Annotated in this window: 62 protein-coding genes (2 of these 62 running past the window's edge); 9 read left to right on the top strand and 53 right to left on the bottom strand. The window is 45.7% G+C overall.

Features of this window, described 5'->3' with window-relative positions:
- From BLV66_RS08310 to BLV66_RS08280, 7 genes are all read right to left on the bottom strand, one after another.
- Positions 1 to 561: the 5' portion of a YdeI/OmpD-associated family protein gene (locus BLV66_RS08310; RefSeq protein ID WP_086985654.1), read on the bottom strand. 42 nt of this gene lie to the left of the window's left edge; 561 of the gene's 603 nt are visible here — the first part of the coding sequence; its start codon is at positions 559 to 561; its stop codon lies beyond the left edge, outside the window.
- Positions 562 to 585: 24 nt separating this feature from the next.
- Positions 586 to 1,245: a hypothetical protein gene (locus BLV66_RS08305; protein ID WP_143033115.1), complete on the bottom strand. Its 660-nt coding sequence runs from the start codon at positions 1,243 to 1,245 to the stop codon at positions 586 to 588.
- A 5-nt stretch (positions 1,246 to 1,250) separates the two neighbouring features.
- Positions 1,251 to 2,213: a hypothetical protein gene (locus tag BLV66_RS08300; protein ID WP_086985652.1), complete on the bottom strand. Its 963-nt coding sequence runs from the start codon at positions 2,211 to 2,213 to the stop codon at positions 1,251 to 1,253.
- An 18-nt stretch (positions 2,214 to 2,231) separates the two neighbouring features.
- On the bottom strand, positions 2,232 to 3,617 hold the full coding sequence (locus tag BLV66_RS08295) for a uridine kinase family protein (RefSeq protein WP_086985651.1): 1,386 nt from the start codon (positions 3,615 to 3,617) through the stop codon (positions 2,232 to 2,234).
- 51 nt (positions 3,618 to 3,668) lie between these two features.
- On the bottom strand, positions 3,669 to 4,061 hold the full coding sequence (locus tag BLV66_RS08290) for a DUF5655 domain-containing protein (protein ID WP_086985650.1): 393 nt from the start codon (positions 4,059 to 4,061) through the stop codon (positions 3,669 to 3,671).
- Positions 4,062 to 4,101: 40 nt separating this feature from the next.
- A complete protein-coding gene (locus tag BLV66_RS08285) occupies positions 4,102 to 4,560 on the bottom strand; it encodes a GyrI-like domain-containing protein (protein WP_086985649.1) in 459 nt (152 codons plus the stop codon).
- Positions 4,561 to 4,755: 195 nt separating this feature from the next.
- Positions 4,756 to 5,577: a TspO-related membrane protein gene (locus tag BLV66_RS08280; protein WP_086985648.1), complete on the bottom strand. Its 822-nt coding sequence runs from the start codon at positions 5,575 to 5,577 to the stop codon at positions 4,756 to 4,758.
- A gap of 321 nt (positions 5,578 to 5,898) precedes the next feature.
- On the opposite strand from BLV66_RS08280, the gene BLV66_RS08275 reads away from it, so the two are divergent.
- From BLV66_RS08275 to nadC, 4 genes are all read left to right on the top strand, one after another.
- The gene (locus BLV66_RS08275) at positions 5,899 to 6,519 is read left to right on the top strand and encodes a ferritin-like domain-containing protein (protein WP_086985647.1); all 621 of its coding nucleotides are present in this window, start codon (positions 5,899 to 5,901) and stop codon (positions 6,517 to 6,519) included.
- Between the two features lie 351 nt (positions 6,520 to 6,870).
- The gene (nadA, locus tag BLV66_RS08270) at positions 6,871 to 7,800 is read left to right on the top strand and encodes a quinolinate synthase NadA (protein ID WP_086985646.1); all 930 of its coding nucleotides are present in this window, start codon (positions 6,871 to 6,873) and stop codon (positions 7,798 to 7,800) included.
- Entirely contained in the window at positions 7,787 to 9,067 is a 1,281-nt protein-coding gene (locus BLV66_RS08265) for an L-aspartate oxidase (RefSeq protein WP_086985645.1), read from the top strand. The genes nadA and BLV66_RS08265 overlap by 14 nt, the downstream gene beginning before the upstream one ends.
- Positions 9,057 to 9,893 (top strand): carboxylating nicotinate-nucleotide diphosphorylase, encoded by an 837-nt coding sequence (gene nadC / locus BLV66_RS08260; protein ID WP_086985644.1) that lies wholly within the window; start codon positions 9,057 to 9,059, stop codon positions 9,891 to 9,893. Before BLV66_RS08265 ends, nadC begins: the two co-directional genes overlap by 11 nt.
- A gap of 117 nt (positions 9,894 to 10,010) precedes the next feature.
- Here nadC and BLV66_RS08255 read toward each other — a convergent pair whose 3' ends face one another.
- From BLV66_RS08255 to BLV66_RS08225, 7 genes are all read right to left on the bottom strand, one after another.
- Positions 10,011 to 10,529, bottom strand: a complete 519-nt coding sequence (locus tag BLV66_RS08255; RefSeq protein WP_218131823.1) for a carboxymuconolactone decarboxylase family protein — start codon at positions 10,527 to 10,529, stop codon at positions 10,011 to 10,013.
- A gap of 168 nt (positions 10,530 to 10,697) precedes the next feature.
- Complete coding sequence (locus BLV66_RS08250; RefSeq protein WP_256327889.1) at positions 10,698 to 11,009, bottom strand: helix-hairpin-helix domain-containing protein; 312 nt, start codon at positions 11,007 to 11,009, stop codon at positions 10,698 to 10,700.
- Positions 11,010 to 11,246: 237 nt separating this feature from the next.
- A complete protein-coding gene (gene heR, locus BLV66_RS08245) occupies positions 11,247 to 12,038 on the bottom strand; it encodes a heliorhodopsin HeR (protein WP_086985642.1) in 792 nt (263 codons plus the stop codon).
- A gap of 84 nt (positions 12,039 to 12,122) precedes the next feature.
- Complete coding sequence (lepB, locus tag BLV66_RS08240; protein WP_176974184.1) at positions 12,123 to 12,659, bottom strand: signal peptidase I; 537 nt, start codon at positions 12,657 to 12,659, stop codon at positions 12,123 to 12,125.
- Positions 12,616 to 13,206, bottom strand: a complete 591-nt coding sequence (locus tag BLV66_RS08235) for a DUF6448 family protein (protein ID WP_086985640.1) — start codon at positions 13,204 to 13,206, stop codon at positions 12,616 to 12,618. The genes lepB and BLV66_RS08235 overlap by 44 nt, the downstream gene beginning before the upstream one ends.
- Positions 13,207 to 13,303: 97 nt before the next feature.
- Positions 13,304 to 13,948: a DUF2238 domain-containing protein gene (locus BLV66_RS08230; protein ID WP_086985639.1), complete on the bottom strand. Its 645-nt coding sequence runs from the start codon at positions 13,946 to 13,948 to the stop codon at positions 13,304 to 13,306.
- A 15-nt stretch (positions 13,949 to 13,963) separates the two neighbouring features.
- Complete coding sequence (locus BLV66_RS08225) at positions 13,964 to 15,328, bottom strand: deoxyribodipyrimidine photo-lyase (protein WP_086985638.1); 1,365 nt, start codon at positions 15,326 to 15,328, stop codon at positions 13,964 to 13,966.
- A 247-nt stretch (positions 15,329 to 15,575) separates the two neighbouring features.
- Here BLV66_RS08225 and BLV66_RS08220 point away from each other — a divergent pair, with 247 nt between their 5' ends.
- Positions 15,576 to 16,427, top strand: a complete 852-nt coding sequence (locus tag BLV66_RS08220; protein ID WP_086985637.1) for a pentapeptide repeat-containing protein — start codon at positions 15,576 to 15,578, stop codon at positions 16,425 to 16,427.
- Between the two features lie 229 nt (positions 16,428 to 16,656).
- On the opposite strand, the gene BLV66_RS08215 is transcribed toward BLV66_RS08220, so the two are convergent.
- From BLV66_RS08215 to BLV66_RS08150, 14 genes are all read right to left on the bottom strand, one after another.
- On the bottom strand, positions 16,657 to 17,079 hold the full coding sequence (locus BLV66_RS08215) for an HIT family protein (RefSeq protein ID WP_086985636.1): 423 nt from the start codon (positions 17,077 to 17,079) through the stop codon (positions 16,657 to 16,659).
- Between the two features lie 219 nt (positions 17,080 to 17,298).
- Entirely contained in the window at positions 17,299 to 17,874 is a 576-nt protein-coding gene (locus tag BLV66_RS08210) for a methyltransferase family protein (protein ID WP_086985635.1), read from the bottom strand.
- 42 nt (positions 17,875 to 17,916) lie between these two features.
- Positions 17,917 to 18,177 (bottom strand): hypothetical protein, encoded by a 261-nt coding sequence (locus BLV66_RS08205; protein ID WP_086985634.1) that lies wholly within the window; start codon positions 18,175 to 18,177, stop codon positions 17,917 to 17,919.
- A gap of 37 nt (positions 18,178 to 18,214) precedes the next feature.
- On the bottom strand, positions 18,215 to 18,811 hold the full coding sequence (locus tag BLV66_RS08200) for a hypothetical protein (protein WP_086985633.1): 597 nt from the start codon (positions 18,809 to 18,811) through the stop codon (positions 18,215 to 18,217).
- A gap of 220 nt (positions 18,812 to 19,031) precedes the next feature.
- Positions 19,032 to 20,279: an HlyC/CorC family transporter gene (locus tag BLV66_RS08195; RefSeq protein ID WP_093114553.1), complete on the bottom strand. Its 1,248-nt coding sequence runs from the start codon at positions 20,277 to 20,279 to the stop codon at positions 19,032 to 19,034.
- A gap of 45 nt (positions 20,280 to 20,324) precedes the next feature.
- Positions 20,325 to 21,404, bottom strand: a complete 1,080-nt coding sequence (gene ytvI / locus BLV66_RS08190) for a sporulation integral membrane protein YtvI (RefSeq protein WP_086986024.1) — start codon at positions 21,402 to 21,404, stop codon at positions 20,325 to 20,327.
- Positions 21,405 to 22,075: 671 nt separating this feature from the next.
- On the bottom strand, positions 22,076 to 23,182 hold the full coding sequence (locus BLV66_RS08185; RefSeq protein ID WP_086985631.1) for an NADH-dependent flavin oxidoreductase: 1,107 nt from the start codon (positions 23,180 to 23,182) through the stop codon (positions 22,076 to 22,078).
- A 294-nt stretch (positions 23,183 to 23,476) separates the two neighbouring features.
- Positions 23,477 to 24,301 (bottom strand): oxidoreductase, encoded by an 825-nt coding sequence (locus BLV66_RS08180; RefSeq protein ID WP_086986023.1) that lies wholly within the window; start codon positions 24,299 to 24,301, stop codon positions 23,477 to 23,479.
- Positions 24,302 to 24,455: 154 nt separating this feature from the next.
- A complete protein-coding gene (locus tag BLV66_RS08175) occupies positions 24,456 to 25,529 on the bottom strand; it encodes an alpha/beta hydrolase (RefSeq protein WP_086985630.1) in 1,074 nt (357 codons plus the stop codon).
- Entirely contained in the window at positions 25,526 to 26,290 is a 765-nt protein-coding gene (locus tag BLV66_RS08170) for a CPBP family intramembrane glutamic endopeptidase (protein ID WP_245826674.1), read from the bottom strand. Before BLV66_RS08170 ends, BLV66_RS08175 begins: the two co-directional genes overlap by 4 nt.
- A 174-nt stretch (positions 26,291 to 26,464) precedes the next feature.
- Positions 26,465 to 27,127, bottom strand: a complete 663-nt coding sequence (locus tag BLV66_RS08165) for a GyrI-like domain-containing protein (RefSeq protein ID WP_086985628.1) — start codon at positions 27,125 to 27,127, stop codon at positions 26,465 to 26,467.
- A gap of 81 nt (positions 27,128 to 27,208) precedes the next feature.
- Complete coding sequence (locus BLV66_RS08160) at positions 27,209 to 27,712, bottom strand: DUF7000 family protein (RefSeq protein ID WP_086985627.1); 504 nt, start codon at positions 27,710 to 27,712, stop codon at positions 27,209 to 27,211.
- Positions 27,713 to 27,923: 211 nt separating this feature from the next.
- The gene (locus BLV66_RS08155) at positions 27,924 to 28,205 is read right to left on the bottom strand and encodes a hypothetical protein (protein WP_086985626.1); all 282 of its coding nucleotides are present in this window, start codon (positions 28,203 to 28,205) and stop codon (positions 27,924 to 27,926) included.
- A 280-nt stretch (positions 28,206 to 28,485) separates the two neighbouring features.
- Positions 28,486 to 28,824 (bottom strand): PhzF family phenazine biosynthesis protein, encoded by a 339-nt coding sequence (locus BLV66_RS08150; RefSeq protein ID WP_245826656.1) that lies wholly within the window; start codon positions 28,822 to 28,824, stop codon positions 28,486 to 28,488.
- 35 nt (positions 28,825 to 28,859) lie between these two features.
- Here BLV66_RS08150 and BLV66_RS08145 point away from each other — a divergent pair, with 35 nt between their 5' ends.
- Positions 28,860 to 29,231 carry a LysR substrate-binding domain-containing protein gene (locus BLV66_RS08145; RefSeq protein WP_086985624.1) on the top strand — a complete coding sequence of 124 codons (372 nt, stop codon included), beginning with the start codon at positions 28,860 to 28,862 and terminating at the stop codon, positions 29,229 to 29,231.
- 57 nt (positions 29,232 to 29,288) lie between these two features.
- Here BLV66_RS08145 and BLV66_RS08140 read toward each other — a convergent pair whose 3' ends face one another.
- Positions 29,289 to 30,128, bottom strand: coding sequence for an ADP-ribosylglycohydrolase family protein (locus BLV66_RS08140; protein ID WP_086985623.1), 840 nt, complete (start codon positions 30,126 to 30,128; stop codon positions 29,289 to 29,291).
- Positions 30,129 to 30,250: 122 nt separating this feature from the next.
- Here BLV66_RS08140 and BLV66_RS08135 point away from each other — a divergent pair, with 122 nt between their 5' ends.
- Positions 30,251 to 30,529, top strand: a complete 279-nt coding sequence (locus tag BLV66_RS08135) for a hypothetical protein (RefSeq protein WP_176974182.1) — start codon at positions 30,251 to 30,253, stop codon at positions 30,527 to 30,529.
- Here BLV66_RS08135 and BLV66_RS08130 read toward each other — a convergent pair whose 3' ends face one another.
- From BLV66_RS08130 to yghU, 11 genes are all read right to left on the bottom strand, one after another.
- Positions 30,530 to 31,135, bottom strand: coding sequence for a hypothetical protein (locus tag BLV66_RS08130; protein ID WP_086985622.1), 606 nt, complete (start codon positions 31,133 to 31,135; stop codon positions 30,530 to 30,532). It abuts the gene before it with no gap.
- Positions 31,136 to 31,360: 225 nt separating this feature from the next.
- Positions 31,361 to 31,963, bottom strand: a complete 603-nt coding sequence (locus BLV66_RS08125) for a TMEM175 family protein (RefSeq protein WP_086985621.1) — start codon at positions 31,961 to 31,963, stop codon at positions 31,361 to 31,363.
- 54 nt (positions 31,964 to 32,017) lie between these two features.
- Entirely contained in the window at positions 32,018 to 32,338 is a 321-nt protein-coding gene (locus BLV66_RS08120) for a DsrE/DsrF/TusD sulfur relay family protein (protein ID WP_086985620.1), read from the bottom strand.
- 20 nt (positions 32,339 to 32,358) lie between these two features.
- Entirely contained in the window at positions 32,359 to 33,435 is a 1,077-nt protein-coding gene (gene rsgA, locus BLV66_RS08115; RefSeq protein ID WP_086985619.1) for a ribosome small subunit-dependent GTPase A, read from the bottom strand.
- Positions 33,436 to 33,627: 192 nt separating this feature from the next.
- Complete coding sequence (locus tag BLV66_RS08110) at positions 33,628 to 35,232, bottom strand: phytoene desaturase family protein (RefSeq protein ID WP_086985618.1); 1,605 nt, start codon at positions 35,230 to 35,232, stop codon at positions 33,628 to 33,630.
- Positions 35,225 to 36,187, bottom strand: a complete 963-nt coding sequence (locus BLV66_RS08105; RefSeq protein ID WP_086986022.1) for an SDR family NAD(P)-dependent oxidoreductase — start codon at positions 36,185 to 36,187, stop codon at positions 35,225 to 35,227. Before BLV66_RS08105 ends, BLV66_RS08110 begins: the two co-directional genes overlap by 8 nt.
- Before the next feature lie 4 nt (positions 36,188 to 36,191).
- The gene (locus tag BLV66_RS08100) at positions 36,192 to 36,650 is read right to left on the bottom strand and encodes a nuclear transport factor 2 family protein (RefSeq protein WP_218131822.1); all 459 of its coding nucleotides are present in this window, start codon (positions 36,648 to 36,650) and stop codon (positions 36,192 to 36,194) included.
- Between the two features lie 502 nt (positions 36,651 to 37,152).
- Positions 37,153 to 37,707, bottom strand: coding sequence for a dihydrofolate reductase family protein (locus BLV66_RS08095; protein WP_086985617.1), 555 nt, complete (start codon positions 37,705 to 37,707; stop codon positions 37,153 to 37,155).
- A 194-nt stretch (positions 37,708 to 37,901) separates the two neighbouring features.
- Positions 37,902 to 38,276: a hypothetical protein gene (locus BLV66_RS08090; protein ID WP_086985616.1), complete on the bottom strand. Its 375-nt coding sequence runs from the start codon at positions 38,274 to 38,276 to the stop codon at positions 37,902 to 37,904.
- Positions 38,260 to 39,588: an MATE family efflux transporter gene (locus BLV66_RS08085; RefSeq protein ID WP_086985615.1), complete on the bottom strand. Its 1,329-nt coding sequence runs from the start codon at positions 39,586 to 39,588 to the stop codon at positions 38,260 to 38,262. Before BLV66_RS08085 ends, BLV66_RS08090 begins: the two co-directional genes overlap by 17 nt.
- Positions 39,589 to 39,767: 179 nt before the next feature.
- Positions 39,768 to 40,556, bottom strand: a complete 789-nt coding sequence (gene yghU / locus BLV66_RS08080; RefSeq protein WP_086986020.1) for a glutathione-dependent disulfide-bond oxidoreductase — start codon at positions 40,554 to 40,556, stop codon at positions 39,768 to 39,770.
- 511 nt (positions 40,557 to 41,067) lie between these two features.
- Here yghU and BLV66_RS08075 point away from each other — a divergent pair.
- On the top strand, positions 41,068 to 41,442 hold the full coding sequence (locus tag BLV66_RS08075; protein ID WP_086985614.1) for a nuclear transport factor 2 family protein: 375 nt from the start codon (positions 41,068 to 41,070) through the stop codon (positions 41,440 to 41,442).
- A gap of 300 nt (positions 41,443 to 41,742) precedes the next feature.
- Here BLV66_RS08075 and BLV66_RS08070 read toward each other — a convergent pair whose 3' ends face one another.
- From BLV66_RS08070 to rlmD, 5 genes are all read right to left on the bottom strand, one after another.
- Entirely contained in the window at positions 41,743 to 42,345 is a 603-nt protein-coding gene (locus tag BLV66_RS08070; protein WP_086985613.1) for a class I SAM-dependent methyltransferase, read from the bottom strand.
- 95 nt (positions 42,346 to 42,440) lie between these two features.
- Positions 42,441 to 43,067: a methyltransferase family protein gene (locus tag BLV66_RS08065; RefSeq protein ID WP_086985612.1), complete on the bottom strand. Its 627-nt coding sequence runs from the start codon at positions 43,065 to 43,067 to the stop codon at positions 42,441 to 42,443.
- A 65-nt stretch (positions 43,068 to 43,132) separates the two neighbouring features.
- Complete coding sequence (locus BLV66_RS08060) at positions 43,133 to 43,921, bottom strand: SDR family NAD(P)-dependent oxidoreductase (RefSeq protein WP_086985611.1); 789 nt, start codon at positions 43,919 to 43,921, stop codon at positions 43,133 to 43,135.
- Positions 43,922 to 44,144: 223 nt separating this feature from the next.
- Entirely contained in the window at positions 44,145 to 45,059 is a 915-nt protein-coding gene (locus BLV66_RS08055; RefSeq protein WP_218131821.1) for a GGDEF domain-containing protein, read from the bottom strand.
- Positions 45,060 to 45,321: 262 nt separating this feature from the next.
- Positions 45,322 to 46,704 carry a 23S rRNA (uracil(1939)-C(5))-methyltransferase RlmD gene (rlmD, locus tag BLV66_RS08050; protein WP_086985610.1) on the bottom strand — a complete coding sequence of 461 codons (1,383 nt, stop codon included), beginning with the start codon at positions 46,702 to 46,704 and terminating at the stop codon, positions 45,322 to 45,324.
- Positions 46,705 to 46,923: 219 nt separating this feature from the next.
- On the opposite strand from rlmD, the gene BLV66_RS08045 reads away from it, so the two are divergent.
- Positions 46,924 to 47,322: a VOC family protein gene (locus BLV66_RS08045; protein WP_086985609.1), complete on the top strand. Its 399-nt coding sequence runs from the start codon at positions 46,924 to 46,926 to the stop codon at positions 47,320 to 47,322.
- A gap of 72 nt (positions 47,323 to 47,394) precedes the next feature.
- Here BLV66_RS08045 and BLV66_RS08040 read toward each other — a convergent pair whose 3' ends face one another.
- The 8 genes from BLV66_RS08040 to pcrA all read right to left on the bottom strand — a co-directional run.
- Entirely contained in the window at positions 47,395 to 47,805 is a 411-nt protein-coding gene (locus BLV66_RS08040; protein WP_086985608.1) for a thioredoxin family protein, read from the bottom strand.
- Between the two features lie 110 nt (positions 47,806 to 47,915).
- Entirely contained in the window at positions 47,916 to 48,947 is a 1,032-nt protein-coding gene (locus BLV66_RS08035) for a diacylglycerol kinase (RefSeq protein ID WP_086985607.1), read from the bottom strand.
- Positions 48,948 to 49,281: 334 nt separating this feature from the next.
- Positions 49,282 to 50,712: an Asp-tRNA(Asn)/Glu-tRNA(Gln) amidotransferase subunit GatB gene (gatB, locus tag BLV66_RS08030; RefSeq protein ID WP_086985606.1), complete on the bottom strand. Its 1,431-nt coding sequence runs from the start codon at positions 50,710 to 50,712 to the stop codon at positions 49,282 to 49,284.
- A 12-nt stretch (positions 50,713 to 50,724) separates the two neighbouring features.
- Entirely contained in the window at positions 50,725 to 52,179 is a 1,455-nt protein-coding gene (gene gatA / locus BLV66_RS08025; RefSeq protein WP_086985605.1) for an Asp-tRNA(Asn)/Glu-tRNA(Gln) amidotransferase subunit GatA, read from the bottom strand.
- A complete protein-coding gene (gatC, locus tag BLV66_RS08020) occupies positions 52,176 to 52,481 on the bottom strand; it encodes an Asp-tRNA(Asn)/Glu-tRNA(Gln) amidotransferase subunit GatC (RefSeq protein ID WP_086629303.1) in 306 nt (101 codons plus the stop codon). Before gatC ends, gatA begins: the two co-directional genes overlap by 4 nt.
- A 293-nt stretch (positions 52,482 to 52,774) precedes the next feature.
- Positions 52,775 to 53,908 carry a CamS family sex pheromone protein gene (locus BLV66_RS08015; protein ID WP_086985604.1) on the bottom strand — a complete coding sequence of 378 codons (1,134 nt, stop codon included), beginning with the start codon at positions 53,906 to 53,908 and terminating at the stop codon, positions 52,775 to 52,777.
- Entirely contained in the window at positions 53,901 to 55,931 is a 2,031-nt protein-coding gene (gene ligA, locus BLV66_RS08010; protein WP_086985603.1) for an NAD-dependent DNA ligase LigA, read from the bottom strand. The genes BLV66_RS08015 and ligA overlap by 8 nt, the downstream gene beginning before the upstream one ends.
- A gap of 19 nt (positions 55,932 to 55,950) precedes the next feature.
- A protein-coding gene (gene pcrA, locus BLV66_RS08005; RefSeq protein ID WP_281251186.1) for a DNA helicase PcrA crosses the window boundary here: on the bottom strand, positions 55,951 to 56,588 show its end. The gene runs 1,645 nt beyond the window's last position; only the last 638 of its 2,283 coding nucleotides appear in the window; its start codon lies off the right edge, out of view; its stop codon occupies positions 55,951 to 55,953.

Below are 56,588 nucleotides of genomic sequence, written 5' to 3'. Positions count from 1 at the left end.
TTTTGCCCGTTCAAACGTTTCGGCGATTCTTTTTTTGCGGGTATCGGGTCGTTTAGCTTGGGCGATCCAGAAAAGATAGTGGGCCTTTTCGCCGGTCGACCAGTCTTCAAAACACGCACGGGCAGCTGAGTCAGCTTTGAAGGCCTGCTCCAATTCATCGGGAAGGTCCGGTACTTCCTTCGAGGAATAGGCTGCTTGCCATTTCCCGCTGGCCTTCGCCGCTTGGATGGCCGCCAAACCGGCTTCTGTCATCCTTCCAGCCTCAATCAAAGCTTCAGCGCGCCTCCGATTGATAAGTGACCAGACGCTTCCGGATCTGCGGGGCGTGACACGGATTATGAAGCTCCCTTCATCCAAACTGTACATCTTGCCATCAATCCAACCGAAGCAGAGCGCCTCTTCGACCGCTTCCGCCAACAGGATGCCCTCGCCTGCAGCGTGGGCTTTTTTTATTTCCAACCAAATCTCATCCTTTTGATCATGGTTTTGCGCCAGCCAGTCATGCCATTCCTGTGGATTCCGGCAGTTGAGCCAGGATTCGGGTATTTTCGATTCGGACATCGACAACCCTCCTTACACTTTGATCTATTGCATATGCTTTTTCAGAAAAGCCGTAGCCTTTTTGGCTACTTGCTTCCGGGGATTGTGCGTTTGTCCAGAGGCAAAAACCAAGATGCCGTTTTTGTCATGGGCCAACTCGAAGTATTTGTCGAAACAATCGATTGCGTGCCCACAAAGGATGTTCCTGCATTCCGGGGACGCTTCCCCTTTGTACAGATAACTGTTTTCAGGAATCTGCAACAAGCGCTTCGTTATATCCTGTTCGTATTCTGGCTTGTTCAGGATGATTTTCCAGGCGTTTCCGATGACGTTCGCTGCCGTCACCATTGCCTCGTCAGCAATCAAACCGAAATATTGTTCCTGGATGGAGGCAAATTTGTTTTCTGTATCAACAGCCGCCAAATTCGCCAGCGTGATGATTGCTCCCCATTTGATGAAGCTGTTCGGGCTCTCGATCAGCGCCGCCACCTCGTCGAAATAGGGATAGATGCATTCAGGTTTCCGCTCGCTCACGATGCGAATGACCTTATCGCAGTAAAATTTTGCTTTGCCTGGATCGGACTTGATGATCGCAAACAGCTCCGCTACATATTCCGGTTGCCGTAGCACCTCGCTGACGAATGCTTCCAGATCGGGTTTTCCTTGGATTTTTTCGAGTAGCTGGTTCTTTTCTTTTTGTTCCATCCAAATCATCCCCGGTTTCCGTTTGCTGTTTCATCTTGATGATAAAATTCCAATACCCGCAGGCATCTGAGCGTATTCCAACGGCTCGGCTTTCCGGCTTGTTCCATCTGGAAATGCACCTCACCAGGATGGTGGGCCTGCGTTTTCCAGCGTCCATCGGGCAAGCGTTTCGCCTTCAGAATGTCCAAAGCATCCTGCAGCCGTTCATCATAGGGATAACCCGCGCTTTGGAAATAATCGAGCGCACGCAAAATATCGTAGCGCCAACGCGGAGGGTAGACCAATTTCAAAAAGCTTGGATGGATGATTGCGCCGGTATGGTCGGATTTGTAGAGCCGGTGCCGCAGCAGGAATTCCTGTCCTTCGCTTTCCATCCGCTTCAATTCATCCGCGCGATAGGCATAGCCGGCTGCAGCGTATTCCCTGATGCCCTCTAGCACGCTGAGCGTGGAATGCATCGAGCTATGCCTGGCACCGGATCGGTTCAGGCGGCAATTGAAGCCGCCATCGGCCAATTGTTGGCTGAGGATGAAATCGACCACCGATCGGAGTTTATCCTCTTCCGTCCTGAAAAAGCAGGCATAGTTCAGGAACATCCCGTTGACGCAGACATCGCTTTGCTCGATGCCTTTTGCCGGATTGACGCCGCCATCGGACGCAATGACAGTCGCAAGGATGAGATCCAGCGCCTTTTTTATTTCCCGGGTCACCGGTATGCAGAGGTTACGCAGATCCAGCAAGGTGTAATGGCTGCTTGTCCATTTCGGCTGATAAAACCAACGTCCCCAGTGTCCCTCCGGCTGTTGCCGTTCCAGAAAAGCACGGCCCCAACCTTCCTTTGCTATTTTATCCCTCAAGTCTGACAATCCAGCAGGGTCCTCCTGCAGCAGATCGCGCCTTGTCTGATATTGGATCGCTGGATCGCCTTCCAAAAGCCACGCGATAATTTCCGCCCGCTCCATTTCCATCTTCCTTCCTTTTTCGGCTCAATCGTAATAAATGCTGCCACCAATGAATTCCCTCAGAATGGAATTGAACGGCACTTTGGAGACGTCCAGCGGTTCGAAGAAACTCAGCAAGTTCAATAACCGTTCGCGTGTATCGTAATATGGGCTGTCGGCCGGAATCTTCTGAAGCGCCGTTTCCGCAAAGGGGCGCAGCGCATTCATCTCGTAGATCATGCTGGAATTGAACATCACATCGGCCTCTTCCTGGAACTTGAAGATGTTCTGGTACTCGCCGCGGCGCACGCTGTCCCATTGATGGATCGTGTTTTCCGGCGTGACGCCCCTGTATTTGTCATCCCTCACCAAACGCCTGAGCAGTCGGATTTCCGAAGTCGGAACCCGGCTCATCAGGTCGATGTTGAGGCCGCCGAGCGCGCTGATGTAGATCTTGTAGATGAGGTTGCGGTTGATACTGGTGACCAGTTCCGGATTCAGGGCGTGGATGCCTTCAATGATCAGTATCTCTGATGGACCGACCTGCATCGGCTTGTATTCGGCCATACGCTGGCCGGTGATGAAGTCGAATTGAGGAACGGATACGCGCTCTCCGGCGATCAGCTGCGCGATTTGTTGTGTCAGCAATGGCAAATCCAACGCCTCCATGCTATCGAAGTCGTACTTTCCGTCGGCATCCCGAGGCGTATGCTCCCTGTCCACGAAATAATGGTCCAAAGACAGCGCAATCGGCTTCAGCCCGTTCACTTCCAGCTGCGTCGACAATCTTTGGGTGAAGGACGTTTTCCCTGAAGAGGAAGGCCCCGACACGAGCAACAGGCGCAAGGCGCGCCGGTGCTGCAGGATGGCATCTGCGATGATGGAAATTTCCTTTTCATGCAGAGCTTCGGCGATGCTGACCAATTTCATCGTGCGCCCGGATCGGATATAGTCATTGACGTCTTGGACCTGTTCAATGTTGATATTATCCATCCAGCGTTGATTCTTTTCGAACGCAGCTGATAGCTGCACCGGCGGAATCAGCGGTCTATCGCTGCCTTTGTCGATGTCCCCGAAATCCACGATGAACCCATAAGAAAACGGCAGAATGGTAAAAGGTTCCACGAGGAAGGTATCCGTAAAAGCCGGATAGACGGCCTTCACGATGGTGTCCCCCACTTGGTAATGGTAATAGCCGCCTTCTTTCCGGAGCAATACGATACTGCTGTCTTTTTCGACCCACTCCCGTAGTTTCCGTTCGATTTGCTTCACTTCCCTTGTCGACAGAATCGATCCGTAAAGGTTGCAGAAGACCCCTTCTAAAATGGAGTAAGATGTCTTCAGTGTCTCCTCCGGAAAGAGGTCATGTACAACCTTGATCAAACCCAATTTGACTGTCTGGCGTCCTTTGTGCAGATGCGTCTCACTCATGCTGTTTCCCCCTTGCGCTCGCTTTGCGGTTGCTTATTTCTTTGAAGCAGACTACTTTCCCCGCGTTTTCGAGAACTGGTACGCCTCCCGCATCCAAGCATCGACGGCAGCCGTCAGGTCCGCCTCCTCCGCAATGATCACGTGGTGCGTCCATCTGCCGGGGTACGGTTCGATGGCTTCGACAATCTGATCATGTACAATCTGGCGTCCGCAACCGAAACTCAGCACCAGGCTATGCAACGGCCTCTTTCTGTCTGTCGGCTGCGGCATCCAGACCCAGGCGAATTGTGTCCGCGTGGCAAAAGAAATCTGGGTCTTTGTCACCGTGATTATGGCGGGTCCAATCGCCCGGATTTTCCTTTCCACAGCCATGAACAAAGCTTTGGTTTCCGGTTTCCCGGCAAAAAATGCTTCCACTTCTTTGTTGATCATTACGTCTGTCATAGGTATCGCCTCATCTTTTGAAATAGGGATTGGCGTATGCTCACTCCACCAAAAATACGATTTTCGTCAGCAGTTCACTTTCAGGAACCTCTTCCGGTGAATTGTAGTAGTGCTCATAGACCGGACCAAGTGGTTTGTAGCCATTATCCTTGATCCATTTCTGGATTTCCTCATAAGCGGGCGGCATCTCCATATACGGACCTTTGTACATGCAACTGACCTGTTTGCCTGCCGGGATGTTTCTGGCAAGGATATCGCCTTTGCCCGGCAACGCTTTGGATACCGGAAAACCGATTTCCAATTCGAGCCTTTCCATATCCATGTTGAAATAGCCGACGAAAGCTGGCCCAACCGGCTGTTCACCCAATTCCATGATGTGAGTAACGATGTCCATGAAGGCCTTCCCCAATATTTTCGGAAGCTCACTTACCGGAGTAACCGTTTTCAAAACCAAAGTCGGTTGTTCTTGCGTTTCCACCATTTCGATCACAAAGCTCATTTTCTCCACGTCTCCTTTTCTGAAGCCCATTGTCTCATGCTTATTTTATCACTTCCGCATCCGCACGACCATCAATACGATAGTCGTCGTTAAGGCACTGAAAACGCGCAAAAACAGGTTCCGGCACCAATTCAGTTGAATCGTTACCGAGACCTGTTTCTAATCAATCAAACTACACCATTGTCGAATTAGTAATCATTCCAGGATAGACGGAGTTTTTTTCTTAGCGAAGAGCACATAGCCGATCGCCACACCCATCAACACGATGGAAGCGATGACGGTCGTGATGATGCCAGAATATTGCCCGGCAAATCCGTCCTGCGACATGTGTTTGATCAGGATGCCCGTATAGGCCCAAATGATCACTAACCCGTAAGCGATATCGTGGTTGCGAATCATCGTGATGGCTCCAATTGCAAGTCCGATCAGGATAATCAGAATCGTCCAGACCTCTTCTGAGATCCCGAAGCCATTCCAGCCGATGTCGACCAGAAGCGTTGTGATGTTCGCGATTGTAGCCACCGTGATCCAGCCGAAATAGACACTGAACGGTAGGCGGATGAACAACTTTTCCTTCTGATCGAGTTTTTCCTTCAGTATCGTCTGGTTGATGTAGATAAGACTCAGCAGAAGCACCAGCATCAGGATCACCGACAGGCCAATCATGCGGTAATGCCAGCTGAAGATCCAAGCGGCATTCACCACTGAACTGAAAGAAAAAACGATACCAACTTTCCGCAGCAACTCCGTCTTCACCTTACCTTTATCCCCATGGAATAAGCCGAATTGGTAAAGTGTATAACCCGCCAACAAAAGGTAGATGACGCCCCAGATTGAAAACGTCAAGCCAACAGGTGCAAACAAGTTCGGATAGGCATCCGATACCGCACCAGTGTCGATGCCATTGATCGGCAGAATGTTTGCCAATGCGTTAACGACGATCATAATCAGATAAGTCACGGCAACCGTTATTTTGATGGGTGTTTCCAGTTGTTTCGTTTCCAATTTTGTTTCCATCTTATTTCCTCCTCTTTCGTAGTGCTGCATAAGAAATATAATTGCCTTGGATAATCAGATATATAGCATATTGCGCAATAAGTTAAGCATTCTGCTAAGTTAATAGTACTCAAAAACAAGCATCTGTGCAAATATTGAGATAGCTGTTGGGGTAAAAAATTTTGCTGCCGGAAAGCCCCAATTTTTTGACATTTTTTCTAGTAAGGCGTACCTTTATGGTGACAAGACCTTTGTTCAAGTTTGCCATCCAACATCTGAAAATGTGTGGTCCCTTCCCAAATCCCAATCACTCCTATCGCTTAAACTGAAAGGATGAAAAAAATGAACAGGAACCAGAAACTCTACGGATCGGCCACGTTGTTGAGTCTATTGTTATTGGTAGGTTGTACCGCAAACGATGATACAGAAACAAATGATTCTTCAGCAGTAGGCTCCTCGGAAATGGTCGAAAGCAATTCCGAACAAGATGAATCTATAATGGAAGAAGACGAATCTATTGAAGCACCATCCCCATACATCTATGGTGCGGTCGGAGCATTGGCGGACAACAATCTTACGATGGAAGAAATGTTCACATATGCCATCCAAGATGAGCAATTGGCCCATGGGGAATATACCTACGTACTGGAAACTTTCGGAGATCAAGCTCCATTCAACAACATCGTATCAGCTGAGGCACAGCATATCTCTGAAATGACCGTTCTGTTCGAAAAATACGACTTGGTGATTCCGGCTGATGAATCGGCAGACCACCTAAAACAGGCAGCGGATATCAAGGAAGGTTTGGAGAACTGCGCCACAGGAGAAGTGGATAATATCGCGATGTACGACAAATTCCTCGACCAGGACATCCCGGATGACGTTCGTGCAACTTTTACGGCTTTGCGCAATGCTTCGGAAGGACATCTGGATGCGTTCAATAAGAGCCTCGAAAAATATTAAGAAGATAACCTTAGCTATTAAAGTCTTTTTCCGAAAGGAGAAAGATTTTTTTTTTACATGGTTCGCTGTTTACAAGTAGCTAATGTCATTGAATTTCACATCATATATATCTTTCACCGTCATCTGCTTGTTCTCACTATCATTTCATTCAAAATGGCGTCGAAAAGAAATGTTTGGGGAGGAAAATAGGTCTTCTGTTATTCAAATCTTATTTGATGATTTCTGACGGCCTTGAAAGGTAGTGATCAAATTGGCTGTATAAGTTCTTTTCTCCACAGGGTGTCTTGACACCTGTAAAGTTACGTGATATATTCATTTTCATTAAACTATCACAAAAAAGGGGTCGCAACAATGGATGAACTTACGGAAAGAATATTGCAGCTGAAAGCAGAAAAAGATGCCGTCATTCTCGCACACTACTACGTTCCTGGAGCCGTTCAAGATATCGCAGATTTTATCGGGGATTCGTACTATTTGAGCAAAATTGCAGCACAGGTCACGGAAAAAGTGATCGTTTTCTGCGGCGTCGCCTTCATGGGCGAAAGCGCGAAGATGCTGAATCCGGATAAAGTCGTCCTGATGCCTGATCTGAAGGCAGATTGCCCTATGGCTCACATGGTCAAAATCCGCGACATCCAGAAAATCCGTGAAACTTACGAAGATGTGGCTGTTGTCTGCTACATCAATTCCACCGCCGAAATCAAGGCCCACGCCGATGTCTGCGTCACTTCATCAAATGCGAAAAACGTCATCGCTGCCCTTCCCAACCGCTACATTTATTTCATTCCCGACGAGCACCTAGGCAGATACATTTCCCATCAGCTCCCGGAAAAGACGTTTCTTTTCAATGACGGATACTGCCCGATCCATACCAGTATCCGCGTTCCCGATGTTCTGAAGATGAAGCGTGACCTACCGCAAGCTGAAATTCTGGCGCATCCAGAATGCAAGGAAGAGATCCTTGATTTGGCGGACTTTGTCGGAAGCACGTCGGACCTCGTCGCCTATAGCGAAAAGAATCCAGCCCAGGATTTCATCATCTGCACGGAAATCGGCGTCATCCATGAAATGGAAAAACGTTCACCCGGCAAAAGGTTCCATGCCCCTTCAGTCGGTCAGGTCTGTCCCGATATGAAACTGAATACCCTGGAGAAAATCATCTACGCTCTGGAGACTTTCGAACCTGCAGTGGAAATGGATGAATCGTTGCGTGCAAAAGGACTGCAACCGCTGGAACGGATGATGAAATTGGCCGAGGTGAAGACCCATGCGCAACTATGATGTCCTTATCGTCGGAACCGGTGTTGCCGGACTCTTTGCAGCCCTCAACCTCAGCAAAGACAAAAAAATTCTGATCGTCACCAAAGGTACTTTGGAGGAGAACGATTCCTTCCTTGCCCAGGGCGGCATCTGCGTCCAGCGAGATAAAATGGACTTCGAGCCATTTATGGAGGACACATTGCGTGCCGGCCACTACGAAAACAACGAAGCAGCCGTCGTAGCCATGATCCGCTCCTCGCGGGAAATCATCAGCGATCTTATCGGTTTGGGCGTCGCCTTCGACAAAAAGGGGGATGGCTTCTCCTACACCAAAGAAGGCGCCCACTCCAGAGCTCGGATCCTGCATTGCAAAGATATGACCGGCAAGGAAATCAACAGCAAACTGATTGCCCGGATCAAGGAACAGAAAAATGTGTCCATTCTGGAAAGCAGCACGCTTGTCGATCTTTTGGTTGCCGACGACCGTTGCTATGGTGCAGTGCTCCGCGACCAGTCCGGTAATCTTTCCAATTTCTACGCTCAGAACACGCTGCTTGCCACTGGCGGCATCGGCGGCCTGTTCAGCAAATCGACCAACTTTGCGCATTTGACCGGCGACGCCATCGCCGTCGCGCTGAGGCATAGCGTCCGCGTCAAGGACATGAATTATGTCCAGATTCATCCGACTTCTTTGTATACAGGCCGTTTGGGGAGAGCTTTCCTGATGTCGGAATCGCTGCGTGGGGAAGGCGCCATCCTTGTCGGCAAAGACGGTCAACGTTTCGCTGATGAACTGTTGCCGCGCGACCTGCTTACGAAAGAAATTTATGCCCAGATGGAGAAGGACCGTTTGCCCTATGTCCGGATGCTTTTGAAAGGCCACATAGAAGGGTCGATCTCCGAAAGGTTCCCGGGAATCCACGCCCACTGCCTGCAGGAGGGCTATGATCTGACCGAGGATTATATCCCGGTCGTGCCCGCCCAGCATTACTTCATGGGCGGCATCGAAGTCGATCTGCAGAGCAAGACTTCGATGGCTAATCTGTATGCCGCAGGGGAAACGAGTTGCAACGGCGTGCACGGGAAAAACCGCTTGGCGAGCAATTCGTTGCTGGAAAGCTTGGTGTTCAGTAAACGTGCTGCCCAAGCCATCGATGCGGAATTCCAACGCGCACTTCCTTATCCTTTTCCCGAACCGGATGCCCGATCCATCACGGATGGCTTGAATGAAGCTACAAGAAATCTATTAGAATTAATCGGAATAGAGGAGGAAGCCCATGCAAAGTAATATGGATCGCCTGATTTTGGCGGCGCTCGACGAGGATATCCCAACCGAGGATCTCTCGACCAACGCCATCATCACAGCCTACACAAAAGGCAAGGCCCAACTGTTGTGCAAACAGGACGGCATCATTGCGGGGCTTGACGTCTTCGCCAGGACCTTTGCCCTCCTCGACGACACGACCGAAGTGTTTTTCCATTTCCAGGAAGGAGATGCCGTCAAATCGGGAGATCTTTTGGCTGAAGTGATCGGCGATATACGCGTCATCCTGTCCGGCGAACGCACCGCCCTGAATTATCTCCAGCGCATGAGCGGCATCGCCACGCATACCCGCAAAATCGTCGACTTGCTTGAAGGCAGCGGCATCACGCTGCTCGACACCCGCAAGACGACACCGAACAACCGGATTTTCGAGAAATATGCCGTGAAGGTCGGCGGCGGTAGCAACCACCGGTTCAGCCTGTCCGACGGCGTTATGCTGAAGGACAACCACATCGCTGCGGCAGGCGGCATCAAGCAGGCAGTCGCTGCGGCGCGGGAATATGCTTCTTTTGTGCATAAGATTGAAGTCGAGGTGGAAAACTTGGATATGGTCAAAGAAGCGCTCGAGGCGAGGTCCGACATCATCATGCTGGATAATATGACCCCGGCGGAGATGAAGGAAGCCGTCCGTTTGATTGACGGGCGTGCCTTGGTGGAGTGCTCTGGCAATCTCACCGCTGAAAACATCGCCGCCTTGCGCGACACCGGTGTGGATTACCTTTCATCAGGCGCCCTGACCCACTCTTCGGCGATCCTCGATTTGTCGCTGAAGAACCTGAAACGGATCTGACGGAAAGTTATACCCATTAAAACGCAGATAAGCTGTGGAAAAGCCATTAAAAATGGTTTTCCACAGCTTATTTTTTTCGTTATCCACAAACAGAATGATTTTAGTTCAGCTGTGTCCTCAGAAAGTGATTATCGGTCTCTTGAATAGGCCGTCCATCATCGCTTGGATCAAGACCAGCGGCAGATAGACGATGATACTGAGCATCATCGTTAATTCATACACCAAACTGCTCTTTTTTACTGCTTTGCCTTTCAACCGGCTCATAAAGGCACTGATTGCGATGCCGTGCGCATTGCCGACCATAATGGCTCGAACGGCACCCAAAATTCCTTTCGCCTTGTCTTCCCCATAAAGAGAGACGATCCGATCCCAGGATTCTTCCGTCGGATACCCTCTTCTGTCCGCAAAATGCTGGGCGAAAAGGTACGCAGGCATTTCCTCTACAGGGATTTTGTCAGCGGATCCCGCCAACAATTTCTGGATTTCTTCCGCAGTCATCCCTTGCTCGAGAGCCATTTTCGTGTGTGCATAGGAACAGACTTCACAGCCGTTGACTTCCGTCACGCCCAACATGATTCTCTCGATGAATTCCGGACTCAATTCGTTTTTCTTTTTGGCCTTGATCATGTATTTCATTGTGCGGACTCCATCATACAAAATTGAATAAAATTCCCCCACCGAGTATATTTTCTTGTAGAATTCCTGCGCCATTGTTGTCTCCTTTACCCTGTAAGCCTCGCCAGATTTGTTAAAAACAATTATACCCCTACAGGTATGCATAGTAAAGAAGACATTTTAGCTGACCTATTTGTCTTTCCAGTTCCACCATTTCAGCTTTTCCGGTTCTGGATGCGGTTCGGTCGCATAATAGATAGCGCAGCGGAAAGTGTACAGTACACAGGGATCTTGCCGCTGACCGGTTATCCTGTTCAAACGCTCATATAGTTCCTGCGGGTCCTTGTCGCGCAGGTCCGCGATTGTATTTATCCCCAAAGAAACAAGCGTAGCCGCCATCTTCGGCCCGATGCCGGGAATTTGCTGCAGTTCTTTCATTTTTATTTTCCCCCTCACTTTGATCCCTTCTTCTTCAGAACCATTGTAGCCCTTGTCCCCCACTATTGCCAATAATGTCATTTTGGTTGAAAACTGAAAAAAAAACGGACAGGTTGGGCATCCATCAGAAGCTTTCTGGTGGACGCCCAACCTGTCCGGCTGAAGCGTGATCATTCGAATATAAGCAAAACAGAAATAAATTACACTTCCTCCATACCTTCAATATACACTTTATTTGTAAATTGGATCGAAACATTTTGTATTATTATGGTAAAGGATGTCGCCTGAAACTTGCCTGCATTATGGCTGCATCGCTCCGAAAAGCACGAGCCAAGCGAGGATTGATTTCGCAACCAGACTCAGAACAATATAAACACGCTCCCCGTAGAGGTAGTCCGCCCATTTCCCTACTTTCTTGTACTGCAAAATCATATTGATCGGGAAAGTATTGAACGCAATGAAATAAGTGCCGACGATTGCCCAGACAAACCAAGGCACCTCACCGAAATTGCCGGTCCCGAACATGTAAAGCAGGATGGCGATCCATGGCGCGATTCCGGCGATCGAGCCCCAAATGAAGGGTCCCCATTGGATATTATCTTTTGAATGTCCCGCATTCAGCTGCTCCATCACGAGTCCGAAGAGATTCATTGTGGCATTCACAATAAAGATCAGAATGAGTGATGCAATATCGTAGATGCCGAACAAGGTCGCAATCAGGACTATCATAATCGATGAACTGAGCGCGTATTCAAACCAGCGGAATTTGTTGATGCCCTTGGCCAAATCGGCATTATAGACCGCATTTAGCTTTTTCGGAATGGAAATCAAGGCATGCGCAATTGCGGAAATGAACAAGAACGAAGCGACCAGAATACCGAACGGCAATTCGAAAAGGACACGCGAGGCTGTTTCCAGCGAGCGCGTTTCGGGATTGAAGGATAAATAGAATTGGCTGATTTCAGGACTGAACTCACCGATTTTCTGGATGACGTTCGTTGCCAAAAAAAGCATCGCAATCCCTTGGACCAGATGGAGTCCACCCATGATCAGATTGAAGCGTCGTAGTTTTTCTGTCGTGATCTCTTTCATGATAATACACCTTTCTTTCTCTAATGTTTGATGCAATAAACGTCCTAATCGAGACCTTATCAAGTTAATATGAAATCGTTCCGATTACATTTTTCGGAATGGCACGAGGGAGAAAATGATTCTTCCTTGGATAGCCTGTTCTGAAATGAACGGATCAAGGAAGGAACGACTATCATATGAAAGTGCTCTATTGTCCCCCAACAAAAAATACTTACCTGTAGGCACCCGATATTCCGATCTTTTCCCTTCAGTTTGCTTGAGATAGGGTTCTTCCAATTTATTTCCGTTGACGTAAACAGCGCCATCACGTTCACATATGATATGGTCATGCGGAAATCCGATGACCCTTTTTATCAACATATCCTTAAGTTCATCAGAATAAAAAACGAGGATGTCGCCTCTTTTGATTTCCATTGCATCATGGATGCGAAGTGTGACTCCCCAATCCTTCGGGCGCAGAGCGGGATACATCGAATCGGACTGCACCACCGTAAGGAAAAATAGATGTTTTCGGACGAGTACGGCGGCGAAAATGGCGGCAATAGTCAGAGAAATATACAGAAAGCCCTGTTCCAAATCAGTGCGGGTGCGCAGTATGGCCATGATCGTGTTTATGTACATGGTGTTCACCTTCCACCGTCTTGAAGAAATCGACATAAGCTTCTATGTAAGCTCTCCCAGCTTCCACGTCATCCACATCGAATTCTTTCAGTGACAAAGCTTTTTTGAATTTCCCTTCCAGTCCATGGATTTCTTCATGGGACAACAGCCCTTCTAATGGAGATAAGTTCCCTACTTCTATACATTTATCGGCTGCTGCAACTTTTTCATCGATGGGGGTTCCCGAAGGCTTCAGCCCTTCATAGAAGGCTCCTTCCCCGGCCCGATGAATTCTGACAAGATTCTCAAGAAAATATCTGTCCGCCAATTCCTTGGCATCCGGCCCGAGTGCCCTGACCTTACTGCTCAAGGCGAAGATTTCCTTCAGTTCCCCCTCTTGCTCCGGAAGGATCCATTTTAACGCATAATTAATGTTGCAGGTCTCCAGTGCTCGCTTTCCGTCAACAGCTGTAGGCCCATCCATGGTATCGCAATGTGCTTTTGCTTTCACAGGTACAAAAAGAACACTAAAAAATACAACGGCTGCAATTACCAGCATCATTTCCATTTCAGTTTCCTCCTTCTCGCAAATACAACAAAATAGAATTGTCACACTGCTCCAACCTCAGCTTCAACTTCATTATAGGCCAACAGCCCAGATATGGCTAACAGAGAGGTCTATCGGAATCTCCCATCTTTTCCATTTGGCTGTCGTGGAACGGTCCGAACACAAATAACGCCAGACTCGCACCGATCAATGCCCAAATCATATCCCAAAGGCTGTCGAATGCGTCACCCTGCGTCCCCATCACAGCATCGGCGGGCACATCCATAATTTTGACGACCGCGAATTCGCTCAGTTCGTAGGCTGCGCTGAAGCCCAGACAGGACAGGATGACGATGAGAGTCAACATTTTGCTCTTCTTGACATAACCGCCCCGCAACAGAAACTCCTTGGCCAAAAAAGCCGGCACGAAACCTTGGGCGAAATGCCCCACCCGATCAAAGTAATTGCGCTCCCAACCAAACTGTTCCTTCCACTGATTGAACAAAGGGTTCTGGGAATAGGTAAAGTGCGCGCCGTACACCAACAACAAAGCATGCAGAAAAGCCATCACATAGACAAAGGTGCTGAAACGGAACTTCCGGTAAGTCACAACCAACAAGAAAACGAGCAGGAGCGCAGGTGTCATCTGACCCATCCAAGCCAGCCGATCCAATGGACGTATGGCCGAAATAATGTATGCTATAACGAAAAGTACCAAAAGGGCTATATGCAAAGGTTCTGCCTTGTTGCCATTTCCCGCCATCCGTTCCGCCCCCTTTTATTTGCGTGATCGTTCGGCAACCTGATCCATATACAGCTGCATGTCGAACTTGCGCTTCAGGCCTTTGTCGTTCATGAAACGGACATTCCCGAAGATGGCCCGTTCCCCCCATGGCCGGTCGTGTTTTCCGAAGCACCAGCTCACTCCGGCGAAACCGTTCGGATCGCGACCATCCAATAGGTACTTGTTGTTCAGATAAATCGCTTTGCGATAGGCTTCTTCAGGTGTGCTGCTCCACTCTAGAATTTTCTTGGCCCAATACATCCGCATATACCCGTGCATTTTCCCGGTCAGGTTCATCTCCAGCTGCGCGGCATTCCAATAGTCGTCGTGGGTCTTGGCAACTTCCAATTCCTTCAGGGAATACAGATATTCCCGCTCATCCGCCAAGTGCTTGGCTAGCGTCTTCTTGGCCCAATCCGGCACGGCTGCGAAGGAGTCGTACTGTTCATTGTAATAAACAAAATTGATGGCCAATTCCCTCCTGACGACAAGTTCTTCGAGAAAACTCTGCTGGCTTTCGCTGTCCATCCCCATCAGCCTGCGGTAAACATAGAGCGGCGAAATCTGGCCGAAATGGAGGTAGGGACTCAAGTTTGAGGTGACGGACTCGCCGGGGCGGTTCTTCTGTTCGCTGTACCCCGCTAATTTATTTTTGATGAAATCCTCGAGCCAACATTTAGCTTCACTTGTTCCGCCGATATAATCCGAAACGCGTGGGACACTACGGTCAATAGCCAACCCTGCCAAGGCCAGTTTGGTATCCGAAATGTCATACGCCTCGAACGGAAGCTTCTCTGCGATGGATGGATGCTGGCAGACGGTCTCTTCCAATGGCGCCAAACAATGCGGTAGAATTTTTTTCAATTTGGAGCGCAAGGTCGCGGCGGAATACTCCTCTTTCGGAGAAGCCAGTTCGACCGGGACGACGACGTTACTTTCGATCTGGACGACGGCACACTCTGTACTCGCGGCCAAGACAGCACGCCATTGCCGCTCGATCCTGAGATAGCCACGGTCCACAACCATCAAGGCAGCCAATTCGGAAATCTCCAAAGCGCCTTGTTCCGGCGATATTTTCCGGATCAACATTTGGATGCCGCGCTGCTCCAGTGCGGCTTTCGTTTCCTTCAGCCCTTCCAGCATGAATGCGTAGTGGCGCTCATTGGCTTCCGGAAAGCCGTCCGTGATTCCGAAGTAAACGACCAGCGGCTTCTCGAGCCGGTTAGCCTGACGGATCGCATATTCCAGAGCATGGTTGTACTCTGCCCGCTGTGAACTCTGCATCCAGTAGACGACATATGGTTGCTCCATCTCTATTTTCTTTTCATTCAGTTGTTTAATTCTTTCTTCCAGTATCATCCATTTCCCCCCGTATTTCTTCACGATTATTGTCATTTCTATTATAGAACATCGCACCCAATCCGCCTATTTTTGTGGATTGGGAAGTTAGGATAGTCGTTATTTGCATCCACAGATGGATTGAAAATCATGTATAATGGAATCAAGAATTTTTCTTCAGTTCAAAAATATAAATGGGGCTAGTGACCTGGAATTTAATCTCCTTATTTTTTGAGCCTCGACCAACGTGAAAAGGATGGTTGCAAAAATGTATAACGAAACAGCCAAAAATATCAGAGAAAGTTTAAGGGCCGATTGTTCGCAGTGCATTGGGCTCTGCTGCACAGCGCTCAACCTCATAGCGTCAAGCGATTTTGCAATCAACAAACCGGCAGGCAGTCCTTGTGTCAATTTGCAGTCCAATTACAGGTGCCACATTCACGCTCATCTACGGGAGGAAGGTTTTAAGGGCTGTACCGTGTTTGACTGTTTGGGTGCTGGACAAGTTGTTTCCCAAGTTACGTTTAAAGGTCAAAGTTGGCGGGATGACCTTGAAATTAGAGCCAGGATGTTCCAAGTGTTTCCGATTATGGAACAAATCCATGAAATGATTGCCTACGCGGCGGAAGCTTTGTCTTATGAATTACCCCAGAATTTGTCCGAGAAATTGAACGTGCAGCTAAAAGAGTTGCAAAACCTGACAAAACACGATGCTGATCACCTTCTGTCTTTGGCTATAGTGGTGCACAGATTTCCCTTAAATGGATTGTTATCGGAAACCAGCAACTATATACGAGGAAGACTAATCCACAGAATTTCTGGCAACAAAAAAGCCAAGGAATATAATCATGAAAGAGTCAACTGGATCGGGAAAAATTTAAGCGGGCAAAATCTGCAGGCTGTCAATTTAAGGGGAGCTTATTTGATTGCTGCTGATATGAAAAATGCAGATTTTAGAGGTGCGGATTTTATCGGGGCTGATTTGCGTGACGCTGATTTAGGGGGGGCAAACTTATCCACGAGTATGTTTTTGACTCAGATGCAAATGAATTCAGCTAAAGGTGATGAGAAGACTTTGCTACCCTCTTATATCCAAAGACCCTTTCATTGGATAGCCTGATGTGTTGATAATTTTTACATTGCATCAGTTACTGTCTTTTCCTTTGGTTAAAGCAAAAAGCTGACTCCATCTGGAGCCAGCTTTTTTAATTCGGAATCAGAACGCTCTCTTAAACGCATTCTGATTCGCAGGCGATTCCGCCTAAGCTGATATTACGTCACAGCCAAAAAGCGGCTGTTCTTGTAATATCCTCTTAGTGCTCATCCCCTCCCGCGAATCATCACGCTCTTTACATGTTTGTACGGATCTGTTCAGCCAATGCTTCGTACGCATCGTCCGTCAGGGTCACGCGGCCTGGGTTCATGTCGAAAGTCGAGCCCCATTCGAAGGCGTCGTCTTTGTATTTTGGCACCAAGTGGAAGTGCAGGTGTTTGCCGGTATCGCCGTAAGCACCGTAATTGACCTTTTCAGGGCTGAAGGCTTTGTGCAGCGCATTCGCAACTGTGGCGATGTCCGCGAAGTAGCCGTTTCGCTCTTCATCCGTGATGTTCACCAATTCGCTCACGTGGTCTTTGTAGGCAACGATCACGCGGCCTTTGTGGCTTTGTTCTTTAAAAACGTAGACTTTACTGTAAGGCAATTCGCAGCAAGGGTAGCCGAAAGCCGCCACCATTTCGCCTTCCATGCAATAGGCGCAATTTTCATCTTTCATAAATACAGACCTCCTTGAAATATACTTCCGGTCCATTATAACACTTTTAAGCGCCTACATTTTGTCTATAATCCAACAGTATTGCGGACAAAATGTGAACACACTGAATCTGTACTCAATCCAAATGATGCTCTTTGTCATGCCATTCCGCTTCCGGGAAGGCAATTAAATAGAACGTATTGTTGCCTGACATAACCATTTTATCGGCATAGCACCTCTTCAAAAGTATCTTCTCGTTTTCTTCTGATAACCTGTATATTCTTTTCCAAATACCTTTGATAGAAACTTCTCCTCTTCTAATATCTGAAGATGAAGGAGGAATAACAGTATGCAGGAAATGAGGATATTGACTATGTTTGAAAACAGCAAAGCCATTCCGATAAAGAACAAATCAAATCCGACAAATCCTGGATTTCTGCTGTACTTGTATATTCCCGTCGTTATCAATACCGTTTTCTGCTTGTAATCAATGCCGCCTCTCCAACTGTCGCCCAACGTTGCCATGGCAACAATCAGTGTTATGATCCCCGCTACGGAAAGAATAGCCCCAAGGTATCTGACACCGTCATGCTGTATGATGATAGGCAGTTTTTCATCGAATAAAATAGTCAGGAATTGGGTCAATGCTGTCAGCAGAAGCGTGATTACCAGGCTAATTTCAATGATACCTGTTTTTTTTGGTTTATTCCCTCTTCCGATTTGGATAGTTTTTATGCCGCGGCTGTTTTGCACAAACATTTTGATGTAGAAGTTTATGTAGAAGGAAAAATACAGTATCAACCCAATAGTTTTCACAGTCAGCACCTCAATATTATCCGTGTTGCATCCAGAATACGATCAGTCTTGAATGAAAAGACTGTGTGAGAGCAAAAATAAGATGACCACAACACCAAAGATCAATGCACAGTAAGTCAAGATTGTTCGTTCTTTTCGGAGTGCTTTTATGCTAAGGACTAAAGCAGCCAACTCCAGGAGAATGGCAACTAATAATATGAAACCCATCGTTTCGAAAAGTAAGAATATCACCAACAACACAATACTAGCCGACGTCAATCCGACCGCCCATTTCCCCGCGCTACTTTCTGGAACTACTTTCATAATAATTCTCCTCCCAAATCAACCGAAGTAACTGACTTCATTCTTCCGCATAGCCAAAATAGGCCAAAATCTTCTCCAGCACTTGGTATTCGGGAACATAGCCATACCCCGCGGATTGATCTTCACTGATGCTGAATGGCGCTGATCCGATCATTGTTTCCTCATGGATAATGGTGCCGGCTGCCCTATCCATGATGGTAATTTGGACATAGCGCGTATAGGCAATCCCTTCATTTGAATAGGTTCCGGTTTCCATGTAATAGCGGCGCAGCTTGACCAGCACGTTCATTTCGGAATCAGATTTGGCCTGCAGTTCCTCTGGCAAATCGAGATAGTGCGGCGAATACACGTATTTTTCTCTAGCCCCTTCCTCAACGGACTCATCGTTTTCGATGATGAATATCTTAGCGGGAATCGGGGCTTGCCCTTCCGCAAGCAAGCCTTGGATAACCGCATACGCTTCCACATTCCCGATCAGATCACTGCTTTCCAGTTCACTGATTTGGCTCTCCCTGATCGCTTCCGGATCCGAAGATGAGGCAGCTTCGTCATTGGAGGAGCCGCAGCCCGAAAAAATAAACAACATGGTCATGGTGAAGAAAAACGTGCACCGGTGTTTGTTATTTTTGATCATCTGAAGTCCCTCCTTGAACTGACAAAAGCCTATGGATTAAGGAAGACAATCGACTATACCGTGCATTTTGTAACCGCTCTTTTTTGACCTCATTATAACATATCACAAGTTCCGGAATCGCGCGCAGCCTCAGCTGGCAGAAAAAAAGACCATAGAGCGTTCTCCTTTATTAAAGGGAAATCCATATAGCCTTTTATTATTTTTGGGCCCTACAAAAATTTTAGTATGTAAATATTCTTAACTTCTCAATCCTGTATCTTTGAACGTGTTCTACAATAAACTTCATGTTATTAAATTCTATCTGCTCTCCTGCTTCCGGAAGTCTGCCAAATAGTCCTGTCACGAAACCACCAATAGTATCAAAGTCCTCAGATTCAATTTTAACTCCCAGCATTTCATTTACAAGATCGATTTCTGCACTGCCACGCACAAGATAATCGTCTTCTTTGACAACCTCTATTTCATTGAAAAGTTCATCCGATTCATCACGTATATCTCCCACAATCTCTTCTACTAAATCTTCCAATGTTATCATACCCGCAGTTCCACCATACTCATCTATAACGATAGCAACCTGTATGCTTTTATCTCTCATTTCGCTGAATAGTTCCGTAATCAACTTGAATTCAAACGTAAAGTAAGGTTCTCTCATGTACTTGGTTATTTCAAAAGTTTCTTTAGAGGCATCAAAAAAAATCAGATCCTTAAGATACAGTATACCCACTACATTATCTATTCCGTCATCATATACCGGAATTCGCGAATACTGTTGGGTTTTAAATACCTCTACTATTTTTTCATAGGGTGAATCCAGGTTGACTGCAACCATATACGTCCTTGGAGTCATTACTTCTGTAACCCTGGATTCCCTGAATTCAAAGACATTGTGTATCATAACTTTTTCTTCGCTTTCCAGCATTCCTTCTTCATGGCTCACATTGATCATGGTTTTCAGCTCTGCTTCCGTAATAAAAGGAGCACGAGCATCCGCTTCCCCACCAAGCACTTTAATGATCCTATTGGTAAGATAATTAAGGATTACGTTAAACGGTTTTAAAATAACAACAACGACACTGATAAAAGGGGCAACCTTCAAGGCTATCTTCTCAGAATTCTGTGCCGCCAATGACTTAGGCGTAATCTCAGAAAAAATCAGGACCAAAAGAGTCATGATTCCCGTTGCCAAACCTACTCCAGCGCTGCCGAAATTTTTTATTGCTAACGATGTTGCTAAAGAAGAGGCTCCAATATTCACAACATTGTTGCCGACAAGAATCGCACTCAACATTGTACTTGGATTTTCAACTAATTTTTGCACTTTTTTTGAGCCTAGGATATTTTCCTCCACCATATTCCTTATTCTTATTTTACTCAATGACATTAGAGCAGTTTCTGATGCAGAAAAAAAACTCGACAATGCCAAGAGCGCCACCAGAACGATTAACTGCCACGTGTCGCCAACTTCCATAATTTACCAAACTCCCTTTCGTAGTGCATTCAACAGCATAATCCCTCATTTAAGCAGCTTGATTGTTCCAGTATCACTCAGATGCTTCAGCAAGGATAGCGTAATAGGAAATCCGAACAAGCCAATAACGCCAATTAGGTTAGCCCCTATAAACATACTCATTAGTGCCACAACAGGATGCAGCCCCAACTGTCCGCCAACAATTTTCGGTTCCAGAATATTCCTTACAATCGTCACGACAATATACACAACTAGTATCCCAAGGGAAACCTGATAGTTTCCTTGGAAAAAAGTGATGATTGTCCATGGAATCATTATTCCGCCTGTACCCAATACAGGTAGTATATCGAATATCGCGATCATAAACGCAATCAATACTGCATTTGGAATTCCAATAATGGAAAGACCTACAGAAAGCTCAATAAAAGTAATACCCATAATCAATATATATGAACGGACCACCACGAACAGAGTATGCGATATGTATTGTTTGATCTTTTGGATTATCTCATTACTTCTTTTTGTGAATTGCCTTGATATAAATTGTGCTAATGTGTCATAATCCATTGCGATGAAGAAAGTTGAGATGATCATCAATACTATTTTTATCAGAAATTCAGGCAGCGAAGACGCTAGGCTTGATAAAGAACCCACCAGTGACAAAGAAACATTTTTAACATCCTCACCCAACGAATTTACAAACTGATTAAACCCTTCATTCAGAACTTCAACCAAGGCAGGATCCAAGCGATAAACAGCTTGCTCCACAACATCAAACGTATTTAGAAGAAATGGTTCCAGTTGCGTTTCGTATATCAGTGGCAGCCCAGAGATGAGTGCTGTAACCACTGAAATTAACTTTACACCAATCAATGAAAATAGAAGTCCAATCGTACTATAAAAAAGCAAGACAAGGACAATCGATACCATTTTAGGCGGAATTTTCAACATTACCGCTAATGATTTGGTTGGCTTTTTAAGCATGTATGCAATTAAAAATGCAAAGATAAAAGGACTTATCAAATTAATTGCATAATTTAAGAAGACATAAGCAATGAGAGCAATCAGAAAAAAATAAATTGTGTTTACGATGAAGCGTTTCTTGTTACTGTAATGAGATTCCATATTCTCTCCAATCCAACAGATTATATTCACGCGAGTGTGCATTTGAAGTATCAGGTACTTGACGACTAGTCCAGTATTTCCAGAAAAAAAATAGACTATAAAACACAGCATAAGCAGGCTGCATCATGGTCTACAATAGTTAAATGACGTATGAATTTTTATATAATTTAGCTTAGGCATCACAAATAAACTTCCAACAAAGTTTATAATCTGCCTTTCCCCAGGTTCATCTTCCATTTTGTCAATCCCTTTCAATGTTTATACTTCTATTTATAACCTACATTAAAGCGCATACCTTGTCAATTCTCTAATTTTGAGTTTCTTAAGCAAATAAGCATGGGAAATAAAATTTTGGTTGTGTATGATTATTTTTTTCTCTTGATCACTATCTAAGCAATCCTTTCACGACAGTTATATTCCATCTATTATTCAGTTTTTGGATACTAGACTTTTCAGTTTAGGAATTATCTATCCAGATAATCCTTAAATTTTCAGTAAATATATGCAAGTGCCAATTTATGCAAAATTAGAAACAAGTCCATCAAATAGCCAAAGCCATTTTGGCCCGCAGTCAAAAAAAAGCGGGAATGCATCATGCATCCTCGCTTTTTTGCAGTTCTTAAATTGTTTAAGTTAATGGCATTGACCAAATAGCCATAATCCCTTTTGTATTATTTCCCCAAACGATCCGGCATCATGAATTCCATGAATCCCCAGACGCCGTTCGCAAGGAACAGTTCTTCGCGGTCGTAGTTGGATATTTCTTGGCGGATCAGCTCATCCTTTTTAGCGAGAGCTTTTGCGCCCCAATGCGGATCGATCAACAAAGCACGTCCGACGGCAACAAGCTCCGAATTTTCCAATACTTGCTCCGCATCTTCGCTCGTGCGGACATCGCCCACACCGACCAACGGCACGCGTCCGTTGATTTGTTCATGGATGTACGCCAGCATGCTTTTCTCTTTATGGTCCTCAGAAACGGAAACCAGTTGACTGTCCCTCAAGGAAATATGCAGATAATCCAATTTTTTATCGGCCAATTGGTCCACAAGGTAGAGCGTATCCGAAAAGCGGATGCCAGGATTTTCGTATTCCTCTGGTGAAAAGCGGTAGCCGACGATAAAGTTCTCGACGCCGGATTCATCCACGACTGCCGTCACTTCATCAACCAACTTGTCAATGAAACGGAATCTTTTCTCAAGCGTGCCGCCCCATTCGTCGTCCCTGCGGTTGGAGTGCGGCGAGAAGAATTGTTGTAGCAGGTAGGTATTTGCGCCGTGCAGTTCCACACCGTCGAACCCAGCTACGATTGCGCGAAGGGTTGCGGCTTTAAAGTTTTCGATCAAGTCCAGGATTTCGTCCCCAGCCAACGCTCTCGGCGTTTCGGCATTCGGTCTTTCGGCAGCGACCGCACTCGGCGCCACTGGTTGAACACCACGAAGGACGCTTGAATCCGTCATGCGGCCACCATGGAAAATCTGGAGGATAGCTTTGGTGCCGTTTTTCTTGATGGCCGCAGCCAGTTTGCTCAACCCCGGAATGAAAACATCGGAAGCGACGCTCAATTCGCCTTCCCAGCCTTTTCCGTCGTTCTGAACATTCGCAGCGCCTGTGATGACCGCTCCGATTTCGCCAGAACGAAGCGCATAGTAATTGATTTCGTCGGATGTCACTACCCCATCATAAAAACTCATTTTCGTCGTCATCGGTGCCATCATGATGCGGTTCTTCAGTTCAAGGCCGCGTTTGAAAGTCAGTTTGTTGTTCATTGTTGACATGTTTTTCTCTCCTCTTAGATCGCTTTATATCATTCTACCGAGCTTGCCTGAAATTCCCAAACAAAATGCTCGGCTTATCCGCAATGCATGCACATGCATATATTTTATTACAAGTTACTTTCTTTTGCAAGAGGCGCGATTTTAAATTGTATCTTTCAGGAATCGGGCTCCCAGAGAGTGTACGGGGGAAACCTTATCAGCGCTATCTACTCACGAAAAAAACTGCGGAAAAGGCCTCGTGCCAGTTTCCGCAGTCTTCATCATTTCTATGTTTTCACATTTCCAGAAATCCGATCAGTAGTCCGTCTGTTTGCTGACGTCGCTCCAGTCCTCGATTTCCTGCAATCTTTCTTTCATCTCGGCGGACACGATTTTCACCGCATCAGAACCCAGCAACAACCGTTTCGGAAGATTTTCTTTCTTCATAGTTTCGTAGATGACTTCCCCCGCTTTGTCCGGGTCACCGGGTTGGTCCTGGTTATCGACGATGTTCTCTTTTCTGGTTTTCCAAGCAGTTTCGGCATAATCTTCGATCTGCTTCTTCGTCCCTTTCAGCGAGGTGTCGTAGAATTTGGTGCGGAAGGCGCCTGGTTCCACAGTCATCACTTTGATTCCCAGCGGAGCGACTTCCTTCATCAAGCCATCCGTCATCAATTCCAAAGCGGCCTTGGATGCGGCGTAATAACCGGAACCGACACCGGAACGGGCAGCAGCGATCGAGGAAACGTTGATGATGGCGCCATTTTTCTGAGCGCGCATGTAAGGCAAGACTTGCTTGATTAATGCAATCGGTCCGAAGAAATTGGTGTCGAACAACAGATTTACGCTGTCTTCTTCGCCTTCTTCAACGGAAGAACGATAGCCATAGCCTGCGTTGTTCACGAGAATGTCCACCCCGCCGAAATTATCCTCTGCCGCTTTCACGGCGCCCGCGATACTTTCTTTATTTGTGATATCCAAAGGCACCGCGATAGCAGTGTCGGGATAATTTTCGACGATATCCGCCAGCGTTGAAATGTTCCGTGCAGTCACTACCGCGTTATCCCCGTTTTTTAAAACTGCCTTTGCGATCCCTCTGCCGATGCCGCTGGAGCAGCCTGTAATCAACCATGTTGTCATATTGTTTTCTTCCTTTCCGAAGCTGTTTATTTTGATCATAGTGCCTTTTTAACGAATCAAAATGGCGCCATTCACATTACAAACAGAAGTATAAACCTTGGAGTGCACTTCAAGGGAAGCGTTTTATTTCCTATACTGCAAAATAATTCAGAAATTATAGTTGTTTTTCAAAAAAGAAATTGATCTCATCCATGAAGTCCAGATCCAACTCACTCGTCCGGAATCTGTCGACACCCTCATAGTATTCTTCCTTGATCTCATCTGGGATTTCCCCGTCATAGAGATTGTATATTTCCTTATATTCCAGATTTTTAGTTTTTGCATATTCGCTTGCGGCGTCGGATTCGAATAGATTGTTGTGTCCGTCATGATTTTCTGCACTGTTAGTTTTATAAATAACGTTAGGATTGATGATTTCGTCCCGATGAGCAATGATGCTCGCTCCATTGTATGCTATCGCTTCATCTTTGACGCCATGGATAATCATGACCGGAGTATCCGTACTATTTATGCCGTTGGTAGCTGTGACCCAGGCAGTGTTGCCGAAAAGGATGTTCTGATATGTCCACAGGAAAGGATAGGCTATCGGGGAAAAAGCCCCTAACAGGCTGTCCACCTGCTCATTTAACAGTTCCATGGGCGAATTGAATCCAGCGATGCTGGCGACTGCAGCGATGTCAAATCTGGAATCCAAAATTGCGGTGACCGCATAGCCTCCCCAGCTATGTCCATAGAGCATGACAGGTAAATTGTTTAATCGTTGATCGCCATGAATGTAGGTCAAGGCAGCATACAAATCCAGCAAGGATTGCGAAGGACCCATCGTGCTCTCTCCTTCGCTTTCATGTGTCCCGGTATTGTCGAAAGTCAAAACGCGCCATCCGTTATCAACGAAATACAGCGTTTCTGCCAAGTAGTTCTCAGCGCCGAATCCCAACCCAACAGAAATGACGACTAAGCCTTTATCGTTTTCGCTGCCATAGACACAGCCTTTCAACGCATTTCCGCCTGATTCGAATGTGATTTCCGTACGTTCATAATAATCGTCAATATCGCTGTATCTAAGGTAGCCTGAATATTTCGGATCCGGTTTGTCGACCCTGAAAAAACTTTCATCGTAGTTCGTTTTGACGTAACCCATCAAGCCTATTGAAATAACGCCGATAAATAGCATCATGCTTATCAACGCTATTTTGACTGTTTTCCTTTTGAAATGTATATTTTTCATACTTCGATGCTCCCTTGTTTACTTTTGAAGAAATACGTATTCCTCTCGCTAACGAACAGGAATAGGCACAAGATACCGAACACTACGCTCTCGACTTCAAATAGCTGCAGAGTAAATCTATCCCACAAAAAAATGTGCGATGTCACATTAAAAGAAAAGTGCCAAACAGTCATGAGCACTAGATTCCCATCTGATTTGTTGTACAGCCAAGTCATTAAAATAGACATTTCTATGATGGTGATCGTATACAAGACGAATCCCAAAAGACCAGCGGTAAAGTTCAAATGCCAGACGCCCCACAGGATTCCCACAAAGATACTGCTGCTAAACGGTGTGTACTTTTTTTGCAGGTTCGGCAACAGAAAACCGCGCCAGCCTATCTCTTCTGCAGCACAACCAATCAGTATCGCAACAAAATTCAGCAAATAGAATAGTGTATCGCCTTCCCAAGCTACAAAAGTCACTTGATAATATGACATGATAAGACTGCTGATGATGATGCCAATGGCCGGGACAGCAAAGGCAGGCATCAGCCATTTCACAGCAGCCTTATCCACACGAAAATGGTTCCTTGTATCCTTGATTATCGTTGTGTCCTTAAACAGCAATGCCAGCGCAGCCACCGCAAAGGCGGGTGCCAGTTGGGTAAAGGAAACTGAGTATTTCCCTGCAGATGGGAATATAAAATGTAAGGTTAACAATGGGCTGCTGAATAGGAATGTCATAACATAAAAGGAACTCAAATAATATTTCCGCGTCATCTTTTCCAATATCTCTCCTCCTTGGCTAAATGATGCTGTGAGGGCATAGAGAAATCCAGCAGTTATTGAGGATGTTCGCCCTCCGTAATAACAGCGTTTTTTGCACTCATCATGATATGAAAAAAACTCTAGAACTGCGGAAACAGGCTAGAGCAAACTGAACGATTATCTATTTTATATCTTTATCCTGATTGGATGGCGGACGACCGTCTTCATCTTTTCCGGAGCGACTCTTCGCGGATCGTTCAGGTAAATTTCATGGTGCCTGCGGACTGTGCCATCCGGACCTACTTCCGAAATGGCATTGACGTACCCATTGGCTGCAGCAAAGTCGTCGATGGCCTTAACCGTCACTGCTTCCGTATCATAAGGACCCATGTGCAGCATCTGTACGCAAAGCCCTTCGGTGAACTCCGCCAACCTGGCATTTGCGAGGTCGAGCTCCGGTTTCTTTTTCTTCAATTCCTCAACGGCCCATCGGAATACTTCGTCGGTGACAAATTCCGGCTGCCGGATCATCGCTGTCCAAATCAACTTTTCCTTCTGGCTCGTGTCAAAGGGGCGATCAAGCTCCGTCCACCATAAGCCCTCCAAAGGCGGCACGACATATTCAAAGAAATCCGCTGGGGCGTTCCCGCTTTTGTTGCTCATTTTGATGGTGTAGGACAGCCCATAAAGCATTTCGATTGCTTTTGCGTATTCCCCCGATTCGTCATTGGGGTTTCCCTTGCCGTCGACCATGATGAATGTCATCTTCGGCACATCGACAATCACAGGGACCGTCTTGGGCTGGTAGAGGTTCTTGTATTCTTTTTTGAAATCTAATGGACTTGGCATTTCCTTTTTCCTCCCTTAGTTGAATCGGCTAAACGAAACTGAACAGAAATTACACCGTTCAGCTCCTATCCTTATATTTGCTTATAATACCCTCTGTGGTCCATCCAGTATGGAAATGATATCCTTCACAAATGCTATCGTCTTTTTTTCAATCTGCTTCATGAGTGCCTCAGGATGGTCAAAATCCGGCTTCTCAACCAGAATCGATTCTATAATGGAATCAACTCCCGGGATAACTTGTGACAATTTATATTTACCCATATTTTCACTGCTCATCAACGTGATGTACTCGGCCTGAATTTTTCTGTTATTTCCAGCTAACCATACTTCGAACACGTTTTTTTCATGCAAATATACTACGGCAATTTTCAGTTTCTTATTTTTCAAATCAGTGGGTGTAAAAGCAAAATACGTCATATCCATGTAGCCAAAATACAAACTACCAACAGTGCAATCTGGGTACTCTCTTTCCAGATAGGAGCGTAGTTCTGACATAAATGTCATGATTCCTTTATAAGCTTTCTGAATCTGCCCTTTTCTTAACTGAGCAGTATATTCCATTATATATTCATTTATTGATTCCATAATATTGCTCCTCATTCCGATTCATTATCCTGCAAATAGACCGAAGCGACTATTCTCTTTTTGTAACCGCTATTTTCGATCACATTATACCATACTGCCCACCAGTGAATCCTGTATAGCTATGCCTCGTAAGGGCATTATAAAGGGCAAATAAAGAAGACGCCCTGACTAAGGACGTCTTTACTCGATAAGATGTGTGGAAAACGATGCATCAGTGCGGAAAGGCAATCTCAGCAATTGTCCATGCGATGATGATTATGCCTACCGGAATGGACAGCAACGTCAACAAGGCCCTGTCCTTGTATTTGATGACGGCTATCAATCCCATAACGAAACCGACCACTCCCATTAACGCAAGCACTGGTGACGGTAACGGGAGCCTGATTGCGGCCCCAAGCCCGACCATTTTTAAAGCCATGAGCGCGATGAAGGCCAAAGTCAGACCCGCTGCCCATTTCCCGGTTGTCGTTTTGGACCAAAACTGCATTTTCATGATAGTTTCCTCCTTATTCTTCTGTTAGATAGAATATTGCATCAGATACACTTTCTTCCGATGCATCAGCTTCCACTTCCAAAAATAGGCTCCAGTAGGCTTCGACTGCTTGCTTGATATTTATTAAGTTAAAAATAAAACCAATGACCATTATTTACAAGATTATTATACCACTTTAAGTATTCGTCCGATCATCTCATGACTTACTATTTTTGACTATTCCTAAGTCGCTTTTAGACATCATTAAAAATTGAGTTTTATCTTTGCACATCAAAACGAGTCAGGGCAAAGATAGCTCTGCCACTGAATACAATGCAGCCTTCCCCGCAATCAGCACTCGGTCCTTTTCCATGCGGCAGTACAATTTGCCCTTGCGCTGTGAGGCTTGGAAAGCGCGGAATTCGGTTTTGTACATTTTTCCTTCCCACAACTGAATCACATGGCAGTGGCCGGATCCGCAAACCGGATCTTCCCACACGCCCAGTTTCGGCGCGAAGCTGCGCGTTATGCAGTCGTACTCCTTGCCTTTTGCCGTAAGCTGCAGCAGCAAGCCATCGAGATTCTTCATCTTTTCTTTGTCGGGCCTTGCTTGGATGACCTGTTCCTCATTTTCCAGCACGCACACCAAAATCTCGGTCAGGATCCACAAACCGCATCAGGGCGACTACACCAGCATACCTGAATGGGTGCGGGACCGGTGAAGTGGACTTCGGGTTCGTGAATCCCGATGCCGTCACCGGACTGGAAACGCAATTCATCAAAGAAGGCGAACTGCGCGCCGTCGTTCCGGCAGACCACTATTTGTCCGCGCGCTCTTACGTCACTTGGGGGGAATTAGCGAAGGAACCATTCCTGCTGCTGGAGGAAGGCAACCTGAGCGAACCGTTGGAGGCATTCCGCCAGCTCGCCTTGGAGCCCGACATCACGAGAAAGATAGGACTTGACATGAAAGAAAAGCATTCCTTGCCGATCGCCTGCAAACATTTCATCACATTTCTAATGAACAACATCGCTTCCTTACCATGATCAATATGCAAACAAAAGCCTGCAGATCGGCACTTGATCCGCAGGCTTTCCTTTTGTTTACTGATTTCTGTCTTTTATGAACCTAACCCATTCCTCATATACCGAAAGCATTTCATCATCGAAATAGCTCCATGCTCGTTCTTTGATTTGTTCAGGAATCCCATAGTGGGCTTCCGCGATCGCACCTGCAATGGCGGCCAGCGTGTCGCTGTCTCCGCCCAGCGAAACCGCATTGCGGACGGCATCCTCGAATGAAGTTGATTCCAAGAAGGCCACTATCGCTTGGGGAACCGTCGCTTGGCAATCCGTTGTGAAGCGGTAGGAGTCCCTGATTCCATCGAGAGTGAAATCCAGCGGGTAGTAGTTTTCCGCACTCCTGTTTCTGATTTCATCTTTCGATGAGCCGGATTGCGCCATAAAGATCGCTATAGCTGTTGCCTCCGCGCCCTTCAAACCTTCTACGTGATTGTGCGACACACCTGTTACTGTTTGGGAAAGATCCTGAATCTGCTTTTGGGTTCTGCCGACATACGCAACCGGGCTGATCCGCATGGCCGCCCCGTTGCCGAAGCTGTTGTATGGCTGTGGATCATTGCTGATGATCCATTTGTAGAACGCCCGGCTGAAGCCGCAATTAGGATAGCGGCGCCCGAACGCTTGCATGTATTGGATGCTAAATTTCTCCAACAGCACATAATATTCGTTGTTCCGTTCCTGCCCATCAGCCACGGATTTTTTTGCCTTTTCCGTTTCCAAAAGTGCCTTGGCGACCGCGAGCGTCATGATGCTGTCGTCCGTCATCCGGCAATCCTCAGTAAACAGCTCAAAATGCTTGTCCTTGTGATTATGCCACTCGAAACGGGAACCGACGATGTCCCCTATAATCGCGCCCAACATAGGAATTCCTCCTTTTCTCGCTTGGTCCATACAACATTATTGAAAAAAATGGCATCTCCATATCATCCACACATTGAAGGTGTATAACTATATTAATTAAAGTTAATAAGGAGATGAACCCTATGAATTGCTGCAAAAATAATAACCCTGAAGAAAAGAATCTATCAGCTGACCAACAAAATAACCATGACCACAACAACACAAAAACATCAAAGCACAGTCACAAAAACCACTTTCTGCACTTGGCATTATGCTGCGGCTTGCCGCTGTTGCTACTGTTCGGATTGCCACTGATCGGTTATCAAGGAATCCTGCTGAGCATCGCACCGCTTATCTGTCCGATTATGATGTTCGTGATGATGCCGATGATGATGAAAGGGCACGACCGCAACGGAAAATGATCAATAGACTTTCAAGTCCTTGAAAAATCCTTCCGTCCCTTCCTCGACCCATAGTGCGATGGCGCCTTCCGCATCCGGTCCGTGTTTCAGGTCATTGACCACCAACACGGGATGCTTTGAATTGTTTACGTACAATTCCGCATGTTCGCCGTCCACCTTAACCTTCAGATCGATCCATTCGTCCAGCCCCATGTCGGCGTATGATTCATACTCGCCTGGGCTTTCGGCTCTGAGTCGGTCGAATTTATAATCCGGGTATGAGAAATATTGTGTGGATCGGTTCCTTCTCAGTTGGTTTTCATTTCTGCCGTTCGTCGGGCGAATGTACAACGATTCGAAACGCTCGTTGTTTTCATCGATGCGGAAAGCAATGCCGAGGAAGCCTCTGGCGAATTCAGGCGCGTCAGGCAAAAGCCGGCTCAATACTTTCACTTCGATCGTGCCGTTCTTGAAAGTGCTGCCGATCACTTTAGCAAACGTTGGCTCATCAAAAGCTTCAATTTTCGGATCTTTTATGACCCTAAGCACTTCCGTTCCGTCAAAATCAAGGTTATTGATGAAGGAATTCACTGCGATAAAGTTTTCCGCTTTCATGGCTATGTTCATACTTTTTTCCCCTTTACATGAATGATTTGAGCTGTTCTTATCATCAGTCTAGCACGAATTTTGATGTTGTAAATTACGCACAAAAAGGTAAGTATGGAATAAGGACGCAAGGACAGTCAGAAATTCAGATTGTCGTTGCATCCTTTTCTGTTGCACTTGGATTTAGTTGTTCTCTCAAACAATGCCGCTGCTGAACCATCCAGCTTGATGGTTTGAAACTGTCATTTATTTTCTTGATTTTCCATCTTTTTCGGTGCTGTACAACATGCGCTCAATTCTTCTATCAGGGATTAACCAGAGCAATGCCAAAATCACGTACAGTGCCTGGGCAATCCAAGGTTGAATGATTGCTAAACCGGAAGCGATCATGTAGGCCAGCATGGATATTTTACCCTTTGTGTCATTTCCGATAGCCTGCTTGAGCGTCGAACTAACCCCTTCAGTATTGATGATCAGTTTTTGCAGCACATTATAGGCAATCGAAGCCATCAGCAACACAATGCCATACAATGCTGTGGGCACCGTTGCAGAAGGGTTTGCTCCCATCCAACCAGATGCGAAAGGAACCAGCGACAACCAAAAAAGCAGATGATGGTTAGCCCAGAGTACAGGACCTGTCACCTTCTGAAGAGTGTGCAGCAGATGATGGTGATTATTCCAATAAATCCCGACATAAATAAAGCTCAGGATGTAGCTCAAAAACGTTGGAAGTATCAACAAAAGTGACGCTATCCCTTGCCCTTCCGGAATCTTTAATTCCAGGACCATGATAGTGATGATAATCGCCAACACACCATCGCTGAAAGCTTCAAGACGATTTTTCCCCATAGCAATTTCCCTTCTATATAAAATATGCAGGAGTTCATTAATTTCAGTGGTTTTTCAGAAAGTAACGACCTTATCCGCCCATTCGACCATCTGGACGCAATCGATCATGGTGCTGATTGGGCATACTTCCGAACCTTCCATATTGCGTGACTTCAGGCACGTGCCGCAAGCCAGTATTTCACCGTCCAGTTCGTCAAAAGCTTGAACTTGTGCAGCTACATCGTATTTTTCATGGGTCATGTTTTCGATTTCGACTGCTTCGCCCATCAGAAAAACTTTCACTTCATGTCCAGTCTTCTTAGCGGTCACGGCGAACCTCATGGCGTTCCAAGATTTTTCATATTCCTTTGTTTCGATGATGATTCCTAATTTCATTGTGATTCCTCCAAATTTTATTATTTACCCTTATCTTTTGATTTGATGTACCGCTTGGCGTTCTTGATGCCTCCGAAGTCGGAAAACATGGTGCTGATTTTCTCTTTTTCGATCTGTTTGGAATTCATGCCCTCGTATTTGGCTTCCTTCTTGAGCTTTAGGTAGCTCTGCAGCCGTTCTTCGGTCAGTGCGCCATCCTCTATGGCCTTCCTGACCATGCAGCCTGGCTCGTTCTCATGCTTGCAATCTTTGAATTTGCATTGTTCCGCCAATTCATCGATGTCGACAAACGTCCTCGCCAAGTTTGCGCTCTCCAAACCAAGCTCGCGCATGCCCGGTGTGTCGATGATGCAACCGCCCGTCGGAATAAGGAACAGTTCCCGATTTGTGGTGGCGTGTCGGCCTTTGTCATCTCTTCTGATTTCCCGCGTCTCAATCAGCTCTTCCCCAAGGATCCGGTTGATCAAGGTTGACTTTCCCACACCGGATGATCCGATGAAAACAACGGTCTGGCCCAGTGTGATGTATTTCAGGACAGCCGTGTATCCGTCCTCGCTCAGGCTCGAAGTGACCAGCACATCGACTCCGAAGGCGATCGTCTCGATTTCACGCAGCTTTTTCGGGATATCTGCGCACAGATCTGCTTTCGTCAGCACGATCACCGGCGTTGCCCCGCTGTCCCACGCGATCGCCAGGTAGCGTTCCAGCCTCCGCAGATTGAAGTCATTGTTGAGCGACATGCAGATGAAGACAATGTCGATATTCGCCGCCACAACCTGGACGTCATGCGCCTTGCCGGCTGCTTTCCGGATAAAGACGCTTTTCCTTGTCAGAGTGTGGTGGATGATGGCATGGTCCTGGCTTCCCTCATTCCGGTCGATCATCACAAAGTCGCCGACTGCCGGATAGTCCGACATTTCGACTACAGCATGGCGCATTTTCCCGGATATTTCCGCCAGCATTTCCGATTCAGCGGTAGCCACCCGGTACAATTCCTTGTATTGCGCGATGACTCTTGCCGGATGCAGGTCCGGATAAAGGGTCGCCTCCTGCACGAACCTGTCCGAGAATCCTAAATTAATTAATCTATCAGTCATGATTCCTCTACCTCATTATCAGTAAATTTTATCTGCTTGATTTAATCCCTGATACTAGTGTACACCATTTGAAGGCATTTCATCCATTCCACCTTCAGCAATCAATACAGGAACTGACCCTCAGTATAATACAAGTAACGCGATGCAAAAAAGCTGTCTAAATTAGACAGCTTTTCTCTGATTTATAGTTTATTACTTGTTTTTTTTAGTTATCCTGTCAGCGGCTAATTTACCTGTAATAATACATGTGGGTGTTCCGGCTGGATTATATGCCCACTGACCTACTTGATAAATATTAGGAATAGGCGTAAGTACGGATTTGTTCACTTGCTGCATTTTATAGACGACCGGGATCGGGGCTTCAAAAGACCATCCTACTATAGCCCCACCAGTACTCCCAACTCTTTTTTCAAAACTTAAAGGTGTAAAGGAAAATTGCTTCTCCACTTTATCTTTTAACTCCGGACATAAACTTTCAGAGAGCACACTTATTATTTTATTTTCAATTTCCTCTCTAAACGCTTCATACCAGCCAGATTCTTCAACTTTATAAAACAATTCAGCCTCCATAAGCAAGCTTACTATTAAACCCGTTTTACCTTCTGGCGCAAGGTCAGAATCTCGTATAGCCGGGATTGCTATTTCATAAGTGTTGTATTTCAGAAAACGATCCAGCCAGGAAAGAACTTCTTCCTTATCTGTCTCTCCCCATTTCCCCAACATTTCCTTAAGCTCACTTTTATTAATGTTCCCCAAACCTTTTCTGGATGGTGTGTAAAATAGATGTCCATTAAAAGAGTTCTTAAAATAAGACACTGGTAAATCAACTTCCAAATAGAGCGAGAACACAGATTCACTAGGCCTGCCTTTTGCAATCAATTCCTTTGTTGTTTCAAACTTTTCCCTTATTTTTGGGGCCAAGTTACCCAGACTAGTAATAGTGTAAAAAGTTTTTAAGTCTGCGGCCCAAACAAGGTCTTTATAATGGTATTCGTTGTTATTCTCATCGACAATAAACTGTTCATCGGCATAGATTTTTTTTATAGCAGTATTGGCGCGTATTTCACCATTGAACTCTTGTATTTTTTCCACTAATGCTTCGGCAAGCTTGCCGGTACCACCTTTTGGATATACATAGCTACTGTACAATGTGAAATAGCTCAGTGCAAAAAATGTTGGTGTGCCTTTAAAAAAATGTTGTGAAATGATATCTATAAGAGACGGATTTTGAATAAGTTGCTTAAGATATTCATCACTAGGTTTGGAAAGCCTTTCAATTCTGCTGATTGCAAACATAAACTTCGGTAACCATGGCAAAAGTTCTTTTAACAAGTACTCTTTATCTCTCTTGATATCTTTAAATAATGGATTATCAATACCATATATAATATCGATCAGTTTCATTATTTTAACCATAACTTCTATGAATTTATCGATATCTTCTACGCTATCAGGATATAGACTTACCAACAAATCTCTATATTCGCCAACAGAATTTGAGCCTTCAATGCCGATAATTTTATCCTCAACGCCAAGGGAAACCTTGCTTGAGACAACCTCGATATCAAGATTCAAGTCTTTCAGCATAGCTAAAACGACTCCTAAAATGGCTCTGGCTCCAGCATCAAAAACAAACCCATCCCGTTCAAATGAATTCACCAATCCACCAAATTCGGCATTTTTTTCTATCAGCAAAATTCTCTTGCCTGATTGAGAAAGAAAAACTGCAGATGTAAGCCCGGCAAGTCCTCCCCCTACAATTATGACATCATATCTTTTTTGTTCTGCATTATCCATTCAAATTCCCCATTTTCAAACTTATTTCCCACAGAACTCTTGCATTTTCAACATCTAACGCTGGTGGAGCAGGTTCTTCAAGAGTTGTAAGATTGAAAAATTCACCACTACATGTTGCTAAATCTTCAGAAACCCCTAAATAGTATAGAGCTTCTGCTGCAACCGAAACAGGGTTTAAAGCTTTGTCCAATACATTCTTCTTGAACCACTTATATAACGGACCATTATCCTGTCCTGTAGACGTTTTTACAGCTCCAGGATGCATGGCATTGATGGTTACACCCGAGCCGCGAAAATACTCGTCAAATTTTATCATCGTTAAGAGTTCAGCGAGTTTGGCTGTGCCGTAGCTTTTCAAACCGGAATAACGTCTTTTTGACCAATCCAGATCATCAAAATGCATCCCCCAAGCCGCAAAGCGGTGCCCTTCTGAGTTTACCAATATGATTCGACATTTCCCCTGTGATTTTAGTTTATCTTTTAAGATGTAGTTCATGATAAAAGACGAAAGGTAATTGACCATAAAGACTTTCTCGATTCCATTTGACGTAATTTGTCGTTTTGTAAGATAAATGCCAGCATTATGAATAATTATATCAATCGGTTTCTCAAGTTCCAGCAAATCATGAGCAGCTTTATATGTGTCCTCCATGATGCTGAAATCAGCCAAAATATAATCACAATTTACTTTATACGCACTCTCAATTTCATGCTTCAAAGCTTCTGAGCGCTCTTTGTTTCTGTTGATGCAAATCAAATCGGCACCTTTTGAGGCAAACTTTCTAGCAGCGGCATAGCCAATCCCAGAAGTAGCACCAGTTATGACGACCAACTTACCCTTGCAATCATCCAAACAAATCAGTGGGCTTTTAGAGTTGTTTTTTATCATAGCCATCACATTGGACAACCGATATTCTTTAAAATATTTCCCGAATTTTATCCCATTATTTTTCATATTGTCACCCAAATTTTTTCTTCATGAATTTTCTGTACTTTTTACCGAATGATGGAATGTTGTCAAATATATCTCCCCATAGATCATAATAATCTCGTTGCTCAATAATTTTACCACACTCATTTATGGTTAATCTTGAAAGACCGTATAATATGGAGCTAGGATACTTCTTATAGCTGATTGTCATCTCCCATTCGATAAATATATCATTCCCCTGTTGCACAGCTTTAACTAATTTCATATTCAAATCTTTTGAGCGTTCTGTCAGCCTATCAGTCATTTTCTTGAATTCAACAATACCTCTGATTTCCTGTATTGTATCTTTAAAGTAAATGTTGTCGTCATAATAAGGTAAGATATGTGACCAATCAGGCTTTCCATCGGTATTATAGGTTTTTTCCCAAAGTTCTTTTACAAGTTCCAGTGTGAGTTTGAACTCTTTTTCTATTTTAAGTTCTTCCATATACATCGTCTCTTTCTGCATATTATGAATTCACCTATTTACTATTATTTTAGCATATCGTTGCTGGCATCCCTAGCTACGAAGTTTCCCTGACTTCGAGAGTTCATAAAAGAAAAACCAGCTAAAAATACCATTATATCAATATTCTTGATAACTTTTCCAAACTTACTTCTTTGTATAATGCACAACCATTCACAACAATATAAAAAAGTGAGACATGGTTTATCCCATCTCTCGCTTGATTCTATTATCAGTTGTGAACGTGACCTCGACATTCCCTCGTCCCAACGCTTGGGCAAGTCGTTGCATTGTCGTACAGAGTTACTTGGTAACTGGTGTTTCCGATTTGGATTATCATTGATGGCATTGGATCATCTCTTTCCAGTGGATTCGATTCGGAAAAAACCAAAGGCCGGTTTTTACAGATTCCCCGTGAAGAACAAGTATTTTTTCAAAAATAATTTGGAGGTTCGAAATAGAAACCATAAAACTGCAGTATTGCCTATACGATTTTATAACTGATATGCGTTCTGCCAGCCGGCAGTCCCACCAACTGAACCCTTTCCAATTTGACATCACTGTTATCAAGGTCCTCAAATGGGCGAAATCCGGTCCGTAAAAACCAAGGTACGATATCCACTTGCAATTCATCGATTAAACCGGTTTTTAAACAGAGCGGTGTCGTCAGTGCGCTGCCGATGATGTTCACATCTTTTTCAGCCGCTGCCGCTTTGGCTTGGAGGATTGCATCAGCGATTCCAGTTGTTACAAAAGTAATAGTTACCTTGTCTGATTCTTTTGGATGTTTTTCTGGAGCCTTATCGGTGAAGACAAATATCGGAACTTGGTATTCATACTCGACATACCAATCAGGATCCTCCGCCATCCCATATTCCTTTTGGGACATCACAACCGAACCAGTCGTCAAAACCGACTCCTTCATGACTTCCGTTTCCTTCAGCAAATCCAAATCTGCATACAACGTATTGACACTGCCATTACTATCCTCCGCAAATCCATCCAAAGTAATGGTTAAACCTAAAACAACTTTTCCCATGTTCTTTCTCCTATCTGAATGTATTTTGTTTACTTTGATAATTCTCATAGAAATGATGACCGTTCTCTCTTTTCAACGACAACATATTTAGTTTCACAAAGATTATCGCACATATCTTTAGTTTTGCGAACTTTTGTGAATATCCAGAAAAACTCCTCGAAACACTGTTCGAGGAGTTTTTCTATGATATTTTTTTAGCTGAGATCTTTATCAGTGCTGTCATCCATCGCCTGGATAGCCAGTTTCAATGACTTGATTCTTCTTTCAAGAAGGGTTTTCTGGGGACTGCCCGGTTTCGACTTGGCATAGATGCCTTCAATCGAGGGAAGCAAGCCGGCAAGCAAGATTCGGGCGTCCGCCAAGTCTTCTTGGGTGAAAGGATGGGGCTTTTCATCCCAATCTTGTTCCAGCACAGCCAAGCCGATGTGGAGAGCCTGGAGCCGTTTCGCCACCAATGTCGTGTTGGCGCCTTTCTCGGTCATCCGGCTCAATGCATTTTCTGATTTTCGGATCGTTGATTGGAAGGATTTCAGTGATTCAGCTTTGTCTGCTTCAGTCCGTGCTTCCATATGCAACAGCTCCCTTTTCAGTGGCATTCGCTAAATAGAGCGCAAATCCGGCAACAATCATCTCGGAAAGCACAAACGCTGACCAAATGCCCGTCATTCCCCAGAGGCTACTCAACAGGATCGCCATCGGCACAATTACTGCAAGTCCCCTCAGAATCGAAAGGACAAAGGCGGCTCGTGCCTTTTCGGTTGCACTGAGGATCATCGCCGTCACGATATTGATTCCGACAAAGAAAAATCCGAGAAAATATATTTTCATTCCGCTGTCAGCCAACTTTAGTATCACCGGATCATTTTCGTTGTTGAACAGGCCGATCAGCCCTTCCGAGTTGAAGAAGGTCCCTAGGTAAATCAAGGCGGCGATGAAACCCGCCGTCAGCAATGCATAGCGATTCACGCGCCGGACCGTCTTGCGATCCTTCAGACCATAATATTTGCTGATGAGCGGCTGCACGCCCTGCCCTAGCCCGGTGAAAATCGCGACCGCCACAAAGGCAATGTTCGCGACAATTCCGTAGGCGGCAACCCCTTTATTTCCCTCGAGCCCCAAAATCAACAGGTTGAAGGTCGTAAGCACCACCGCCGAGGACACTTCCATGACGAAAGTGGAAGATCCCAGATTGAGGATGTCCTTGATTGCCGGACGCGTCAGCTTGTGTTTCAAAATAGCAGGCCAGGATTTCTTTCTTGCGAAGTGGATCGAGAGGATACCCAAACTGATAATCGGCGCAAGACTTGTTGCAAAGGCGGCTCCGAACATTCCCATTTTGAACGGGAACAGAAAAATGTAGTCAAGGATGACATTCGAGACACTGCCGCCAAGCATCGCCAGCATGGCCAGTCTGGGATTGTTATCATTCCGGACGAAAGCCAGAACCGTATTGTTGAGGATGAAACATGACGCAAACACCATAATCGTTGTCATGTAGGCATGTGTCAAAGGCAACGTAACCGCATCAGCACCCAAAACCGATGACAATGCCCTTGAACCGAACAGTCCGAGCGCAGCGAACAGCAAGCCTGCCAGAGTGCCCAGCTTAAGCGCCCCTACGAAAACCGCTTCAGCTTCTTTGTGTTTGTTCCGAGATTTCAAGATACCGAAACGGGCTGCCCCACCGATACCGATCATCAAACCGATTCCGTGGATGACGCTGAAGACCGGGATGGCGAAATTCAGTGCCGCAATCCCGGTAGCCCCCAACGCTTTCGCTATGTAGAACGTGTCGGCCAAAATGTAAAACGATACGCCGATCATCCCCAAGATATTCAGGCTTACGTACTTCGAGAAGTCCCTCAGTAATGTTTTTTCCATGTTGCATTCTCCTTCCAAAATAAAAAAGGTGTCCCGAAAACATTCCTTCAAAGACCTACGGAATGTTTCTGAACACCTTGAACTCTCTGCCCGGTGGCAAAAAGAGGGTTATCTATTTGATTAATATCATTTGATTATAATTTTTCAGGGACTGAATGTCAATGCATCGTTTTCTTGACCTACTCTCCAAGCGGTTGATACTCCGCTGCTAGACCTCTTTGAACGCCTGGTCGTTCTGCAATACGGTTAGACCATTCCAAGAGATGCGGATATTCATCCAGATTTAAAAATTCATAAGATCCTTTATATAGTTTTCCCAAAGCTAAAAGACCGTACCAAGACCATATGGCAATATCTGCGATGGTGTAGGTATTGCCCGCTACATAAGGACGTTGCGCTAAGGTTTTTTCGAGTAAATCCAACTGACGTTTCGTTTCCATCGTGAAGCGATCAATCGGGTATTTCATAGGCTCTGGAGCGTATGAAAAAAAGTGACCAAATCCTCCACCAACATAAGGGCCTGCCCCTGTTTGCCAGAATAACCAATTAAGGGTTTCGGTCCGACCATGGATATCCGTTGGAATCAGTTGGCCAAATTTCTCGGCTAAATAAAGCAGAATGGAGCCCGATTCAAAAATTTCCACACGCGGACTTTGACTTTGGTCAACAAGCGCCGGAATTTTGGAGTTAGGATTAATATCGACGAAATCCGAACCAAACTGATCGCCTTCCCCAATATTGATAGTGTATAAGTCATAGTCTACGCCCTCTACACCTAATTCTTTCAGCTCTTCGAACATAATCGTGACTTTAATGCCATTCGGTGTTCCTAATGAATATAGTTGGAACGGAGCCTCGCCGACTGGTAACTTTTGTTCGAAACGACTACCGGCTGTTGGACGGTTGCCCACTTTATTTGAATTCTCTTCTTCCCACTGCCACACTTTTGGTAATTCATATGCCGTCATCATACCACTCCTCTTAATATTTATTCGTAACTTCATCATACTACTCATGCACCCATGTGCCCAAAATTTTGCTTATCCATCTATCTCAATTATTGATCAACTTATGCTTTCATTGGTTCACATGGCTAGATTACTTTATCATGGAACAAAAATCCACTTCCGCATATCATCTGCATCAGCTCTTTACTTCCGACAATCGTTACACCATATAGTCGGTTATTCTTAAAATAAATTTTTTTATAATAACTTCAAATTCTGTTCTCGAATCTGTAATTTGCTTGTTGGAAATCTTGAACGTATACTCTAGTTATGGCATTCACAAAACAATTGTCCATCTCCTGTGTTTATTATACGTCTTCATCCAGATATATATCAAAAATTAAACCGATACAAAGACCGTGCCGCCTTACTAATGACTGAAATAAGGAGCTTGCAGTGGAACTTATTCAATCTTGCAGATCAATAGCTATCCGGCTTTTCCGAATAAAGTATGATAAATGGAGGTTATTTTATGTCTGAGCAAGTAACAGTTGAAACATTGAAGGACTTTCTGGAAGCATTCAATCGTCACGACCTGGATTCCATCATGAGCTATTTTGCAGATGATTGCATCTTCTATATGCCCCGAGGCGCCAAACCACGGGGTGATCGATATGTCGGAAAAGCGGAAGTTAGAGCAGGTCTGGCAAGTCGATTCGAGGGTATCCCGGATGTACATTATGGAGAGGATCAGCATTGGATCTGCGGTAATTTGGGAGTATCGGAGTGGACTCTCACCGGTACGACTAAATCAGGTCAGCAGATCGAGGTCCGAGGGGTTGATCTGCTCGAATTCGCTGGAGGAAAGATTATCCGCAAAGATTCTTTCTGGAAGATTCTGGAGTGAGTGCGAGGTTTGGCCGGTTTGCAAAGGCGATGGGACCGGATTTACTGTATACGGTAATCCATCAGATGGATTGAGAGAAGTATTGAAAGTCTTTAACAGTTAGTATATGTCGCCTATCGGTGGGTTTTCGCGTTAAACCTGAACGATAAATCGAAAACGAAGAGGCTCGGACTTTTGTCCTGGCCTCTTCGTTTTGTGGTTTTATCCTTTATATATCAAATTTCGCGAGAATTCCCGCGTGGATGGAGCGGATTTAATTCAATAAGAATGTCATCAATAGTTAAATAATTTTTTGGTACCCTACTTTTTCCCATCCATAATAAATAAAGCTGCATCTTGGTTCATGAATAGTTTAGTTCCACTATAGATGGTTTTGCTTCGGATGTCCTTGAAGCCTATTTTCAGCATCAATGCTTTGAGCTGCTCTTGATCGAATCCGTTATGGACCAGTTCTGAAACGACTTTATCATTCTTATTGAAATCGACTATCAGTAAGTGTCCTTCATCATTCAAAACAGCGTGGAGTTTGGCCAGAAGGGCTTCATAATCCTGAATGTGTAACAGCACCTGAGCCATGAAAATATAGTCAGCGCGGAAATTGGATTGGCTCGACGTTTCAAAATCAAAACACAATGTATGTGCATTCAAAGCACCCGCATCAGTAATTTTCCGTTTTACGATATCAAGCATATTCTCTGACGTATCCATAAACAGTAGCGATTCAAATTCGCTCACCATATTCATTCCGACCAGGCCGGTTCCGCATCCAAAATCAATCGCATTTTTACTTTTGGTGTCACCCAAATACTCTTTGATGGCGTCTGAAGCAATCTTTGCGATGTGGATTCGTTCTGGATTATCATAGCTATTCGCTATGCTATCAAACTTATCAGTGTTTCCCATAAACTTGCCTCCTGTATTATTGCAAGGGATTTACCCCCTGTTCTTAGTTATTTGCAAGGTTAGTAGGATACCACATTAACATGAAGGGTTATGGGCTATCTGTTTCCATCATGCTTGAATTTGGGCAAATATCTTCCCGTATATTCCATGTACTTTTTATATTCATCGCCGAAATATCCAATCAACATTGTTTCTTCCTTCGAAATTCTTAGCGGAGTCCACAGGATCACCAGTGCCGTGAAGCCCACAAAAAACGCATTAGCCGTATAAACTGCAAGGCCTATTGACCATATTATCATGGCGGTATATATCGGATGCCGCATCACGCTGTAAGGTCCAGAGGTGACCAGTGTATGCTCGTCCTGTATCTTTAGATTCACTGACCAATTCTTATCCAAAACTTTCTGGGAATAGCTCCAAAAAATCAAGCTGATTGAAGAAACGATGACGCCACCCCATCTTAAACCGCTCGGCAAATAAAACTGGAACCAGATATTATATGTCGGAAAAAATGTATATATAACAATCACAACTGCCAACAGGAGCCCGGAAATGACCCTGAATGCAAACAAAAACTTCCCTTCATTCTCAATCGCTTCGTGATCAGGTGATAGTTTGACTCCGGATTTTTTTGCCCGAAGTGCCGGAAGTATGCGGTTAAAAATCATGATCAATATCAGATGGCTCCAGAAAATTAACCTGAACGTAAAATCTGCATTCATCTTGTCACTCTCTTCTCGCTTATAGCGCGTTCTCGGGAAAGAATAGCTTAAGTCAGGGTAGTTTCCTATATCAGCCTGTTTCTACGGAAGCCTGCAGTCATAAAACGCCAAGCAGCCTTTCGTTTTGTCAGCCAAGCGATTTGCGCGTCATTCTTGGTGTTGCTGAGTATTCTTGGTATCAAAAATTTTGCGACTGTAGCCGGTTTGTCGGCCAATATATTGAATGTCTTTCTGAATTGCTCATTTGCGATGACCTGAGACGGCTCACCGTTAGGCATTTTTGTGATAAAATCAGTCAGCACCATTCCTGGGGATAACCGCCCTGCTATCACATCTGTACCCGCCAGTTCCTGGGCCATCCCTTTCATAAAATAGGTCAATGCGTGCTTGGTTGTACCGTACAATATTGTTTTTCTCTGTATCATATTGTTTGAACCCAGGCCCTCCATGCTGTATATCGCCCCATGGCCCTGCTTTAGCATTCCCGTTGCCGCAATCTGTGAGCCGTATATCATACCAATGAGATTGGTCTTGATAATATTTTTGGTGTCTGTTTCGCTCGTCTCCCACGAAAACAAGTGCGGTGTATTTTCCCCTGCGTTATTGATCCATATATCTATCTGGCCCCATTGTGCCAAAGAGGTATCCCAAAGTTTTTGCAGATTTGCTTTTTCTTGGACATTGCATGAGACATAGATGTATTTCCCCTCAAAGGGCGACAGTTCCTTTTGAGTTGATGCCGCGATTGCTTCACCCCTGCCGGACAGTGTAACATTGCATCCGGCACGCAGAAACTCGATTGCCATAGCAAAACCAAGGCCCCGAGTACTGCCCGTTATCACAATGTTTTTCATAAAATTCCTCCGTTATTTTGCATTCACCCATTCCAGCTTGGACATGAGATTCCCCTCTTATACATCATCAAAACCGTTCCTTATAACAAAAATCTGTAATCGCTCTCTTTTCGAGTAATTATATCATATTGCTAGAGACTATCCCTGCACAAAAGAGCCGCAAAAACAGTCGTCATTCCTGACTGTCCTTGCGGCTTTTTACAAGCATTAGCATTTCTTCCTGCTAACCAACTACTTTGTTCCTTCCGGTCTTTTTAGCTTCATATAATTTCTTGTCGGAACAGTGAATCAGAGTCTCATAGTCTATCATCTCTCCGCTTGTTAAAGTATGAAGTCCAAAACTTGAAGTTAGCTTGATCTTTTCTCCATTATAGCTGAAAACTGTATCTTCAATGGCTTTTCTCATTCCATCAGCGATAGCCCATGCGGTTTCTTTATTTGTATTTGTTAAGCAGACAACAAACTCTTCACCGCCAAATCTAGCAATCCAATCGACATCTTGTCTTGTATTTTTCCCAAGGATTTCCGCAACTTCTTTTAATATGTAGTCCCCTGCCAAATGGCCATAGATGTCGTTGACTTTTTTGAAATGGTCAATATCTGCCATCAGGAGTGAGATTGGTTGATTTTCCAGATGAGATTTAAGCATATCTACAGGTAATCTTTCAATGATATATCTCTTGTTATAGATTTGTGTCAGCTCATCTGTTACTGCTGCTACATTGGCTTGTTCCAGCAGTCTTTTAATTTCCAAGCTTTCAGTTAACTTTCTGTCACCAATAATCATACTTTTTGTAACGTTTTTTAAAAGTTCAACTACAACCATTCTATCTTCTATTTTTACAGGTATTGCTGTAACCATAATGATTTTATCAAGAGAAGTTTCTATTTTGATGAAGGTGTCATTTTCATTGTAGGCTCTCATGGAAATACAATTCTTGCATACCTCACCTTTCCCCCAAATGCCAAAACAGGATTCCAGAACCGGCATAAGTTCTTCTTGATTTTTATTTTTAACAAATAAGACTTCCTTTTTAATAGGGTCTACAATTCTTACCTGCTCATACATTTTTTCAAATGTTGTCAATTGACTGATGAGTGTCTGAAACCCCTTCAAATCTAATTCTACTTTAATCACCTCTTGTTTATATTTATCATTACAGCAAAACTTACTCTATTTTCTCATTTTTTTCATTTAAATTATACCACAGGAAATTTCTCCCGAAAATTCAAAGGTAACATAAATAAGATTCTTCCTGATGAACAAATGGGTAAGAATGAACTTCCATAACCCGTATTTCACCATTAGCCAATCTATGTCGAAAGTTAGATCACTTTAAACCGCAATCAAAAAAACCCTGAAAATAACGTAAATACGCCATTCTCAAGGGTTTGCACATTTATTTGTTGCGTGTCAACGCCACGACTGACTCAACATGCAGTGTTTGCGGGAACAGATCCACTGGTTGGATGCTGCCTACGCTGTAGCCGCCTTCGTGGAATAACTGTAGGTCGCGTGCCATTGTAGCTGGGTTGCAGCTGACATAGACGATGCGCTCAGGAGCGATTTCCAAAGCAGCTTCGATGAAGGCTGGTTCCAAACCTTTGCGTGGAGGATCGACAACCAAGACATCCGCTTTGACGCCTTCAGCAGCCCATTTCGGCATCACTTCTTCGGCAGCGCCGATTTCGAAGGTAATGTTATCGATGTTGTTTGCTGCGGCGTTCATTTCGGCCATTTTCACGGCATCGGGAACAACTTCCATCGCATACACGTGTTTCGCTTTTTCAGCCAATGACAAGGAGATTGTTCCGATTCCGCAATAAGCATCGATGACGGTTTCTTCGCCAGTCAATTGTGCAGCTTCAATCGCCAGTTTATAAAGTTTTTCCGTTTGGATAGGGTTCACTTGATAGAACGAACGGGAAGAGATGGCGAATGTATGGCCCATCAGTTTGTCGTGGTACACATCTTCACCGTGCAAGACGATCGTTTCGTCACCCAGGATGACATTGTTTTGTTTCGGGTTCACGTTTTGGACGATGCTGACCACTTCGGGTAAAGCTTCCAAGATAGCTGGAATGATTTTGCTTTGCGGGAACAATTTCGCCGTACGCGTCACCAAGACAATCATCATTTCACCTGTGTAATAGCCGCGGCGGATCATGATGTGACGGATATTTCCGGTATGTTTCTTCTCATCGTATGCTTTCACATTGAATTCTTGCAGAATATCACGAACTTTTACGATGGCTTCATCGATTTTTGGATCCTGGATCTGGAAGTTTTCCATCGGGATCAATTCATGTGTGTTAGTGCGGAAGAATCCGGTAACCAATTTGCCGTCTTTTTGACGTACTGGGATTTGTGCTTTGTTGCGGTATCCCCATGGATTTTCCATTCCGATTGTCGGTTTGACTTCGACTTCAGGCATTTTAGCAATGCGCTTCATCACTTGTTCGACGTTGTTCTTTTTGAAAGCCAATTGGGCAGAGTAACGCAGATTCTGCAATGGCATCGTACCAACGCGTGTTCCTTTAACATCGCGTGTTGGAATACGGTCAGGAGAACTGCTCAGTCTTTCCTCAATCCGGGCAAATCCAAACGATTTGCCGACTTTCGTCACTTTGATGGTGGCCCGTTCACCCGGTAGTCCATCCGCTACAAATAATGGATAACCCTCAACTTTTGCGACACCCATACCTTCTGACGTTAAGTCCTCAAATGTTACAGTCATCTTCTCATTTTTTATTACCGGTGCTACCGTATATTGTTTTTTCATATGTGCTCCTCAGTTCATAATTTTTCATTCGGATTCATTATACCAAAAAAGAAGGGGTCTCGATACAGCAAGCCCATTTGTTTGGAAAAAATAAGTACTTTCTCATAATATCGCCTGATGCGACGCGTCTTATCGATAGGAAGTTCCAACCTTATTCAGTATAATGGAAGTATATAGACCAGTTACTGACAGGTATAGGTAGAAAGCGAGGATGACAAAATGAGCGGACAACGGATTATTCCCTTTTTGACGTTACCGGGAACTGCAGAAGCAGCGATGCATTTTTATGTTTCCATTTTCCCGAATTCCAGCGTGACCTCTCTCACCAAAATCGATGAGGATGAACACGGGGAAGGAGGTCGCGTAATCAATGAACAGTTTGTTTTGAATGGACAGGAAATCATGGCAATGGACATGGAAGAGGATTTCTTGCCGGATATGACTTGGGCCGTTTCCCTCTACGTGGACTGCGAAGATGAAGCTAGCTTCGACAACTACTTTGATTCCTTATCCGCGGATGGCGTTGTTATGATGGGGCCTGAAGCAGTCGGCGAATTGCGCGCGGTAGCTTGGGTGACCGATCAATTCGGAGTTACTTGGCAATTGGTTTGGAAATAATACGAATGGGCTGCCCCGGTTGGGGCAGCCCATTTTTTGCGGTTATCGGACATTCTCAGGCATTCTCTCCTACTATTGTGCCGTCAATAATGCAGGCAGGTCTGCAACGGTGTCAAGATTGACCGACCCAACCGCCTTCCCATCCTCCAGCTTGATCAAAAGCGGAACAAACTCAACGCCGTAGGTATCCAGCACCTCATCATAGTTGGCATCATTGAAACGCTTTTTCGTGTTGTAATAATAAGCAGTCTGCCCGGCTTCCGTCAATTTTTCTTCCAGTATCGGACGGAATTCCTTGCAGTAAGGACAATCATCGAAGCCGAAATAGAGGTAGGCCTCATCCAGAGCTACCACTTCTTCGTATTCCGATTCATTTGCGATGGCCACGATCGGGGAATTTTCTGTTTTCACGCAGGCCACAAGCAGCATAAGCAATCCGCTAAAAAATAAGATGGACAAAAATTTTTTCTGTTTTTTCAGCATGCGGCAAGTCCCCTTTTGTGTGAAAGCTTCTTTTTCTCAGTATAACAAAAAATGCCCGATACCTCTCATATTAAGACCGAGAGGCCGGGCATTCTTTCTATTTTCAATTGTTAGTTCTTGCCGTCGTAAGGCAAACGTTTGTCGTTCACTTCATCCGGGTGCAAGGTTTCAACTTCCTTCATGAAGCCTGTGCCGGCACCTTCCAGAATGCCTTCATCGACTTCTTCGATTGGATCAGCGTAATCGGAAGTGTTGCCGATGATTTTGATGTGCTGCTGGTGGTTCGTGAATGTTGTCGGTGCATCACCGCCGTACTCCCCATCCAAGTTGATCATCAAACGCGAACCATCCATGGATTCTGCTTTCACAAAGCTGGTATGTGTATAGAGGACGTTCGAATTTTCGAGATGTCTGCCCCCGTTCAACACTTGGGCCAAAAGTTGCAGGATTTCGAAGATGTTCGCTGTCTTCACGACAAAAAGAGTGAACTTGCCATCCCCCAAAACGATGTTCGGATCGATCGTCTCAAAGCCACCGACCGAGTTGGTCAAGGCCACAAAGAACATGGAAGCCATGCCGTCGTATACGCCGCCTTCATATTCGATGCGCATGTGCATCGGTTTGAGCTGCGGGATTTTTTCGGCGCCTTTCACCAGATAGGCAAGGTAGCCAAAAATGGTCTTCAGCTTCGCAGGGACGTCGTAGGTCAAATCCGTCAGATAGCCACCTGCTGCGATATTTATGAAATAAGTACCATTGGCTTGACCGATATCCATCGGGATGACATTTCCATCAGCGATGACGCGGGCTGCATCCAATAGGTTCGAGCGCGGAATCTTCAAAGCACGGGCATAGTCATTTGTGGTCCCTGCAGGTATGATACCGACTGTCGGTCTGTGGTCCAATCCGGCGATGCCGTTGACGACTTCGTTTACGGTTCCGTCTCCGCCTGCTGCAACAATCAGGTCGAATCCGGCCAAAGCGGCACGTTCCGCTTCTTTGGTCGCGGAAAGGGGTTCAGGCGTCGTGGCATATGCACTGGCCTCATAGCCTGCTTCTTCCAATATTTGAAGGATGTCAATCATGCTTTTTTTCAGCATTTCTCTTCCGGAAGTAGGATTGTAAATTACTCTTGCTCTCATTCTTTTCCTCATCTTTCTAGGCTCATCTATTATATAGGTCACAATTAATCTTTTCTTGTCAAACCACTCAATTACTGATTATATCACCTAAATCATAATAATACTAATTCTTGAACTGGGAAAAAATAGGTTTATTACGATTTTTTTTAGAGTATATTATTTCAGAAAAAAAGCCAACCTCCCGAAGGAAGTTGGCTTGAATGTTGTTCAACGCAGACGCGTTCTGAAAAGCAGGGGGTTCCGCCTAACGCTATTTAGGCCCATCCAGCCAGACCCGGGCTGGTTGTTCCTAAATTTCGTTAGTGCTCGCCCCCTACCCGCAATTCATCGTATCCTATCTTTTTTCCAACTCTTGTGCTAGGAGTTGGTTGACCATGCCTGGGTTGGCTTGGCCTTTGGTTTGTTTCATGATTTGGCCTACTAGGAAGCCTTTGGCGCGGTCTTTTCCGGCTTTGAAGTCGTCAACGGATTGTTGGCTGTTGTCCAAAACGGCGTTGATGATCGGCAACAGTTGCGACGGATCGCTCATTTGGATCAGGCCTTCTGATTCAACGACTGCTTTTGCGTCTCCGCCTTTTGTTGCCAACAGGCGGAAGACTTTCTTGGCGATTTTCGTGCTGATTGTGCCGTCTTCGATCAATGAGATCATGCCGGCAAGGTTAGCTGGCGTCAGTTTGGTGTCGGCCAGCTCCACTTTTTCGCTGTTCAGGTAAGCTGAAACTTCACCCATCAACCAGTTGGAAGCCAATTTGGCATCCGCACCGGCAGCAAGGGTGCCTTCAAAGAAGTCGGACATTTCTTTCGAAAGTGTCAATACCATTGCATCGTACTCAGGCAGGTCGTATTCCGAAATGTATCTTTCGCGACGTTTTGCAGGCATTTCCGGAATGCTTGCTTTGACACGGTCGATCCATTCCTGGGAAACGGTCAAGCCTGGCAGATCCGGTTCAGGGAAGTAACGGTAATCACTTTCGCCTTCCTTGACGCGCATCAGGATCGTTTCGCCATTTGTTTCATCGAAACGGCGTGTTTCCTGTTGGATGACGCCGCCAGCGTTCAATACTTGCGCTTGGCGTTTTTCTTCATGAGCCAAACCTCTGCGGACGAAGTTGAAGGAGTTCAGGTTCTTCAATTCTGTCTTCGTGCCGAATTTTTCTTGGCCGAATGGGCGGATGGAGATGTTGGCATCGCAACGCATAGAGCCTTCTTCCATCTTCACATCGGATACGTCTGTGTACATAATGATTTGGCGTACCGCATCCAAGTAAGCATAAGCCTCTTCAGGAGAGCGCATATCCGCTTCCGATACGATTTCAATCAATGGCGTTCCTTGACGGTTCAAATCGACATAGGAATAGCCGTCTGACCCGTGCATGTTTTTGCCGGCATCTTCTTCAAGATGAACGCGTTCGATGCGGATTTTTTTCTTAACGCCTTCCACTTCGATTTCAACCCAGCCGTCATGGCCGATTGGGTTATCCAATTGCGAAATTTGGTAAGCTTTCGGATTGTCCGGGTAGAAGTAGTTTTTGCGGTCGAAGTGCGTTTCCGTTGAGATTTCGCAGTTCAAAGCCAAAGCAGCCTTCATGCAGAATTCGATAGCTCTTTTGTTGATGACAGGCAAGACGCCCGGGTAGCCCCAGTCGATGACGTTCGTATTTGTGTTCGGTTCTGCCCCAAAGTGTGCTGGAGATGGGGAGAACATTTTTGATTCAGTTTTCAATTCCACATGGACTTCCAGTCCGATGACTGTTTCATAATTCATAATGTTTTCCTCCTACAGGTTTGGGTGTTGGTCAAGATAGTCGTTCGCTTGTTCCAATGCAAAAGCAGCTTGATAGATTTTTGCTTCTTCGAAGTAGTTACCAATCAATTGGATACCGATCGGCATGCCGTCAGCCGAGAAACCGCCAGGAACTGAAATGGCCGGAACGCCCGCTAAGTTGATCGTTACGGTCAACAAGTCGTCCATGTACATAGCCAATGGATCGTCGTTCTTTTCGCCGATTCCGAAAGCAGTCGTTGTAGTGGTGGGCCCAAGGATCAGATCATAGCCTGCGAAGATGTTCGCGAAGTCGCGTTTGATCAGCGTACGGACTTGTCCTGCTTTCTTGAAGTAAGCATCATAGAAACCAGCGCTCAATGAGAAGGATCCCAACATGATGCGGCGTTTCACTTCCATTCCGAAACCTTCGGAACGGCTCTTGATGTACAATTCATCCAATGAGTTCACATTTTCAGCGCGGTAGCCATAACGCACACCGTCAAAACGTTGCAGGTTGGATGAAGCTTCCGAAGAAGCGATGATGTAGTAAGCAGGGATTCCGTAGGCCAAAGTGGGCATGCTGACTTCTTCTACGGTAGCGCCCATTTCTTCGAATTGGGCAGCTGCTTTTCTTACAGCCGCTTGGATTTCAGCGGATACGCCTTCTTGGAAATATTCTTTCGGCAAAGCAATCTTCATGCCTGCTACATTTCCGTTCAGGTTTGCACTGAATTTAGGCACTTCCAACTTCATGCTAGTCGAATCTTTGGCATCATAGCCGCTGATTGCTTCCAACAACAAGGCGTTGTCGGTTACGTTGCGTGTCATCGGACCGATTTGGTCAAGGCTGGACGCAAAAGCAATCAAGCCGTAACGGGATACGCGGCCGTATGTCGGTTTCATGCCGACGATGCCGTTGAAGGCAGCTGGTTGGCGGATACTTCCGCCTGTATCAGAACCCAAGGAAGCGACAACTTCGCCGCTAGCAACTGCAGCAGCTGAGCCACCGGATGAACCGCCGGGAACTTTTGTCAGGTCCCAAGCATTTTTTGTTTTTTTGTAGTAGGAGTTTTCCGTGCTTCCGCCCATGGCAAATTCGTCCATGTTCAGTTTTCCGATGTTGACTGCGCCGGCTTCCTTCAATTTGGTTACGACTGTTGCGTCATAGATCGGCATGAAGTCGCCCAACATGCGACTCGCTGCTGTCGTTATCACGCCTTCAGTGACGATGTTGTCTTTGATCCCTAAAGGAATACCGTTCAGGATATTGCCGTCCGCGTAGCCTTTTTCGTCAGCTGCTTGTGCTTGCTTCAAGGCTCCTTCTTCGTTCAAAGCCAAGAATGCTTCCACTTTTCCGTCTGTTTCAGCGATGCGTTTGAAGGCTGCTTGTGTTAGTTCCACGGAAGAAAATTCTTTATTGACTAAACCTTCATGCAGGCTCGTTAGCGTTTCATTGAAAATACTCATGCGCCTTCCACCTCATTATCTAGAATTGCCGGCACTTGGATCATACCGTCTTCGGCTGTTTTGACGTTTTTGAATAAGAGGTCGCGATCTGTTCCTGGTTCCGCTACATCTTCACGCATGACATTCTTCAATGCATAGCCATGAGAAGTCACGGGTACATCCGTTGTATCGACTGCTTCCAATTGTTCCACCATGTCGATGATGTCGCCCAATTGTTCTGTAAAATGTTTAATTTCATTAGGAGCGAATTCCAGCTTGGCCAGTTTTGCTACGTGACGCACTTGCTCTTCAGTGATTGCCATGTAATACCCTTCTTTCTGTCGTTTTGTGTAGTCATCGTTTTTTTACATACCTGTTCATTTTAGCATAAAAATCATCGGTTTGTGGGAGTTTTCTCATGTTTCCCGCACTTTCTGAAAACCGTTAAAAGCGGAACGGGTTCGTTCAGCCCTGATAGAAATTTAGGAAATCGTGCCGACTGAGCATCGTAGAGCGCAATAGGTACGATTTATCTAATTTCCGAAGGGCTAACCCGTGAAGCTGGAGAAGAAAAGCGGAACGGGTTCGCTCATCCATGATGAAGGAAAACTGTGCCTTAATCAAAGATATGGTAGCTGAAGCCCTGGCTGTCGTTTTCCCTTGTCAGGAACGATTCGATGCCGTTGATCGATTCAACCGTGATCTCAACGGGAATGTTTTGGGGCAGGAACCGCCCTGCTGCATCCGTTACGTGCTGGGTGAAGGCGATGATTTCCGTTTCCCCATAGAACTGCGTCGTGATGTCGATTTCGAGCGACATCAGCTGTCCATCGATGTATTTTCCTTCACCGACGATACCGTTCAGATTCGGGAAGAAATTCTGCACTTCATTTTTGAAGTTGTCAAAGTTGGAAGATTCTTCCGTCTGCGTTCCGCTTTGCAAAGGGAAGACGACTTTGCTTTCATTGCGGGTGATCCATTCACCAATCGCATTCCCTTCCGTGGAGACGCCTTCGAACAGATAGACGCCGCCGACCGGGCTGTCCTGCGCCGATTGTTCATAAATGCCGATGACGATCGGAATGCTTTCCAATCCTTCGGTCTGGCGCAAACGCGTAATAATCGTATTTGCATAAGCTTTTGCCTGTTCTTCCAGTTTATCGCGAGAAATGGCTTGTTCCATCGGCACATCGTTCACCTTGTAATAGTCGACCGAATTCATTGCCAGTCCGATCGCCATCCCTGCCAATTCGAAGCCATTCTCATTTTGGATCATATAGTCCTGTTCCAAAATCTGCTCCAGATAAATCGGCTCTCGGGTTGCAGCGTCGGTACTGCCATTATCGGTCGGATTCAAACCATCCGGATTGGAGTCGCTGTAACGTCCCAACCATAACCTCGTCGTATCATAATCGATGACTTGGCCTTCCTGAAAAAAATATTGGTCGGTCGGAAAAACATTCTTTGATACATCCAACAAATCCGCCTCAAAGTCTTTGATGTTAGCTGTGGAGTTCAGCGATAGGCTGACGCCTCGATTCTGGCTGAATTGGTACTTGCCGTCCACAATCAAGGCGGGGTAATAATCGGTCGACAATTGATTCTGTGTCGTTTGGACAGTCACTTTTTCAGGGCCGGTATTGGTTGTGTTCTCCGTCGTTTGCGTCTCTGATAGCTGTCCGCAACTAGCCAACAGGAGCATCGCTGCTCCGGAGACAGTCATAAGGACGACGCTTTTCGCTTTATTCACTGCTGTCACTTCTTTCCAAGTTTTTCACCATATCTTCTTCTGTCCAGACAGGGATGCCCAAAGATTGGGCTTTTGCCAATTTACTGCCGGCTTCTTCTCCGGCAACGATCCAATCGGTCTTTTTGGAGACACTGCCAGTCACTTTCCCACCTAGGGCTTCAATCATTTCTGTCGCTTCGGTTCGGTTATAGTGCGTCAGTTTGCCCGTCAATACAACGGTTTTGCCGTTCCATATGGAATCAACCGCGGCCACCTCAGCCTTTTTCTTGCCGAGGTAGGTCAGATTCACGCCGTTCGCTCGGAATTCTTCGATCAGGTCCTTCACTTCCGGAAGTTGGAAATAGGCCACGACGCTGTCCGCTATGATGTCGCCCATGCCTTCGACGGCCATGATTTCTTCTTTCGTCGCCTGCATCAGGCGTTCGATCGTTTCGAATTCCGCTGCCAAGCTGGCTGCAGCCTTCGATCCGACATGGCGGATTCCCAACCCGAACAGCAGACGTTCGAGTGAGTTCCCGCGGCTTTGGTCAATGGCCGTCACAATATTGTTGGCTGATTTTTCTTTGATTTTATCCAATTGGTAAAGGTCTTCCTCCGTCAATTTATACAGATCTGCTACATCCTTGACGAGCCCTTTTTCGAACATTTGGCTGACGACGCGAACGCCGAGACCGCTGATGTTCATCGCGTTGCGCGAAACAAAGTGGGATAGGCCTTCCTTGATTTGGGCCGGACATTTCGGATTGATGCAACGCAGAGCCACTTCATCCTCCAGATGTACCAGATTGCTCTCGCAGGCTGGGCACGTTTCGGGGATGACATAAGGTTTACTTTCCGGATTTCTGCGATCGATGAGGACATGCTGGATTTCCGGGATGATGTCGCCGGCCTTATGGATCACGACAGTATCTCCTATGCGCACATCCTTCTCGCGGACGAGATCGACGTTATGTAGGCTGGCGCGCTGCACGGTGGAACCGGCCAAGAATACGGGATCCATCACGGCTGTGGGCGTCACGACACCGGTACGGCCAACAGTCCACTCGATGTCGCGCACGATTGTTTCGGCTTCTTCTGCTTTGAATTTATAGGCGATTGCCCACCGCGGCGCTTTTACCGTATAACCGATTTCTTCTTGAGCAGAAAATGCGTTGACTTTGATGACGATGCCATCGATTTCGTATGGCAAGTCTTTTCTTTTCGCTGCGATTTCTTCCGTGAATGCCCAGACTTTTTCGATTGAATCGAAGAGTCTGCGTTCCGGATTGGTCCGCAAACCAACTTGAGCCAATCGGTTAAGCAGCGCATCCTGCGTTTCCACAGCCAATTGTTCGAAATTGGTGGCGCTGTATAGATAGATGTTCAGGTTGCGGCTTGCCGCAATGCTGGAATCCAGTTGACGCAGACTGCCAGCAGCGGCGTTGCGCGGATTCGCAAAAATCTCTAGGCCTTTCTCATCGCGGTCCGCATTCAATTGGACGAATGAGGCTTTAGGCATGTAGCATTCACCGCGGACTTCGAAAGTCAGCGGTTCATTCAGGCGCAACGGAATGGATTTGACCGTCCGCAAGTTCTGCGTGATGTCTTCTCCGGTATTTCCGTCCCCACGCGTCGCGCCTTGGATGAACAAGCCATTTTCGTACTTCAATGACACGGCCAAACCGTCGATCTTCAGCTCGCACATGTATTGCAAAGGCTGGTCGGTCAGTTTACTGATCCGTTGATGGAATTGCATTAGTTCTTCCTGATTGAAGGCATTCCCCAAACTCAACATCGGTGAATCATGCTGGACCTTTTTGAAGCCGGGCAGGATAGTACCGCCGATGCGTTGCGTCGGTGAGTCCGTGGTTATCAGCTCAGGATGGGCTTTTTCCAATGTTTCCAGTTCTTGGTACTGCTGGTCGTATTCTTTATCTGAAATACTGGGCTTGTCCAGTACATAATACTCGTAACTATAGCGGTTGAGGAGCGTCTTCAACGTCTCGATGCGCGCTTGGGCTTCGGTCAGACTTTCTTTCGCCATGAATGGTTCCCCTCCTAAATTATGCTTTTTCAATCGGTGCAAAGGATGCCAACAGGCGTTTGATGCCGATATCTTTGAAGGCGATATCCAAAGTCAACCCATCGCCTTCTCCACTTGTCTGAACGACAATACCTGTGCCCCATTTCTTATGGCTGGCTTTGTCGCCCACAGCCCAGCCAAGGCTGGCCGCACCGCTGCTTCCGGTTTGCTGGACAGACTGCGTCGTTTTTTCACGCGGTCCAGCCGAAAACGTCTGACTGAAGGCTTTCTCCTGACGGGTATCGCTTGCTGTTTTCCAGCGGCCGCCGGAGCTTGCTGGTTTTGAAGAATACATACTTGACGTGGAGCCCGAACTATCCTCGCGGTCCAGAACGGATCCGTCCAATTCATCAAGGAAACGTGATGCCGGGTTGGACATCGTACGTCCATAAAGCATGCGGGAATAGGCATTCGTCAGGAACAGTCTTTGCTCCGCCCGCGTGATGCCTACATATGCCAAACGTCGTTCTTCCTCCATCTGGTCCTCATCCATGAAGGAGCGGGACGATGGGAAAATACCGTCTTCCATCCCGATGATGAAGACGATCGGGAATTCCAATCCTTTGGCTGCGTGCATTGTCATCAGCGTCACTTCGCTCTGCGGTTCTTCCTCAATCT

The organism is Trichococcus collinsii, from assembly GCF_900107505.1.
In the GTDB taxonomy this organism is placed as follows: Bacteria; Bacillota; Bacilli; order Lactobacillales; family Aerococcaceae; genus Trichococcus; species Trichococcus collinsii.
Note: the sequence above shows the minus strand (reverse complement) of the source record. Positions and strands in the feature narration are given on the sequence as shown.

Excerpts from the sequence above, each read along its gene's own strand:
- nadA (WP_086985646.1), top strand. The coding sequence starts at position 6,871 with ATGGATGAACTTACGGAAAGAATATTGCAGCTGAAAGCAGAAAAAGAT.
- BLV66_RS08175 (WP_086985630.1), bottom strand. The coding sequence starts at position 25,529 with ATGAAAAATATACATTTCAAAAGGAAAACAGTCAAAATAGCGTTGATA.
- gatA (WP_086985605.1), bottom strand. The coding sequence starts at position 52,179 with ATGAGTATTTTCAATGAAACGCTAACGAGCCTGCATGAAGGTTTAGTC.
- BLV66_RS08185 (WP_086985631.1), bottom strand. The coding sequence starts at position 23,182 with ATGTCAACAATGAACAACAAACTGACTTTCAAACGCGGCCTTGAACTG.
- BLV66_RS08180 (WP_086986023.1), bottom strand. The coding sequence starts at position 24,301 with ATGACAACATGGTTGATTACAGGCTGCTCCAGCGGCATCGGCAGAGGG.
- yghU (WP_086986020.1), bottom strand. The coding sequence starts at position 40,556 with ATGACGGCATATGAATTACCAAAAGTGTGGCAGTGGGAAGAAGAGAAT.
- BLV66_RS08060 (WP_086985611.1), bottom strand. The coding sequence starts at position 43,921 with ATGAAAAACATTGTGATAACGGGCAGTACTCGGGGCCTTGGTTTTGCT.
- BLV66_RS08105 (WP_086986022.1), bottom strand. The coding sequence starts at position 36,187 with ATGAAAAATAATGGGATAAAATTCGGGAAATATTTTAAAGAATATCGG.
- BLV66_RS08110 (WP_086985618.1), bottom strand. The coding sequence starts at position 35,232 with ATGGATAATGCAGAACAAAAAAGATATGATGTCATAATTGTAGGGGGA.
- BLV66_RS08235 (WP_086985640.1), bottom strand. The coding sequence starts at position 13,206 with ATGGAAATGATGCTGGTAATTGCAGCCGTTGTATTTTTTAGTGTTCTT.
- BLV66_RS08165 (WP_086985628.1), bottom strand. The coding sequence starts at position 27,127 with ATGCCAAGTCCATTAGATTTCAAAAAAGAATACAAGAACCTCTACCAG.
- BLV66_RS08160 (WP_086985627.1), bottom strand. The coding sequence starts at position 27,712 with ATGGAATCAATAAATGAATATATAATGGAATATACTGCTCAGTTAAGA.
- BLV66_RS08120 (WP_086985620.1), bottom strand. The coding sequence starts at position 32,338 with ATGAAATTAGGAATCATCATCGAAACAAAGGAATATGAAAAATCTTGG.
- BLV66_RS08255 (WP_218131823.1), bottom strand. The coding sequence starts at position 10,529 with ATGAAATACATGATCAAGGCCAAAAAGAAAAACGAATTGAGTCCGGAA.
- BLV66_RS08265 (WP_086985645.1), top strand. The coding sequence starts at position 7,787 with ATGCGCAACTATGATGTCCTTATCGTCGGAACCGGTGTTGCCGGACTC.
- BLV66_RS08090 (WP_086985616.1), bottom strand. The coding sequence starts at position 38,276 with ATGGAAGCACGGACTGAAGCAGACAAAGCTGAATCACTGAAATCCTTC.
- nadC (WP_086985644.1), top strand. The coding sequence starts at position 9,057 with ATGCAAAGTAATATGGATCGCCTGATTTTGGCGGCGCTCGACGAGGAT.
- BLV66_RS08095 (WP_086985617.1), bottom strand. The coding sequence starts at position 37,707 with ATGGGAAAAGTTGTTTTAGGTTTAACCATTACTTTGGATGGATTTGCG.
- rsgA (WP_086985619.1), bottom strand. The coding sequence starts at position 33,435 with ATGACTGATAGATTAATTAATTTAGGATTCTCGGACAGGTTCGTGCAG.
- BLV66_RS08040 (WP_086985608.1), bottom strand. The coding sequence starts at position 47,805 with ATGCTGAAAAAACAGAAAAAATTTTTGTCCATCTTATTTTTTAGCGGA.
- rlmD (WP_086985610.1), bottom strand. The coding sequence starts at position 46,704 with ATGAAAAAACAATATACGGTAGCACCGGTAATAAAAAATGAGAAGATG.
- heR (WP_086985642.1), bottom strand. The coding sequence starts at position 12,038 with ATGAAAGAGATCACGACAGAAAAACTACGACGCTTCAATCTGATCATG.
- BLV66_RS08070 (WP_086985613.1), bottom strand. The coding sequence starts at position 42,345 with ATGGGAAACACTGATAAGTTTGATAGCATAGCGAATAGCTATGATAAT.
- BLV66_RS08125 (WP_086985621.1), bottom strand. The coding sequence starts at position 31,963 with ATGGGGAAAAATCGTCTTGAAGCTTTCAGCGATGGTGTGTTGGCGATT.
- BLV66_RS08230 (WP_086985639.1), bottom strand. The coding sequence starts at position 13,948 with ATGGCGGGAAATGGCAACAAGGCAGAACCTTTGCATATAGCCCTTTTG.
- BLV66_RS08295 (WP_086985651.1), bottom strand. The coding sequence starts at position 3,617 with ATGAGTGAGACGCATCTGCACAAAGGACGCCAGACAGTCAAATTGGGT.
- BLV66_RS08035 (WP_086985607.1), bottom strand. The coding sequence starts at position 48,947 with ATGAGAGCAAGAGTAATTTACAATCCTACTTCCGGAAGAGAAATGCTG.
- BLV66_RS08220 (WP_086985637.1), top strand. The coding sequence starts at position 15,576 with ATGTATAACGAAACAGCCAAAAATATCAGAGAAAGTTTAAGGGCCGAT.
- BLV66_RS08275 (WP_086985647.1), top strand. The coding sequence starts at position 5,899 with ATGAACAGGAACCAGAAACTCTACGGATCGGCCACGTTGTTGAGTCTA.
- BLV66_RS08300 (WP_086985652.1), bottom strand. The coding sequence starts at position 2,213 with ATGGAAATGGAGCGGGCGGAAATTATCGCGTGGCTTTTGGAAGGCGAT.
- BLV66_RS08075 (WP_086985614.1), top strand. The coding sequence starts at position 41,068 with ATGTCTGAGCAAGTAACAGTTGAAACATTGAAGGACTTTCTGGAAGCA.
- BLV66_RS08100 (WP_218131822.1), bottom strand. The coding sequence starts at position 36,650 with ATGGAAGAACTTAAAATAGAAAAAGAGTTCAAACTCACACTGGAACTT.
- BLV66_RS08065 (WP_086985612.1), bottom strand. The coding sequence starts at position 43,067 with ATGAATGCAGATTTTACGTTCAGGTTAATTTTCTGGAGCCATCTGATA.
- gatC (WP_086629303.1), bottom strand. The coding sequence starts at position 52,481 with ATGGCAATCACTGAAGAGCAAGTGCGTCACGTAGCAAAACTGGCCAAG.
- BLV66_RS08085 (WP_086985615.1), bottom strand. The coding sequence starts at position 39,588 with ATGGAAAAAACATTACTGAGGGACTTCTCGAAGTACGTAAGCCTGAAT.
- ligA (WP_086985603.1), bottom strand. The coding sequence starts at position 55,931 with ATGGCGAAAGAAAGTCTGACCGAAGCCCAAGCGCGCATCGAGACGTTG.
- BLV66_RS08280 (WP_086985648.1), bottom strand. The coding sequence starts at position 5,577 with ATGGAAACAAAATTGGAAACGAAACAACTGGAAACACCCATCAAAATA.
- BLV66_RS08305 (WP_143033115.1), bottom strand. The coding sequence starts at position 1,245 with ATGGAACAAAAAGAAAAGAACCAGCTACTCGAAAAAATCCAAGGAAAA.
- BLV66_RS08290 (WP_086985650.1), bottom strand. The coding sequence starts at position 4,061 with ATGACAGACGTAATGATCAACAAAGAAGTGGAAGCATTTTTTGCCGGG.
- BLV66_RS08140 (WP_086985623.1), bottom strand. The coding sequence starts at position 30,128 with ATGTTGGGCGCGATTATAGGGGACATCGTCGGTTCCCGTTTCGAGTGG.
- BLV66_RS08130 (WP_086985622.1), bottom strand. The coding sequence starts at position 31,135 with ATGAACATAGCCATGAAAGCGGAAAACTTTATCGCAGTGAATTCCTTC.
- BLV66_RS08170 (WP_245826674.1), bottom strand. The coding sequence starts at position 26,290 with ATGACGCGGAAATATTATTTGAGTTCCTTTTATGTTATGACATTCCTA.
- BLV66_RS08285 (WP_086985649.1), bottom strand. The coding sequence starts at position 4,560 with ATGAGCTTTGTGATCGAAATGGTGGAAACGCAAGAACAACCGACTTTG.
- BLV66_RS08200 (WP_086985633.1), bottom strand. The coding sequence starts at position 18,811 with ATGATCAAAAATAACAAACACCGGTGCACGTTTTTCTTCACCATGACC.
- BLV66_RS08045 (WP_086985609.1), top strand. The coding sequence starts at position 46,924 with ATGAGCGGACAACGGATTATTCCCTTTTTGACGTTACCGGGAACTGCA.
- BLV66_RS08195 (WP_093114553.1), bottom strand. The coding sequence starts at position 20,279 with ATGGAAGTTGGCGACACGTGGCAGTTAATCGTTCTGGTGGCGCTCTTG.
- BLV66_RS08225 (WP_086985638.1), bottom strand. The coding sequence starts at position 15,328 with ATGATACTGGAAGAAAGAATTAAACAACTGAATGAAAAGAAAATAGAG.
- gatB (WP_086985606.1), bottom strand. The coding sequence starts at position 50,712 with ATGAATTATGAAACAGTCATCGGACTGGAAGTCCATGTGGAATTGAAA.
- lepB (WP_176974184.1), bottom strand. The coding sequence starts at position 12,659 with ATGTACATAAACACGATCATGGCCATACTGCGCACCCGCACTGATTTG.
- ytvI (WP_086986024.1), bottom strand. The coding sequence starts at position 21,404 with ATGGAATCTCATTACAGTAACAAGAAACGCTTCATCGTAAACACAATT.
- BLV66_RS08135 (WP_176974182.1), top strand. The coding sequence starts at position 30,251 with ATGAATTGCTGCAAAAATAATAACCCTGAAGAAAAGAATCTATCAGCT.
- BLV66_RS08155 (WP_086985626.1), bottom strand. The coding sequence starts at position 28,205 with ATGAAAATGCAGTTTTGGTCCAAAACGACAACCGGGAAATGGGCAGCG.
- BLV66_RS08205 (WP_086985634.1), bottom strand. The coding sequence starts at position 18,177 with ATGAAAGTAGTTCCAGAAAGTAGCGCGGGGAAATGGGCGGTCGGATTG.
- BLV66_RS08215 (WP_086985636.1), bottom strand. The coding sequence starts at position 17,079 with ATGAAAGATGAAAATTGCGCCTATTGCATGGAAGGCGAAATGGTGGCG.